Consider the following 40494-nt stretch of genomic DNA (forward strand, 5'->3'; position numbering starts at 1 on the left):
CCGGAGCGCCCTCGTGGCGGAGCCACGTGGGCGTTTCGGCAACGCGGCGAGCGTGCGTGCCAGGCGCCGCGAGGCAGGCGGGAATTTGACGACAGAGCCTAGTCCGCTCACAGCCGGCGGGGCGCGCGACGCAGGTCAGATGCCGTCCGTGAGCGCCCCCGCATGGGCCCCGCCCGACTCAGTGACGATCTCGTCGAGCGTCTGCGGGTCCCGGACCACGGCGAAGCGGATCCCGGCGAAGCGGACGCCGCCGCCCGGTGCTCCGTCGTCGGCGGCGGTGAAGCCGTAGATCCCCGGCCGGGCGAGCGAGTTGTACGCGTAGTGGTGCGCGAAGTAGTACGCACCGGTGTCGAGCGCCGCGGCGTGGTCGCCCTGCTCGAGCAGCGGGAGCGAGCGGTTCGTCGCGAGCAGGTCGCCCGCGAAGCAGGCGGGGCCCGCGATGTCCTGGACGACGTAGGGCCCGGTCTTCGGGCGGCCCTTCGCGTCGTACGCGGCGATCCGTAGCGGCCACAGCTCGGGCGCGTAGACGGTACGGGTCGCGACCTGCACGCCCGCGTGCGTGACCGCGATCGGCCGGCCGCCCGACGACTTCGCGTACTCGACGCGCGCCAGCACGGTTCCGTGCTTGGCGAGCAGTGACCGCCCGAACTCCGTCACCACCCCGTAGCGCCCGTCGAAGAGCCCCGGGACCTCCCGCTCGAGCAGCCGCGCGTACGTGCCGTAGGCCGGCGTCGGATCGTCCGTCGTGAAGTCGACGGGCAGGCCGCCGCCGATGTCGATGGTGTCGATCTGCTGCCGCCCGGCCTTCGCGTTGATCTCCTCGGCCAGCTCGTACGTCGTCGCGACACCCCGCGCCATCAGCTCCAGCGGCAGGCCCTGGGAGCCGGAGTGCGCGTGCAGCCGGGTCAGCCACGGGCGGTCCAGGTACGCGCGCACCACCCACGCGCGGGCGCCCTCGTCGAGCAGCGCGATCCCGAACTTGGAGGTGGCCGTGGCCGTGGACAGCGCCTCGATCGAACCGCGGCCGACGCCGGGGTTCACGCGCAGCCCGAGCGGTGAGGCGGTCGGCGCCGAGGCGACCAGGTCGTCGAGGCGGGCCAGCTCCTGGGGGTTGTCGGCGTTGACGGCGATACCGAGGGCGAGAGCCTCGCGCAGTTCGTCGACGGTCTTGGCGGGGGAGTCCAGCACGGTCCGGTCTGGGGGTACCCCGCCCGCGCGGGCCAGCGCCAGCTCGCCGGGGCTCGCGACCTCCGCGCCGATGCCGCAGGCGGCGAGGAGCCGCAGTACGGGCACGAGCGGGGTGGCCTTCACGGCGAAGGCGTGCAGTACGGGCGTACCGGGCGGGGTGACCTCGGCAAAGGCGCTGCGCAGCGCGGTGGCGGCGGCGCGGATGCCTGCCACGTCGAGGAGCCCGATGATGGGACTCCGGGGGCCGATGAGCCCCTGCTCGACGGCGGCGCGCACGGCCGCGTCGCGTCGGGCGCCCGCGTCGCGCCGTGCCGGTTCCTGCGCTTCGTCGTCGTGTTCCGCACCCTCGGCCATGCCTTCCAGGCAACCACCCGACGCGCGCCCGCGCGCCCGTACCGGCTGAAGGGAACGTATTGACTAGTTCTATTCAGGAAGCCAGGATGTGAATATCCGACGCAACATCCGCCGGCCCGCCCCAAGGAGGCAGACCATGTCAGGACCCCGCCCCGTACGAGCGCCGCGTGGTGCCGAGCTGAGCGCCCTGGGGTGGCAGCAGGAGGCCGCTCTGCGGATGCTGCAGAACAACCTCGACCCGGAGGTCGCCGAGCACCCCGACAAGCTCGTGGTCTACGGCGGCACGGGCAAGGCGGCCCGCGACTGGCGTTCCTTCGACGCCATGGTCCGCACCCTGCGGACGCTGAAGCAGGACGAGACGATGCTCGTGCAGTCCGGCCGCCCGGTCGGCGTGATGCAGACGCACGAGTGGGCCCCGCGCGTCCTGATCGCCAACTCCAACCTCGTCGGCGACTGGGCGAACTGGGAGGAGTTCCGCAGGCTGGAGGCCCTGGGCCTGACGATGTACGGCCAGATGACGGCCGGTTCGTGGATCTACATCGGTACGCAGGGCATCCTGCAGGGCACCTACGAGACCTTCTCGGCCGTGGCGGCGAAGAAGTTCGGCGGCACGCTCGCCGGGACCATCACGCTGACCGCGGGCCTCGGCGGCATGGGCGGCGCCCAGCCGCTCGCCGTGACGATGAACGACGGCGTTGCCATCTGCATCGACTGCGACCCGCGCGCCATCGAGCGCCGCATCGAACACCGCTACCTGGACGTGAAGGCCGACTCGCTCGACCACGCGCTCCAGCTCGCGGTGGAGGCGCGCGACGCCCGCCGCCCGCTCTCCATCGGCGTCCTCGGCAACGCCGCCGAGCTCGTCCCGCAGCTCCTCGCAATGAACGCCCCCATCGACATCGTGACCGACCAGACGTCGGCCCACGACCCCCTGTCGTACCTCCCGCTCGGCGTGGCGTTCGAGGACATGGCGTCGTACGCCGCGGAGAAGCCCGCCGACTTCACGCAGCGCGCCCGGGAGTCGATGGCCCGGCACGTGGAGGCGATGGTCGGCTTCATGGACGCGGGCGCCGAGGTCTTCGACTACGGCAACTCGATCCGCGGCGAGGCCCAGCTCGCCGGCTACGACCGGGCGTTCGCGTTCCCCGGCTTCGTACCGGCCTACATCCGGCCGCTGTTCTGCGAGGGCAAGGGCCCGTTCCGCTGGGCCGCGCTGTCGGGTGAGGCCTCGGACATCGCCAAGACGGACAAGGCGATCCTGGACCTGTTCCCGGAGAACGAGTCGCTGGCCCGTTGGATCAAGTTGGCGGGGGAGCGCGTCCACTTCCAGGGCCTCCCCGCGCGTATCTGCTGGCTGGGCTACGGCGAACGGGACCGCGCGGGCGAACGCTTCAACGACATGGTCGCGAGCGGAGAGCTGGCGGCCCCGCTCGCGATCGGCCGCGACCACCTCGACTGCGGCTCGGTCGCATCCCCGTACCGCGAGACGGAGGCGATGCTCGACGGCTCCGACGCCATCGCCGACTGGCCGCTGCTCAACGCCATGGTGAACGTGGCCTCGGGCGCGTCGTGGGTGTCCATCCACCACGGCGGCGGCGTCGGCATGGGCCGCTCGATCCACGCGGGCCAGGTGACGGTCGCGGACGGCACACCGCTGGCGGCCGAGAAGATCCGCCGCGTCCTGACGAACGACCCCGGCATGGGCGTCATCCGGCATGTGGACGCGGGCTACGACCGGGCGGACGACGTGGCGCGGGAGCGCGGGGTACGGGTTCCCATGCGGGAGGGGCAGTGAGCATGCCGCACGGCTCCTCGAACGCCGAAGGGGCTGATTTTTCAGCCCGTCCGGCGTTTGAGGACGAGCCCGAAGGGCGACTGCGGAGCCCCCTGGTTTCGGGAAGGGGCGCCCGCGCGCGGAGCGCGCTGAAAGGGCACAGCGGGGAAGAAAACCCACCCTCGTTCCACCAGATGTGGCAGGACCTGAAGCCCATCGGCCGCAACCCGGAAAGCGGCGGCTACCGCCGCTACGCCTGGACCCCGGCGGACGCCGACTGCCGGGCGTGGTTCGAGGCCCAGGCCCGTTCCAGGGGCCTGACCTACGAACTGGACCGCAACGGCAACCAGTGGGCGTGGCTGGGCGACCCCACCCAGGGCAACGTCGTCGTCACGGGCTCCCACCTGGACTCCGTCCCCGACGGCGGCCCCTTCGACGGCCCCCTCGGCGTCGTCTCGTCGTTCGCAGCCCTGGACGAACTCCGCCGCAGGGGAGCGGAGTTCACCAGACCCCTGGCGATCGTCAACTTCGGCGACGAGGAGGGCGCCCGCTTCGGCCTGGCCTGCGTAGGCTCGCGCCTCACCGCGGGACAGCTGACGCCCCAGCAGGCGTACAAGCTCCGCGACGCCGACGGGATCACCCTCCCCCAGGCGATGGAGGCGGCCGGCCACGACCCGGAGAAGATCGGCCCGGACCCGGACCGCCTGTCCCGTATCGGCGCCTTCGTGGAACTCCACGTGGAGCAAGGCCGCGCCCTGGACCTGTCAGGCGACCGCATCGGCATCGCCAGCGCCATCTGGCCCCACGGCCGCTGGCGCTTCGACTTCCGTGGCGAGGCCAACCACGCGGGCACGACCCGCCTGGTCGACCGCCGAGACCCGATGCTGTCGTACGCGGAGACGGTCCTGGCGGCCCGCCGCGAGGCGGAACTCGCGGGCGCGGTCGCCACCTTCGGCAAGATCACGGTCGAGCCGAACGGCGTCAACGCGATCCCGTCCCTCGTCCGCGGCTGGCTCGACTCCCGCGCGGCCGACCAGGCGACTCTCGACACGGTTGTCGGAGGCATCGAGAAGGCGGCCCGCGAGTACGCCGACCGCCACGGCATCGAACTCGACGTCGTACGGGAATCGTTCACCCCGGTCGTCGAGTTCGAACACGCACTCCGCGACGAAATGGCCCGGATCCTCACGCGCGAAGGAGGCGAGGTCCCCGTCCTCGGCACCGGCGCGGGACACGACGCCGGGATCCTCTCCGGCTCGGTCCCCACAGCCATGCTGTTCGTACGCAACCCCACCGGCGTCTCGCACTCGCCGGCCGAGTACGCGTCGGAGGACGACTGCCTGGCCGGGGTGACCGCACTCGCCGACGTACTGGAAGGTCTGGCGTGCACGTGAAGACGTACTGGCTGGAACAGGCGTGGCTGGACACGAACGTCGAGCCGGGCGTGGCACTCGACGCCGACGTCGCGGACGGCCGGATCATCGCCGTCCGCAAGGGCGTCGGCACCCCACCCCCCGGCGCCGAGATCCTCCGCGGCCTGACCATCCCGGGCCTCGCCAACGCCCACTCGCACGCTTTCCACCGGGCGCTGCGCGGCACGGTGCAGGTCGGCTCCGGCACGTTCTGGACATGGCGGGAAGTCATGTACTCGGTCGCGGACCGGCTGACCCCCGAGACGTATCACGCGCTGGCGCGGGCGGTGTACGCGGAGATGGCGCTCGCGGGCGTCACGGTGGTCGGCGAGTTCCACTATGTGCACCACGCGCCGGGCGGCACCCGGTACGCCGACCCGAACGCGATGGGAGAGGCGCTGATCGCGGCGGCGTCGGAGGCCGGGATCCGCATCACGCTCCTCGACACGGCGTATGTCTCGTCCGGTTTCGGCGAGCCGCCGAACCAGCACCAGCGGCGCTTCTCCGACGGTACGGCGCAGGCGTGGGCGGAGCGGACGGCACTGCTGGCGCCCCAGCTGAAGGACCAGGACCACGCGCGGATCGGCGCGGCGATCCACTCCGTACGGGCGGTCCCGGCCGACCAGCTCGCGACGGTCGCCGAATGGGCCGACGCCCGCCGGGCACCCCTCCACGTGCACCTCTCCGAGCAGACCGCCGAGAACAACGCCTGCCTGGAGGCGTACGGCCGCACACCCACGCAACTCCTTGCCGACCACGGCGTGCTGGGCCCGCGCACGACGGGCGTGCACAACACGCACCTCACACCCGAGGACATCAACCTGATCGGCTCCACGACCACGGGCACCTGCATGTGCCCGACCACGGAACGGGACCTGGCGGACGGCATCGGCCCGGCGGCAGCCCTCCAGAAGGCGGGCTCGCCGCTCTCGCTCGGCTCCGACAGCCACGCGGTGATCGACCTCCTGGAGGAGGCGCGCGCGATGGAGCTGAACGAGCGGCTGCGCACCCGCACCCGCGGCCACTGGACGGCGGCGGCCCTGCTGCGGGCGGCCACGGCGGACGGCTACGCGGCGCTGGGCTGGACCGACGAGACGGGCGCACCCGAAGCGGGCGTACTGGAACCGGGCGCCCTCGCCGACTTCACCACCGTCGCCCTGGACTCCGTCCGCACGGCCGGTACCCTGCCCCGCCTCGGCGCAGAGACGGCGGTTTTCGCGGCCACGGCGGCGGATGTGCGCCATACGGTCGTGGGGGGCCGCCATGTCGTACGCGACGGGGTGCACACCCTGATCCCGGACGTACCGTCGGCGCTGGCGGAATCGATCGAAGCGCTGCGCTCGTAGCGCACCGAGAGGACTCCGAGGACTCCATGAGTACCGCAGCAAAGACAGCCGTCATCACCAACATCGGCAGCCTGGTCACCAACGACCCCAGCGCGGGTGATGGCCCCCTCGGCCTCCTGCGGAACGCGGCCGTGGTGATCGAGGGCGAGCGCGTCGCCTGGATCGGCCCGGCGTCCGGGGCCCCGGCCGCCGACACGGCGTACGACGCGGAGGGCCGGGCCGTGATCCCCGGCTTCGTGGACTCGCACTCGCACCTGGTCTTCGCGGGCGACCGTACGGAGGAGTTCAACGCCCGGATGTCGGGCCGCCCTTACTCGGCGGGCGGCATCCGCACGACGGTGGCCGCGACGCGCGCCGCGACGGACGCCGAACTGGAGGCCAACCTCACCCGCTACCTCCGCGAGGCCCTGCACCAGGGCACGACGACGTTCGAGACGAAGTCCGGCTACGGCCTGACGGTGGAGGACGAGGCCCGTGCCCTGCGCATCGCGTCGGCCCACACGGACGAGGTGACGTACCTGGGCGCCCACATCGTGCCCCCGGACTACGCGGACGACCCGGCCGCGTACGTCGCCCTGGTGACGGGCGACATGCTGGACGCCTGCGCCCCGCACGCCCGCTGGATCGACGTCTTCTGCGAGAAGGGCGCCTTCGACGGCGACCAGGCCCGCACGATCCTCACGGCGGGAAGGTCGCGAGGCCTCCACCCCCGAATCCACGCGAACCAGCTCTCGTACGGCCCGGGCGTCCAACTGGCGGTCGAACTGGACGCGGCATCGGCCGACCACTGCACCCACCTCACGGACGAGGACGTGGACGCCCTGGCCACCTCGCAGACGGTGGCGACCCTCCTCCCCGGTGCGGAGTTCTCCACCCGGGCGGAGTGGCCGAACGCCCGCCGCCTCCTCGACGCAGGAGCCACCGTCGCGCTCTCCACGGACTGCAACCCGGGCTCGTCCTTCACGTCCTCGGTCCCGTTCTGCATCGCCCTTGCGGTGCGGGACATGGGGATGACCCCGGACGAGGCGGTCTGGTCGGCGACGGCGGGCGGGGCGGCGGCACTGCGCCGCGACGACATCGGCCGCATCGCCCCAGGCACCTACGCCGACCTGGCCCTGCTGGACGCCCCGAGCCATGTGCACCTGGCGTACCGGCCGGGGGTGCCGCTGGTTTCGGGGGTGTGGAGGCGGGGGGTACGCGCGGTCTGACAGCCGCTTCGCGGCGAATACGTTGCAGACCGTGGCGGCCACGACGACCCGTTGCAGACAGTGACCGGCATCAGCGGGGAGGTCCCATCGTGGGCGCAACGGAAACCCGGCATCCGTGCGAGGAAGGCGACGTGGAAGTGCGCGCCGGGAAGCGTCGGCCGGGGCGTCGCCTCATTCTGCCGACGCGCGCCAGGGTCCGGCCGCAGCTTTCCGTGACCGTGCCCTGGTGAACACCGGCTACTTGACGACGCTCAGCGGCAGCGGCTTCATGCCCGTGGGCGAGCCCTTCGGGATCACCGCCTACCGGGCACCAGCCAGGACCTCCGCGGCGGCCACCCCGGACGCGGCGGTGGCACCGTGCGTGAAGATCTGTACCGCTCCGGGGACAGCGGCGCCCGGCAGGCCCATCTCCACGACGATCGCGTCGGGACGCGCCGCGGTGAGGTCCCCGAGGGCGCGGGCCATCCACTCATGCCGGGAGGCGTCCCTGACTACGACGACCAAGGGGCGCCCTGAGGCCGGTTCCAGTACGCGCGCCTCCAGGGCGGCGGTCCGCGAGTGCAGCTCCTGGTGGTGCACCCGGGCAGAGGTCGTTCCGGGCAGTCGCTCGCGCAGCGGGACGGCGACACCCCAAGGGGTCTCCTTGCCGATGGCCAGGTTGGTGGTGGGCACCAACTCCACCACGTGCGGCGCGGCGGACAGGGGCAGAGCGTCCTGCACGTCTCCGGTCAGCCGGATGGCGCGGCGGGCGGCCGCGAAGCCGATGTCGCCGCTGACCGTGTCGACGGTGCCGGTCTGGCCGAGGCCCGCCGACCAGTCCCCGAACGCCCGTACGCGGTCAGCCGCCTCATCGAGTCGTTCTTCGGTGAGGTCCCCGGAGACGACGGCGTCGACGAGAGCGCCGGCGAGCAGGTCGACGGTGGCCTCCTCGGCGTTCTCCCCGCCGACGCAGACGGCGTCGGCACCGGCCGCGACCGCTCTCACCGTGGCCCCGCCGATTCCGTAGAGATCGGCGACGGCACCCATCTCGATGGCGTCGGTGACGATCAGGCCGTCGAACCCGAGCTCCTGGCGGAGCAGGTCGCCCAGGATGCGTCGGCTGAGGGTGGCGGGCAGGTCGGGGTCGTAGGCGGGGACCAGGAGATGGCCGGTCATCACCGCGCGAACGCCCGCGTCCACGGCGGCCCGAAACGGAGGCAGGGCCTGGGCGGCGATCTCGTCGCGGCCGGCATCGTAGGTGGGCAGGCCGTGGTGGGAGTCGACGGCGACGTCGCCGTGGCCGGGGAAGTGCTTGGCGCAGGCGGCGACCCCGCCCGACTGAAGCCCCCGGATCCATGCGGCGGTGTGCCGGGAGACCACCTTCGGGTCGGTGCCGAAGGATCTGACTCCGATGATCGGGTTGTCGGGGTTGGAGTTGACGTCCGCGCTCGGCGCGTAGTCGAGGCTCACACCGGCGGCGCGCAGCTGGCGGCCCAGGTCGGCGGCGACGGACTCGGTCAGTTCGGTGTCGTCGACGGTGCCGAGGGCGAAGTTGCCCGGCCGGGTGGAGCCGGTCGCGGATTCGATGCGGGTGACATCGCCGGCCTCCTCGTCGATCGCGATGATCAACGCGGGGTTCTCCGCACGTAGTTGCTCGGCCAGACGGGCGACCTGGTCCAGCGAGACGATGTTGCGGGAGAAGAGCACGACGGATGCCAGCCCGTCACTGATCTCGCGCAGGACCCAGTCCGGCGCCTCGGTGCCCACGAACCCCGGCTGCAGGACGGAGAGCGCCAGTCGTCGCAACTTCTTGCTGTGCTTGCCAGAGGCCATCGAGGACGCCTTTCAGGTAGGGCACGCGCGTGCATGCCGCCGATGAACTCGCATCGACGGCATGGAATCGACTTGGTACAGACCAATGACGCCCTGGCTAACCGCTCGTGTCAAGAGGGGTGTTGGTTCGATTGCCGGCGTCGCCGCTGAGTCCGTTACGTGGGATTGCCCCCTTTCGTCTGACGTCAACTGGTCCTGAACGACTGCTTCTTGATGGCGACACGCGCACAACTCGCATGTTTGACAGTGCTCGTTGGTCTAGTCCAACTTAGTGGGACGCGGGTTCGAAGAAGGACTGGTGCGGCACGTGGCGCAGTGACCCTGTGAGCCGACCGCCGCTCTTCAGACCGTGCGACAGTGCGCTCCTTCCAGCGCAGTCGCCCGGCGCCAGCGCGCGTCCCGATGACGAGGCGCGCAGACCATCGCACATCCGCGTTCATGTGCCGCAAGCCCATCAGTGACCACATTCCCGTCCCCATCGCCACATGCGTCGACGGGGCGCGCAGGGTGTTCCCGGCTCCGACCGCATGCACCTTGCACAGTTGGCGACCCCCGGCCGGGGGCCACCGGTCAAGAGATCGAGGTCTGGAGTACTTCATGCCGACGCCTGACCGCTATCTGCATCGAGCCGCATCGGACGTCCCCTACTTCAGTTCGGACGGCGAGACATACCTGGCACAGACGCCGCTGCGGGACCTGACGAAGACACGCCGGCTCAGGGTGCTGTCCGAGGAGGACTTCGCCTTCTGGCAGACCTACGGCTATGTCGTGGTGAAGCAGGCGATCCCCGCCTCGTCGGCCCGACGCCTGCTGGACTTCGCCTGGGACTTCCAGGGGCTCGACCCCGATCGTCCCGACACGTGGTACCAGGACCGCGAGTACCGCTCGGACCTGGACCGGGAACTGCACATCTACGGGTTCGTCGAGGCCTACCACCACCAGCTCATATGGGACAGCCGCCAGACGCAACGGGTCTACGACGCGTTCGCCGACGTGTGGGACTGTGAAGAGCTGTGGGTGACCCTCGACCGGCTCAACCTGAACCCCCCCAACATCAAGAACCGCGACCGCGCCCTGATCCCGCACACGGAGAAGGGGTTCGACATCAAGCTCCACTGGGATGTCGACACCACGCTCGGTGTGCTGCCGCAGCGGGTCCAGGGGATCATCGCCCTGAACGACACCAGGCCGGAACTAGGCGGCTTCCAGTGCTGCCCCGAGCTGTTCCGGCAGTTCGACCGGTGGAAGGCACTCCAGCCGGACGGCCGTGACCCCATCCGGCCCAGCGTCGACCCCGCTGAGTTCCCCGTGGTGCGACCGGAACTCCAGGCCGGCGACCTGCTGATCTTCAACGGCCTGCTGGCGCACGGTGTGGGGCCCAACACTTCCGAGACCGGAGTGCGGGCGGCCCAGTACCTGTCGATGATGCCGGCCCTGGAGTCCCACCAGGCCCTCAGGCGCTCACGGGTCGACTCGTGGCGCACTCTCAGCACGCCGGACTGGAACGGGACGCTGCTCGGCGACATCACCAAGCACGAATCCCTGCGGTACGGCAGGGCCGCCCTCGACGAGCTGGGGGAGAAGTTGCTGGGCCTCACGTCCTGGAGCGGGGCGGACCTCGACGAGCCGGTCGGAGAAGAGTCATGCGCAGAATTTGTCTGACCCTTCCCACCAACAGGCCGTGCTCCGCGACGATCGAGGCCATCGGTGAGGAAGCGGCCTACGCCGCCGAGCACTTCGACGCCGAGGTGCACCTGCTGATCCTGGACTCCTGCGACGCACCCGCGTATGCGGAACACGCCGAGGCCCTGCGCCGCATGCCCGGCAGTTCGCGGATCGTCGTGCACCACCTCGACGAGGCGCGGCAGCGGGACTTCCTCCAGCGGGTGATCGGCCGGGCCGGGGCCATGAAGCCCGACCTCCTGCTGGAGTTGATGCTCCCGGCCGGCCTCTCCTACGGTGCCTGCACCAACCGCGCGTTCCTCATCGGCGTCGCGCTCGGCTGCGAGTCCGTTCACCGCAGGGACTCCGACAGCCGGTACCAGGTGGTGAACGGCGAGACGGTCTTTCCCATTCATCACGAACTCATGTCGCTGGGCAAGCGCGCGGCCGACGCCGCGCACGGTGTCACCGACAACGCGCTGGCCGCGAAGCACACCGGCAAACGGGTCGCGATGGTGGGCAGCTCCTTCGTCGGCGAACTGTCCGTGGACATCGGCGAGATCCTCCAGGCCGACCCCGACGTCTACTACGACATGGTCGGCCTGTGGGCGCCCGTCCACTGGTCCGGCGAGCAGAAGAGGCAACTGGTCGACGAGTCCTTCCGCGGGGCCGGCTCCGACGCGTTCACCCGGGACCACTCGACGCTGACCCTGGTCGACCCCATGCGTGTGGACATGTGCAACATCAGCTTCCACGGGGTGCACGAACGCGTGCCGTTGCCGCCCGCGACCGACACGATCGGCAGTGACTACTTTCTGATCCATCTGGTCCACGACGCCGCGCTCCCGGGTGTTCTGCACAACCGGAACATCGTGAACTTCTACACCGGCGAACGCAGGACCGACCTCGGGTTCGAGGCGTACCAGATGCGCTTCGTCAAATTCCTGCTGTCGATGCTCTACTTCAACTTCATCTACGACAGGATGGCCCAGGCCGGCGAGGCGTTACTCGACGACCGGGGGCAGGTGCGCGCGTCCGCCGTCGCCCGGATGGTCAGAGAGAGCACACAGCTCGACCGGACAGAGAACGTCCAGCGGCTGGACACCCTCGACGCCGCATACAAGAAGCTGGGCGGCAGATACGCCACCTTCGCGGATCTCCTGGCGGCGCGTCGCGAACGCCTTCTCGACGAAGCGCGCAGCGACATCGAGGACTTCGCCCTGCTGATCGAGGCATGGGAGCCGCTGGTGCGTGCGGCCGGACTCACCCCCGTACATCAGTCGCCCGGACAGCCGGGGAATACGGGGTGAGGGCGACCATGACGCATGAGCCCGCGCCTCTGTTCGCTGCGCTCGCCGCCGCTACCCAGGACCAGATCGTCTTCGACCTGACCGGAATCGAGGACCGCTACGAGACGCTGCGGCGCGAACTGCCCGGAGTCTCATTCCGTTTCGCGCTGAAGGCCTGTCCGGTGGACGAGGTCCTCGAGTGCCTGGCGAGGAAGGGGGCCGGAGTCGACGGGGCAAGCCCCCGTGAACTGGAGCAGGCGCTGCGGGCGGGCGTGCCGCTCGACAGGATGCACTACGGCAACACCGTCAAGTCCGACCGGAACATCGCCGACGCCCACCGCCTCGGCGTGCGGGACTTCGCGACCGACAGCCTGGAGGACGTGGCGTCGATAGCGGCCCATGCTCCGCGAGCCCGGGTGTTCTGCAGACTGGCCACCGACGGGGCAGGGGCGCTGTGGGGCCTCAGCAACAAATTCGGCTGCTCGCCCGCCGACGCGGTGCGGGTGCTGGAAACGGCGCGGGAGAGAGGCCTGACACCCGCGGGCCTGTCCGTCCACGTCGGTTCCCAGCAGATGACGGCGGACGCCTGGCACAGCGCCGTCGAATGCCTGGCGGACGTCCTGACCGCCGTGGGCCGGCGCGGGATGTCCCTGGACCACGTCAACCTCGGCGGCGGCCTGCCGGCGCTCGGGTACCTCGACAGGTACGGCACACCACTGAACCCTCCGATGGACAAGATCTTCGCCGTGATCCGCGAGGGCATGCGGTACCTCAGGGAGGTCCACGGCGACCACCTCGAGTTCGTCATGGAACCGGGGCGCCATCTCGTCGCCGACCATGGAGCCATCCGGGCCCACGTGGCCCGGCTGTCCAAACGGCGAGGACCGAACGGCGAGCGCCAGTACTGGCTCTACCTGAGCTGCGGCAAGTTCAACGGCCTGTACGAGATGGACGCGCTGCAGTACCGCCTCGTGTTCCCCACGCACCGTGATACCGAGTACGTTCCCGCCGTCGTGGCAGGTCCCACCTGCGACAGCGACGACGCCTACCTCTCTGAACACGAGCACGGTCTCGTCCAGGTGCCCAAGGACGTGGCATCGGGGGATCCGGTCTGGGTGCTGTCCAGCGGTGCCTACGCCATCAGCTACATGAGCCGGGGCTTCAACGGCTTCGACCCGCTCCCGTACACCGTGACGAACGCGGGGCGCCCGTGAGCGACGACATCCACATACGCCACATCACCGATGCCGACTGGGACGGCATCGTGGCGATGGAGTCCCGTGCCTACGCCCGACTCGGCCTGTCGGAGGGGCGCGCGGCGCTGCGGTCCAGGGCGGACGCCTCGCCGAGCACGTGCTTCGTACTGGACGTCGGCTCCCGGCCGGCCGGGTACCTGCTGGCACTGCCCTATCCCGCCTTCCGGTACCCGGACCTGGACCGCGCGGAGGAGACGGTGGCCCCGTCGTCCGCCACGCGCAATCTCCATCTGCACGACATCGTGATCACGGAGAGTCTTCGCGGCACGGGACTGGCGCAGCGCCTCCTGAACCACCTCACCCTGACCGCCCGGTCGCACGGGCACGAGCGGATCTCGCTGATCGCCGTCGGCTGCAGCGAGACGTTCTGGTCGACGCGCGGGTTCACCGCGCACCCGGGGATCTCTCCCGGCGGCTACGGCACGAACGCCGTCTACATGTCCAAGGCGGTGCCGGCCGACCGGGCCGCACAGCCTGAGCCGACCGGCGTGGTGCCGCGCGGCCCGTCCTTCCACGACGAAGCGAGCTGATGTGCGTGTTCCGTGTGCATGACCCCTTCCTCCGCGGCCAGTTGGCGATCGCGGCACTGTTCTGTTCCCTCGGCTTCCAGTACGCCACCTGGGCCTCGCGGATCCCCGCCATCAAGGCGGACCTCGGCCTGACCGCGGCCCAGGTGGGTCTGTTGCTGATGGCGGCGGGGATCGGCGCGGTGGCGTCGTTCCCCCTGGTGGCGGTGGCCATGAAACGGCTGGGCTCGGCGCGGCTGGCCCTCCTGTCGGCCCTCTGCCTGACCCTGCTGCTCCTGGCACTGGCCGCGGCACCGAACTATCCGGTCGCCCTGCTGGTCCTGTTCGCCGACGGCGTTTTCGTAGGGGGCCTGAACGTCGCCATGAACGCGCAGGGAGCGGCCCTCGAGACCCTGCACGAACGCAACGCCATGGCCAGACTGCACGCCACATTCAGCGGCGGCTCGCTGCTCGCGGCCCTCCTTGCCTCGGGCATGAACGCGGCGACCCCCTCGATCATGGTCCACTTCGGCGTGGCGGCCGTCATCCTCGTGCTGCTGGGCGCCTGTGCGCGGCCCGGTCTTCTCGCCGAGGGCGCGCCTGCCGAAGGGGAGAAGGAGGAGGAGAAGAAGAGCCGCGGCAGATGGACCCTGCCGTCCCGCATGACGTTGTGGATGTGCTGCGCCATGGCGTTCGGCACCGTGACCGAGGGCGCGATGAACGACTGGTCCGCCCTCTACATGAAGGACGTGGCCAAGGCGACGGCGGAACTGGCGCCCATGGGTATCGCCGTGGTGTCGGGCATGATGGTGCTGGCCCGCCTCTTCGCCGACGGCTGGCGGAGCCGCTGGGGCGACGGGCGCATCGTCCTCCTCGGCAGTGCGCTGGCCGCCGCCGGGTTGGCCTTCGCCCTGGTGAGCGGTGGAGTGGTGCCGGCCCTCATCGGGTTCGCCTGCGTCGGCCTCGGATGCGCGGCCGTGACCCCGTGCGTCTACGTGGCCGCGGCGAAACAGGGCTCGGACGCGCTTGCTCTCGTTGCCGCCATGGGTACGACGGGCCTGCTGGCCGGGCCGCCGCTCATCGGTTTCGTGGCGAACTCGAGCAGCCTGGTGTGGGGCCTGGGGGTTGTCGCCGCCGCGGCGCTCGTGGTGTCCCTGTGCAGCACGCAGATCCGGTGGACACCCGTGACCGGCTGACCCGTGCCGAGGCCCACGGCAGGGGCACGGAGGCGTACGCGCCCCGGACTGGACCGGACTTGTGCGGGCCGCCGCGTCATGGCTGCCCGTACATGCGGCTGATCGCTTTTGTCCTGGGTATCCCGCGATATCCGTGATATCCGTACGTTCGCTCCCGCGTCCCGCGCTCCTGTATAAGCGTCGTGCCATTGGCCCCCCCCACGCTTCTCTTGCGTCCCCCCGAGACTGGAGCAATCTTGCGCGTACGCACCCTGGCTACCGCCGCGGCCGTCGCCGCGGCGGCATCCGCGGGCCTGTCCTTGACCCTCGTCCCCACGGCGAGTGCGGTCACCACCACGGCCGCCGACGACTTCAACGGCGACGGTGTCGCCGACCTCGTCGTGGCCACCCCCGGAGCCGGCGTCGACGGAATCACCGACGCCGGCTCGGTCACTGTCCTCTACGGCTCCGCCGACGGCGTGTCCCCCGCCCGTTCGGCGACCGTCACCCAGAACTCCCCGGATGTCCCGAGCACTGCCGAATCCGGCGACCGCTTCGGCAGCACCTACGCGACCGGCGACCTCGACGCCGACGGCTACACCGACCTCGTCGTCGGCGCCCCCGGCGAGCGGATGGACTACAGCAGTGGTTCCTACGGCAGCCTCACCGTCCTGTGGGGCGGCGCGGACGGCCTGGTGAGTGGCGGCGTCGAGATCGACAGCCCGCTCGCCGCCAGCGCTTTCGAAGCCGAGAAGGACTTCGCGAAGAAGGTCGTCGTCGCCGACCTCGACGGCGACGGCACTCCGCAGCTCGCCGCGCTCAGCCGCAACAAGCTGTGGGTGTACGACGATCTCGGGGGCCGCACGGCGCCGACCGGCGCGAAGTACTCCGAGTACTTCAACGCCTACATCGCGCCCAACACCCTGACCGCGGGCGACTTCACCGGAGCCGGGCGAGCCCAGCTGGCCGTCACGGGCTCCAAGAGCTGCGACGGCACCACGGACTGCCAGCACACCGGCGTCTACACCTGGGGCGCCGACCGGCTCGACTCGGTGTCCCTGGCGGACCCGAGCGCAGGCGCCTCCGGCGAGAACGAGGCCCCCACCGTCGCGGCCGCCGCCGGGGACATCGACCATGACGGCTACACCGACCTCGTCACTGGCCACATACCCGCATCGGCGGCCACATCGGGCGAGTACTCGGACGCCGCAGGCTTCGTCCACGTCCGCTACGGCAGCGCAGAGGGCCTCGGCGCCCAGCGCACCGCCACACTCGACCAGGACACCTCCGGCGTACCGGGCGCGAACGAGCCCGGCGACAACTTCGGCGCGTCCCTCGCGGTCGGCGACGTCACGGGCGACGGCTACGCGGACGTCGCGGTCGGCGTGCCGGGCGAGACGGTCGGCGGCGTGTCGCAGACCGGCGCCGCGGTCCTGCTCAAGGGCACGGCCACCGGCCTGACCGGCACCGGGGCCCAGGCGTTCCACCAGGCCACCAGCGGTGTGCCGGGCGCCGCGGAGGCCGACGACTGGTTCGGCTCCGCCGTACGCGTCGCCGACATCGACGGCAACGGCGCGTCGGACGTCGCGATCGCGGCGAAGGGCGAGGACGTCTTCTCCGGGTCGACACGCGACGGCGCCGACTGGGTGCTGCGCGGCTCGGCAACCGGACCGACGACGATCGGCGCGACCTCGTTCAGCGAGAAGCCCTTCGGCTTCACCTACGCCAACGCCGAGTTCGGCTCGGTCCTGGGCAACTGATCCCCGGCTCACCGCCGTACGCCTGTCCCACCTGGCCGGCCGCGACCGCTTGGGCGGTCGCGGCCGGAACTCAGCTGCGGCTCCTCCCATGATCAGCTGCGCCCACAGGCCGGCCTCGGACAGGCGCTGAAATGGAGGAGCGGCTACTGGCGGTCGTGGTCTACGGTGCCGGAATGTTGCGAGTCCAGGAGACGACCGGGGCCGACATCGACGCGGTCTCCGCGATCCGGGTGCGCGGCTGGCAAGCTGCCTACGCCGGAATCGTCCCGCATTCCTACTTGGACGGCATGACCGTCGAGGACGATGCCCGTGAACGCAGAGCCTGGTTCAGGCGATCGCCAGGCAGGGTGCTGAACCTGATCGCCATCGACGACCACGCGGGAACAGTGGGCTGGGCATGTCTGGGACCCTACCGAGGCGACGCGCCCCCGGGAACCGGCGAGGTCTACGCCCTCTACATCCGCCCTGATCTCACCGGCAACGGCATCGGCACCGTCTTGATCAACATGCTGCACTCCCACGCCACAGACCAACAGTTCGACACAATGATGCTCTGGGTACTCCAGGACAACCTACGCGCCCGCCGCTTCTATGAATCACTCGGCTACACCGCCGACGGAGCCACCCAAAGCGATACCTACGGCGACACGGTGCTCACCGAAGTGCGTTACCACCGCACCCTGCCCTGACGGTTCAATTCAGTTACGGGGCAGCCCGGCCGAAGTGGATCGCTGATCGCCGCGGGCAATGTATACGTCGCGCGCGGCAGGGAATTTTGGAACGTAACTCGCCAAGAACCCTGGCCCTCGTGGGAGGGAAGACCATGACCCGCCGACGTCGTGCCCAGACTGTGACCGTGCCGACCGACGCTCTGTCGCGTCTCCAAGGCAGCCGTTTCCGTGGCTATTTGAAGGTCAGGCTTCCGCACGATCTGGACGCCGAGGTTACGTCCGTTATCACCGCATACATGAGCAGCTCAGAACGGGCCAGGCAAGAAACGATCACCAGGGTGGGATCGCGAGTTGCCGCAGTGCTCAGCGCATACGGGCAGCGGATGGCGTCGATGGCCGTCCGGACCAACTCGGTGGAGGTGCTACGACGTGGTGTCGTCGCCGTGGGACTGGCAGAGGGGCGGCTTGAAGATCCACGTGACAACCTCTTCGTTCTGGCCGCTGTCAATGACGGTGCGTCCTTGATCGGTACTTCCCTCGGGAGGCTGATCGCTGACGTGGCGAATCGATTGCCTCCATCGGCGCTGCCCGGTCTTCGTGAATTCGATGAACGCGAGGAGAGTGGCAAGTCGCTTCAGGCCATGGGTCTCAGAGGCGTAGGTTCCGGCCCGACATTCCTCTATGTCTGAACAACATCGAGAATCGTGAAGGGAACTGCTGTATCGATGGTCCCGTCAGCGAAAGTCTTCTTCGAAGAGGTCCAGGTTGTCTACGCGCAAACGGCGACGGTTCTGGGGTTGAGTGGGCCGGTCGCAACTGAGAAGGTCATTCCGGCAGCCACCTATAGCGGCGGCGGTATCGCATACACGGTCTTTCTCGACATCACGGAAGGTGGCACTGTGGGGTGCAGTGTCGAAACCGAGACAGACGCCGCGATGCTGTGAGTCGGGCTCGAGGAACTGGCCATCGCTACGCAGGTCGTGGAGAGGCGCGGAGCGCTCTCGTACAGCGCCCGCAACCTGAAGCAACTCAGGAAGTCACTGCAGGGCCAGGCCGAGTACGTCAGCCGCGTGCACCCACTCCTTGCGGATACCGCAGTGGAAGCCCTGCTGCGGAAAGCCGGCGCTCACGGGTGGAAGAAGAGCGCAGGGGCGTGATGCTCCGGTAATACGAGTCGGAGTCAGGGAGTGTGTCTGGCGGAGGCGCAGCTTCGGCACATCCCTGGCTCCGTTGCCCTGAATGCGCGGTCGCAGCCGTCGCAGTTCTGGAGGGGTGCTGGGGTTCGTGGCTGCTGCGCCGTTTTCTCGGGTTGTGCTGGGAGAACGGGCGGCAGCCACTCTCGGAGCCGGTAGGCCAGGAGGCGGGACGGCCAGCGGATCGTGCCTGGGGGCAGGTCGGTCGTCAGCGTGCGGGCAACCGCATCTGGGGTGACCCCTCGGTCCAGCCAGTCGCGCACCTGCGGTGCGAGGCGTGTCACGTCGGCCTCGGACAGGAGCAGGCGGGGTTCGAGGGAGCGCAGGGTCGCCAGCAGGTCGGCTGCGGGGAGTAGTTCGGGTGACAGTGGCTCCGCTGCCACAGCGGACGGCTTCGGCTTCGCTGGGAGGCGTGTCTTGGCGTACGTCGGTGTCGTACGCGGGCGCTTCAGCAGGTCTACCCGGCCCGGAAACTCGTACCAGAGCGTTCGGGTCACCATCCGGCCCGTCGCCGTCCGCTCGCGTCGTCGTACGAGGTAGCCCGCCTGTTCCAGCTCCCGCAGGGCGCCTGCGATGCGGGTCTCGCCTTCCCTGAAACGGGCCGCGAGCGTCTTGATGCCCACGCAGACCCTGTCCGGGAGGGACTGAATGTAGACCCCGATGCCGATCGCGCATGCCGAGAGGTTCGGGTTCTGGGCCAGGTGGTTTCCGACGATGGTGAATTTCTCGTCGTGGTGGTGCCGGATGTGGATCACTCCGGCGGCCGGTGAGGTTCCGGCGGAGGCGGCGTGCGTGGACGCCACCGCGCTAAACTGCGGTGCAGTCATTGGGAAGGGTTCGCTTCCTGGTGATCAGGCCCTCGACCGGGATGGCAGTCCCGACCGGGGGCCGAAGTCTTTTTTGGTTGTGGTGAGTTGGGGTGAACGTACAGGCTCCACCGGGCACGCGACCACTTGCTCACTCGATCGTGTGAGGCGGCCGCGCTGCCGCTCGGGTTGGGCTTGGTGAGGTTCTTTCCCGCAGTTCTTTACGGGGCGTCGGGCGCCTCCGGGACGCGGTCCGCCGGGTCGGGGAATGCCCGACCCGGCGGTGAGATGAGGACTTCCGGTCAGCCCTGTCGGGTCAGGGCCAGGAACGACGACCAGGCGGCAGGCGAGACGGTGAAGCTGCCGCGGGTGGTGTCCTTGGAGTCGCGGACGTGAACGGCGGAGGACTTGACCCAGGCAACCTCTATGCACTCGCCACCAGCGGAGCCGCTGTAGGTGCTCTTGGTCCAGGTGGTCTGCTCGGGGCTGGACTGCTTGATGCTCATGACTCTCCCAGCAACTTCTCGACGTAGCGCAGGGATTCCTGCGGGGGCATCGCCTGTGCCCGGATGATCCCATAGCGCAGTGCCAAGACCCGGACCCTTTCGCGGTCGGTGATGAGCCTGCTCTCCTCTTGGCTCTCCACGTAGGCGACCTGCTCGCCGCCGTTCGGCGTCATCAGTGTGAATGGGCCGTCCATACCGGCGTTGTCCATCACCGATGTCGGTATGACCTGGATTTCGACATTCGGATTCTGGCCCGCCAGGAGCAGGTGCTCCAGTTGTCCGCGACGGACGTAGGAGCCGCCCAGTGGGCGGTGCAGGACGACTTCTTCAAGGACGAAGCTCAGTGTTGGCGCCGGTTTACGGCCGAAGATGGCTTGTCGGGCCAGCCTGGCTGTGACCAGTTGCTCGGTGGTGCCGCTGTCCCGTCGAGGTCGTCCCATGGTGAAGATTGCGCGCGCGTACTCCTCGGTCTGAAGCAGGCCGGGGATGGCATGAGTCGCATACGCATGGAACTCGACTGCTTCCTCTTCAACCCGAGCCGCATCACGGAAGAACGCTGGATAGCGCGCTAGGGCCAGCTCGTCCTTCCTGGCGAGCAGCAAGCCCCCAGCGTCGAGGACTCGGTCTGCCTTCTCAATCAACTCGGGTCGAGGGATGCGCCGCCCTTGCTCGACTGCGGCGACCTGGGCTTCTCCGTAGCCGAGCTGAGTGGCCAATTCGGCCTGCGTGAGACCGGACCTTTCGCGTAAGAGCTTGATTTGGCGCCCGAACGACCGCAGCAGACCCGCGTTGGGGTCTTGATCCCTTGGCGGCACCGCCCGTCCATGTGGCGTCATCGCGCCTCCCCAGCACCCAGACATGCCTGTACCCACACCCCTACAGCCAATGGCTGTAGGGGTGTCGTCGCTGGTCAACGTACGAGCGGGACGCCAGCCTCAAACCCATGACGACCGAAACTCCCTCGTCCGAGCGCTGGCACGCCCAACCGCCCACCACATCCCGGGACTTCACTATGTGCTTCACCGCCACACCCCGCGGAGCCCGCCTTGCCCGGCGGCTCGCCTCGCAGCGGTTGGACACCTGGGGTTGGCCTTACGGGAGTGGCGTGAACGACACCGTGACGCTGATCGTCGCCGAGCTCGCGGCGAACGCCGTGCGGCACGGGCGGGTGCCCGGGCGTGACTTCCGGCTCCGGCTGGCGGCCGCGCCGGACGTCGTACGCATCGAAGTCACGGACGCCAGAGGTGGCCAGCTGCCCGTCGCTGAACCGGTGGTGCCCGATCCGCTCTCGGACGGTGGGCGTGGGCTGTGGCTCGTCGCCCGGACGGCCACGCGCTGGGGTGTCGAGCCGCGCACCGGAGCCCCCGGCAAGACGGCGTGGGCCGAGGTGGTGGTGTAGGTGAATTGCGAGCGAGAGGACGTCGCCACGGTGCGGGCGATCGCGTACATCCGGGCGAACCTGCGCCCGGACTTCACCGAAGACGATGTGCGCGATGCCCAGGAATGGCGGGCAGCGATCGTGGCACGGCGGGTGGGGGAACGCCGCTGATCACTTCATCGGCTGCTGTCGAGATATTGGCAGTCGTCGAGTCGACGAGCCCGACCAGCGTGCGCACGTCCCGGCACTCTGCCTGGATACCGTCGTGGCAGGGTGCAGGTCGTCAGGCCGGTGCCGCCCCCGCCGTCCAGCGCTGTTCGGCCCTTCCCCTGGCCGATAGTTGGATGAGCAGGGAGCCCGGTTGCTCCGAGTACGCCGTGACGGCCCGGGCCGGGGCGATCGCCGGGTGGATCGTGCCGCGGGTGTCGACGGTGAAGGTCAGGTTGATGCCGTTGGGGCCGTCTATGGAGGAGCACGTCCAGATGCCGATGGCCCTGTCGGCGTCTCCGCGGCTGTCCAGGCAGTAGGCGGGGGCGGCGTACGACTGGATGACGCCGCGGTCGGCGTCCACGTGCCACTGCTGGGTGGGGGAGGAGGTGCACGGCGTTGTGACTACGTCCGTGCCGTTCCGCGGGTAGGCGTATGGGCGGATGTCGAGGCAGAGTCCCGAGGCCGCGTTGACGAACTGGGTGAAGTGGGCGCCCGGTGGCGGGGGAGTGGGGGAGTTCGTACGGGTCGGTGACGGTGGTGGCGGGGTAGTGGTCGGGCTCGCGGACATCGTCGGCGGCGGGGACGCCGAGGCGGAGACCGTCGCGGTCGCGGTCGCCGTCACCGTGACCGGTGGCTGGGGCAGCATCGCACCGCGTCCGGCCGGTTCCGAGTCGCTCGACAACAACATGACGAGCAGCGGAGCAAGAGCCACGCCCATGCAGGCCGAGGCGAGTACGAGGCGCTGGGGGTGCCCGCGCACTCCCGCACGACCCGCCCTGCACGCGCGCCGCGAACGGCCATACGCGACGCCGGCGCCGCACGCCTTACCGCCGCCGCCCCCTGCGTACGCAACGCCCCGGCCTGCGTACTCCGCCCCGCCCCACCCCAGCAGCCCCTCCGCCAGCACCTCCCGCGGGGTGTCCCGCAGGCCGGCAAGCCGTGCGTACGCCGTACTGCAGCACGTGCATTCGGCCAGGTGGGCGTGGAGGTCCGCGCTGTGCCGGGCGTATCCGGGGCGTACCGCCTCCTCGATGAGGCGGCCGTAGCCGCGGCAGCGGGTGTCTCCGTAGCGCGTCAGGTGCGAGTTCAGCCAGGCTCTGCGCATCGCGTTCAGGGCCGAGTCCTTCAGCCGGGCTACCTCGGCGGAGGAAACGCCCATGTAGAGAGCCGTGTTCGGGTCCGGCTCGTCGTCCACCACGCCGTACCAGAGGATGCCCTGCAGACGGATCGGGAGACTGCGGAAGGCCGTTTGGACGACCCTGTCGGCACCATACGGATCACTCGACCCCGCCCCCGCCCCCGCCGCCGCGTCGAGTCGGGCGAGCAGTCCCGGGGCGAGGCGTCCGCAGCGTGCGTCCGCCGACCAGGCGCGGGCTACGCGCAGGACGTGCTGCAGCAGATGGTGCCGCCATGTCCCGCGCGGTTCCGCGCCCTGCTTCACCTCATGGGCGGCTAGGGCGAACGCCTGTGCCGTGAGTTGCCGCGCGGAGTTCTCGCCGATGCCGCACAGGCGGGCGTAGCCGAGGACTGCGGGACGGTGGCGTCGGCGGAGTTCGCGTAGTGCCGGGTAGGCCGCGGGGGCGTTGGCTCGGAGGAGTTCGGTGAGGCGGGCGTCGGGGGTCTGGGCGTGTATGCCCTGTGCGGGCGGGTGTCCGGCCGGCTGTGCGGCCGAAGTGCTGTTGTCCGTCCGGTCGAGCCGCCCCATCCGCATCCGCACGCCTCCTCGTACAAGTAGGCCTGAGCGGCCGGTACTTCGGCGTACCGGCGAGTAACGAGTGCCCATAGTGGTGGAAGCGGGCGTTCGGGGAAAGGTGTTTCCCGCGGTAACGGGGCGATGCGGGGCGCGGCGGGCGTCGGTTTTTATCCCCCACCCCGCCCCTTCCCGTAACCATGGGGCTTCGCCCCCTGGCCCCCGGATCGCCCTGCGGGCTCGTCCTCAAACTCCCCCAGCTACCGCTGGGAGGTGCCCCCAGACGGGCTGGAAAACACGTCGGGCGGGCTGGAATCGGAAAGTCCAGCCCGCCCGCAGAGAGTCGCCCAGTCGCCGGTCACTCCTCGACCGTCAACCCCTTGCGCAGTCGTACCAACGTGCGCGACAGCAGGCGCGAGACGTGCATCTGCGAGATGCCCAGCTCGTCGCCGATCTCCGACTGCGTCATGTTGGCGACGAAGCGGAGGGAGAGGATCTTCCGGTCCCGGGGCGGGAGTTCCGCGATCAGCGGCTTCAACGACTCGACGTACTCGATGCCTTCGAGGCCGTGGTCCTCGTAGCCGATGCGGTCCGCGAGGGCGCTCTCGGAGTCGTCCTCCTCGGGCTGGGCGTCCAGCGAGCTCGCGGTGTACGCGTTGCTCGCCGCCATGCCCTCGACGACCTCGTCGTTGGAGATGCCCAGACGTTCCGCCAGTTCGCCGATCGTGGGGGCGCGGTCGAGCTGCTGGGCGAGTTCGTCGCCCGCCTTGGCCAGGTCGAGACGGAGCTCCTGAAGTCTGCGGGGCACGCGCACCGACCAGCTGGTGTCGCGGAAGAAGCGCTTGATCTCGCCGACGATGGTCGGCATCGCGAAGGTGGGGAACTCGACGCCCCGGCTGAGCTCGAAGCGGTCGATGGCCTTGATGAGGCCGATGGTGCCGACCTGGATGATGTCCTCCATCGGTTCGCTGCGGGAGCGGAACCGCGAGGCGGCGAACTTCACCAGGGCAAGATTGAGTTCGACGAGGGTGTTGCGTACGTACGCGTACTCGTGGGTGCCTTCCTCGAGGGACTCGAGCCGCTCGAAGAGGGTCTTGGACAGGGCCCGCGCGTCCGCCGGCGCCACCTCGTCGTACGGAGGGATCACCGGGAGGCCGTCGAGACCTTCCAGGGCCTCGGTGCCGGAACCTGTGTGTTCGGATTCGATTGCGATGTCGGGACCGGTGGGGTCGGTCGCGAGGAGTACCGGTGGGGGTGTCGACGTCGCCAGGTCAGCATGCGATTCGTCGAGCCGGGGTGACATGATGTCCTCCATCGTTCTCGGCATATGGCTGCCGATGCCAATACGTGCACTGCGGTGTGCGGCGCCTCCAAAGCCGGCCGTGTCGATAGTTGTTATCTCTAGCCCTACCCGCTTCGGCGACGTTGTCGCAAGTGCGTTCTGTGGCGATATGCCCGATTCCTGGCTGTTGTTCAGGTGTCAGGGGGCGTAGTGAGGGCGTAGTGTTCAAGGGCGTCAATCAGCAGTGAACGACGGTCGGGAGAGAGACGGCATGGACCGCGGGACGGTCGGCAGCGCGCATCGCGGCCGGCTTCTGGTCGAAGTCCGGGAAGAGGGACCGAGCGCCGTGGTGACACCGGCGGGAGAGCTGGATCACCACACCGCGGATCTGTTGCGCGAGCCCCTCGAGGGCTGTCTCGCCGACGGGTATGCGCGCCTCGTGGTCGACTGCTCCCAGCTGGAATTCTGTGACTCCACCGGGCTGAACGTGCTGCTCGGCGCACGTCTCAAGGCGGACGCCCAGGGTGGCGGAGTCCATCTGGTGGGAATGCGGCCGGTGGTGGCGCGGGTATTCGAGATCACCGGGGCCGAAGCCGTCTTCACCGTGCACGAGAGTCTTGAGGCGGCCCTGGCCGACTGAATGCCCGGCCGGTACGCCGGTAGGCCAGTGCGGCACCGGCGTTCCGGCGGCTCCCAGGTAAAGACTTCGGAAAGACCTCCGAATGGTTACGCCTCAGTTGTCTCTGTGTGATTGCTGCGTTACGAGTGTCACATGCCCCATGTCGAATACGTGGGTGTTCTCACGGTTCGGCCGGGCAGGAGACTTCCTGAATCCGTCAGCGGTCGTCACAGCGAGTGCGTAGTGTCTATCTGTTCGTCTCCGTCCCCGTCCCGCCGAGTCCGGCCCTGAGCCCGAGTCGAGCCCAGTCCCAACGTCCTGAATCGTGAATCGGTGAATCGGTGAGGTGAAGCGCTGATGAGCACCACCCGGTCCTGCTCGCCGGGCGATTGCGGCCCGGAATCGGATGCCGCCGCCGACGGCGCTTCCGGGGTGCCCGGTGGCGCTTCCGGGGTGTCCGGCGGGGCTTCCGGGATGGCCGGTGGCGCTTCCGGGACGGTCGAGGGCGCTGCAGGATCCGACGGTGCGTCGGCCGTGTCCGCGGACGGCCTGTCCGAGCAGCGGCCCGGCGGACTCCAGTCCCGCAGGCTGAGCCTCGACGGGGCGAGCGGAATCGTCCCGCTCGCCCGCGACTTCACCCGGCAGGCGCTCTACGAGTGGGGCTGGCTGCCCGCGGCGACCGCCGACCGGCGCGCGGCCGCCGAGGACGTCCTGCTGGTCGTCTCCGAGCTGGTGACCAACGCGTGTCTGCACGCCGAGGGGCCCGAGAGTCTGTGGGTCGCCTGCGACAGCAAGGTGCTGCGCATCGAGGTCACCGACCGCGGCGCCGGCCACCCGGCCCCGCGCACCCCGCACCGCGCCGGACGACCGGGCGGGCACGGCATGTTCATCGTCCAGCGCCTGTGTCTGGACTGGGGAGTTGTACGGACCCCCGGGGTCGCCGGCAAGACCGTGTGGGCCGAACTCGGCGCCCCCGCATAACCTTCACCGGCCCCCACCATTTGTTACCCGCGGTTCGAACCCTTCTTCGTACGCGCTGACGGACGCGTCGGATCATCAGAGATCCGGCGCGTCCGTTGTCTTCCCTCCACAAGGTCCCAGGCGTACCTTGAGCGCCCAATCTGATGTGCCGTCAGTAACTTATGCGGGCGCATGGACGCACGGACGCATGGACGCGTCGATGCATGGACGCACGGAGGGGCTGCGGCACGGGTCACCGGCATGAGGGGAAACTCGAGGTGTCGTACCGGACGTACCAGAAGCGAACGGCCGCGCTGGCGCTCGGCGCGGCCCTGGCCGGCGGCTCGGTGGTGCTGCTGGCCGCCCCCGCGGCCCACGCCGAAGTCGTGGACGTCAACTACCAGTGCAAGACGCCGATCGGCGACAAGGGAGCCGTCTCGCCGATCGACATCAAGGGCGTCAAGAGCGGCAGCGGCTACACGCTGACCATGTCCTTCCAGAAGGGCGTGTCGTCCAGCCCGGTCGAGCTGGGCAAGGGTGCGATGAAGCCCAGCGCGGTCATCAAGCTGGGCGGCGCGGAGAGCGGCTCCGTCGCCGTGTCGGGTCCGCCCAACGCCAAGGCGGTCCCCGCCAACACCCCCATCAAGATCAGCGACCTGACCGGGACCTATACGCCGAAGAAGAGCGGCAAGGTCACGTTCACCGCGGGCGTGCTCACCATCAAGGCCCTCGGGACGACGACCACCTGCACCCCGGCCAACAATCCGAAGCCCTCGCTGACCCTGGACGTCACCGCCGCGGGAGGCGGCGATGCGTCCTCGCAGAGCGCGTCGGCGGGCGGTGAGCTGCCGCAGACCGGGCCTGAGGACTCGGCGGTGGCGTTGGGCACGCTCGGTGGCACCGTGTTGCTTGCGGGGGCCGCTGGGGTGCTGTGGCTGACGCGACGCAGCCAGCCGGCGCGCTGATGCCGGCGTCCTTGCCGCCGCGCGCCCGGCTGTTGTCGGGTGCGTTGTCCTTGCCGTTCGTTTTGCTGCTTGTTGTGGGGGCGGCTGCACCGGCGATCGCCAAGGACGCGATCGCCGCTGCTGCCGACACCGACACCGACACCGACACCGGCGCCGCGTGGTCCGCCGTGCCCTCCGCCGGTGGCGGGACCCGGCCCGCGGACGGCGGGCGGCCTTACTTCTACGCCGAGGGCTTGCCCGGGGCCGTGCTCGAGGACACGGTGTCCGTCGTCAACCCCGGCGCGAAGGCGCTCACGGTGGAGCTTCGCGGTGTGGACGCGGACAACAGCCGGAGCGGTGCCCTGTCGCTGCGCAAGCGGTCGACGGACACGGGCGCGTGGGTCACCTTCGCCGAGCGCAAGGTGAGGATCCCGGCGCGCACGCGGGCCGACGTGCCGTTCACCGTGACCGTCCCGGAGGACGCGACGCCGGGCGACCATCCCGGTGCGATCGTCGCGAGCAGCGGCGGGCGCGACCGCGCGGTGCGGCTGCAGCTGCGGGTCAGCGGGCCCACACTGGCGGCGCTCACCGTCGAGCACGTGCGGGCCGAGGGCGGCCACATCTCGTACGACCTGGTGAACCGCGGCAACACTGTGCTGACCCCGAAGCTCACCGTGCGGGCCGACGGGGTCTTCGGCGAGGTCCTGCACCGTGGTCCCCGGACGCTGCCGGTCGAGCTGCTGCCCGGCCGCCGGGTCACGCTCACCGAGCCGTGGCCGGACGCGCCGGCCTTCGACTCGGTCGACATCAGGCTGACGGTTACGGGGGCGGGCGGTGCGCGGGACACGGGCACGGCGTCCGTCCGGTTCGTGCCGTGGGGCGTGCTTGCGGGGGTGGCGGCGGGGCTGGCGGCTGTGGGTGGTGGGGCCTTCTGGTGGATACGTCGCGTGAGGCGCCCGCGGGGCGGTGGGGGCCGCGGGCCGGACGGCCGACTCCGACAGGACTACATGGAGGGCGAGTTGCGTTCTTCTTCCCCCACCCCGCCCCTTCCCGAAACTGGGGCTCCGCCCCAGACCCCGGTCCTCAATCGCCGGACGGGCTCAATTGCGGCGGTCCTTCTCGGCCTGCTGGCCGCCCTCGCCCTCGTACTCGTGCCGGCGGCCCTGCCCGCCTCCGCCGCCGACAAGCCCACCGTGACGCTCTCCAAGTCCGAGGCGGGTGCGGGCGGTTCCCTCACCGTGACCGGGGCGGGCTGGCGTCCGAACGCCCTGCTGATGCTGCTCATCTGCGGCCAGTCGGCGCCCGGCAGGGGGGTGATCGGCGGCACCAACTCCTGTGCCAACGGCGACGGCCGTGCCGTCACGACGGACGGCGACGGGGCCTTCAGCAAGAAGCTGCCGGTCGCCGAGCCGCCGGAGCCGTGCCCGTGCGTCGTGCACGTGGCCACGGTCACCGGTGAGCAGGCCGCCGCCGACGCCGTACTGAAGGTCGCGGGCCACCCCGTCGAGCCGCTGCCGGAGCAGGACGGCGCCGGGAAGCTGTCGGTGCTCACGGACACCCGGCTCGAGGGGTCGAGCGGGATCCTCACCTGGTTCGGCGCCCCGCCCGGCCGTCAGCTGGTCTTCACCGTCGGCAACGTCGGCTCGGCGCCCGTCAAGGACCCGGTCTTCCAGGTGGGCACCGCCCACGGCGTGTTCGCGCCGCAGTGGGAGGAGCAGCAGTGGCGCGGCACCATCGCGCCGGGGAAGAAGGCCCTGATCAAGCTGCCGGTCGAGCTGGCCGCGGGCGCCCACGGCGACTACACGGTCTCGCTGAGGTTCGGCGGGAAGGTGCTCGCCGAGCAGCCGTGGGGCGTGGGCCGCCCCTGGGGCGTGACGCTCTTCTGGATCCTCCTCTGTGTCGTCGTACCGGCCGCGGTGTTCCGCATCGGCATGGCGATCGTCGACCGGGTACGGCCGCGGGCGCCGGGCCGCGGCGGGCGGCACCGGGGCGTGCACCTGCCCGACATCACGGTCCGGCTGCCCAGATTCGGGATGTCGCCGGCATCCGGCCCGCCGTCGGGCACCGCCTCCACTCGGGCGGACCGGCCACGCACCGGCGAGGCCGGGGGCGGCCCGGCCCGTACGGCCACCACGACCCTGCCCTGGTTCACCCCGGACAGCGATCCGGGGGCGCCGGCCGGCCGGCTCTCCGCACCGTCAGAGCTCTCCGCACCACCGCAGAACAGCCCGACGACGAAGGGAAACACGTGAGCAGGCAACGGAGGGTCGGCCCGGTCCGCGGGGCCCCAGGTGCGCGGAGTCAGAGGATCGGGCGGGCCGAAGGGCCGCGCAGAATCAGCGTGGGCGGCCTCGCCCTCATGCTGGGCGGTGCCGGCATCCTGCTGGCCGCCGCGCCGGCACAGGCGGCCGAGGTCGCCTACAAGACGGAGTGCGTCCCGCCCGCGATCTCCGGCCTGGACCCCGTGCAGGGCACCACCAAGGTGGAGATCACCGCGCCGGCCGAGGCCAAGGTCGGCGACGAGGTCGAGGTGGTGTGGAAGTTCGTCCAGGCAGCGTCGAAGAACCCCGACGTCATCGACCTCGAAGAGAACACGGTCAAGCCGACCGGAACGCTGAAGGCGGCCGGCGCGCAGACCGCCGACATCGCGATGGAGGGACCGCGCGAGAACCCGGCCATCCCCAAGAACAGCGACATGAAGCTGTCCGACATGAAGGGCACGCTGAAGCTGACGGCGGCCGGAGAGGTCACGCTGACCCCGGACGCGTACAACATCAACGTCAGCAAGCCGGTGTCGACGGACACCAAGTGCACACCGCAGGAGGAGGTGAAGCCCGCCGCGACCATCAAGGTGACCGGCGGGAGCGGCAGTTCGGGCGGTACGACGGGCGGGCTGCCGACCGCCCTGCCCACGGAACTGCCGACCGGCCTGCCCACGGACATCCCCACAGACATCCCCACGAGCCTGCCGACCTCCCTCCCGACGGGCGGCACCAGCGGCTCCTCCGGAGGCGACACCGGCGGCTCCGACAGCGGGGGCACGACCGGAGGCGACACCAGCGGCTCCAGCGGGGGCGGCGACAGCGGGCAGACCGACTTCACGGGCAAGGAGGTCCAGATCCCGTACGAGTGCAAGACGCCCATCGGCGACAAGAGCGCCACGTCCCCCGTGCAGATCGACGCCAAGAAGAGCGGTGGGAACTTCGACCTCACGGTGCAGTTCAAGAAGTCGGTGATGGACAGCCCCGCCGATATCCCGGCGGACTCCGTGAAACCGTCGATGGAGGTCGTGCTGGGCGGCGCCGACAAGGGCACGGTCCATGTGGAGGGCCCGACGAACAAGGAACCGATCAACTCGGGCGACCCCATCAACATCCCCGACCTGACGGGCACCTACAAGCCGGGAGCCGACGGCAAGGCGACCCTGTCGCCCGGCGTGCTGACCGTGAAGGCGCTCGGCACGACGACGACCTGCACGCCGGCCAAGACCGAGGTGTCGCTCGAGCTCGACACGTCGGCTCAGCCGGGGGGTGCCTCCGGTGGGTCGGCGTCGGGTGGCGGGCTTGCCGAGACGGGGGCGAGCGACAACGGTGCGGTGCGGGCGCTCGGGCTTGTCGCCGGCACGGTGATCCTGCTCGGCGGGGCGGTCTTCACGTTTCTGCCGCGGCGGCGTGTGATCCGCTGACCGTACGACGCGCGGGTGCCCGCCGTCGTGGCGCTGTGCCCACCCTCCCTCATTGCCTCAAGGGCATGGGAGGTACCCCATCGCCTGGGGGCACCTCCCAGCGGTAGCTGGGGGAGGAACGATTGCCCACAGCAGAAAGGGCCGCCGCACCCGAACGGTGCGGCGGCCCCTGCGTATGCGCTGCGGCAGTGAACGAACTACGTCAGTTGACGTCGCCCATGAGGTCCTTGACCCGGTTGCGGTACATCCACACCGCGAGGCCCGCGAGTACGGCGAGCGCGGCCTGGAAGGCGACGATGCCGGTCTTGTTCAGGTCGACACCCGCGAGGGACAGCAGGCTGGTGGTGCAGTCGCCGGCGGTGACGGCGAGGAACCAGACACCCATCATCTGGGAGCCGTACTTCGCCGGCGCCATCTTGGTGGTGACGGACAGACCCACCGGGGAGAGGCACAGCTCACCGACGGTCTGGACGAAGTAGATGGCGACCATCCACCACGCGGCGACCTTCGCACCGTCCCCGGTCATGGTCAGCGGGATCAGGAAGACGAAGAACGAGACACCGATCAGGAACAGACCGGACGCGAACTTCACGACCGTGCTCGGCTCCTTGCCGCGCCGGTTCAGCGCCAGCCAGATCCACGCGGCGACCGGGGCCAGCGCCATGACCAGGACCGGGTTGACCGACTGGTACCAGGAGACCGGGAAGTCGAAGCCCAGGATCGTCGTGTTCGTCGACGCCTCACCGAAGATCGCCAGCGTCGAACCACCCTGGTCGTAGATCATCCAGAAGAGGGCCGCGGCCACGAAGAACCAGATGTAGCCGGAGACCTTCGACTGCTCGGTGGAGGTCAGCTCCTTGTCGCGCTTGATGCGCACCAGGACCATGATCGGGATGATCAGGCCGGCCACGGTGATCGGGACCAGCGCCCAGTTCAGGGTGTACGTGCCGGTGGCGACGAGGGCGCCGTAGACGACGACGGCGACGATCAGCCAGATCAGGCCCTTGCGCAGCGTCGAGGCCTTCTCCTCGGCCGACAGCGGCTTCGGGACGAGGCTGGAGACCGGGTTCAGGTGGCGGGTGCCGATGAGGAACTGGGCCAGACCCAGCGCCATGCCGACCGCGGCCAGCGCGAAGCCCAGGTGCCAGTTCACGTTCTCGCCGACGGTGCCGATGATCAGCGGGGCGGCGAAGGCACCGAGGTTGATGCCCACGTAGAACAGCGTGAAGCCGCCGTCACGGCGCGGGTCGTCCGGGCCGTCGTAGAGCTGGCCGACCATCGTGGAGATGTTGGCCTTCAGCAGACCCGAGCCCAGGGCGACGAGGCCCAGACCGGCGAAGAAGGTGCCCTCGGAGGGCAGGGCCAGCGTCAGGTGGCCCAGCATGATCACGGCGCCTGCGACCGCGACGGTCTTACGGGGACCCCAGACCCGGTCGCCGAACCAGCCGCCGGGCATGGCGAGCAGGTACACCAGCGACAGGTAGACCGAGTAGATCGCCGTCGCCGTGGCCGGGCTCATGCCGAGGCCGCCGGGTGCGATCAGGTACAGCGGGAGCAGGGCCCGCATGCCGTAGTAGGAGAAACGCTCCCACATCTCGGTCAGGAAGAGGGTGGCCAGGCCGCGGGGGTGGCCGAAGAAGGTCTTCTCGGAGCCAGGGGTACTGGACGAGTCCTTCGTCAGGCTGGACGCCATGGGTCGTTCCTTGTGGGTTCGGGACGCGGTGCAAGAGCGGAGGCGCGCCCGGTGGGGGTGGCCGGCACCGGCATCGGGCCGTCCACCACCCAACGCCCAGGGGGGATGTGCTCGCTCCGGTCCGGAAGCAAGGGACGGTGACACCGGGATCCACGCCCTGGCGCAACGTCGCGCGCAGGGCCCGGCCAAGAGGTCATTCCTATTCAGGCTGGCAGGTGCCGGCCCGCACATGAAGATGACCTTCGGCCCGCAATAGCGTGCCAAAGGTCATTCAGTAGTGCTACAGGCGTTCTGCCACCATAAAGCACGACACGGAGTGATATGAAGATGGTTGAGACGCGAATCACAGGCTGCGCAGGAACCGCAGCCCACTTTCGAAGGTCTCTGCCAGTGTGTCACCCCCACACCCGCAGCCTTGTCCTTACATCGTGCAGGCGTGGCAGATCACACCGCGGGCGTAGTCCGTCGCGGACTACCATCACCTCCATGACGCGTGTACTGCTCGCCGAGGACGACTCGTCCATTTCGGAGCCGCTCGCCCGCGCCCTGCGCCGGGAGGGCTACGAGGTCGAGGTCCGTGAGGACGGTCCCACCGCGCTCGACGCCGGAATACAGGGCGGTGTCGACCTTGTCGTACTCGACCTCGGCCTGCCCGGCATGGACGGACTGGAGGTGGCCCGCCGGCTGCGCGCCGAAGGGCTCCCGGTGCCGATCCTCATTCTGACCGCGCGCGCCGACGAGGTGGACACTGTCGTCGGCCTCGACGCGGGCGCCGACGACTATGTCACCAAGCCCTTCCGCCTCGCCGAACTCCTCGCACGCGTGCGGGCCCTCCTGCGCCGCGGCGCAGCCGAGCCGCAGCAGCCGCCCGCAACGCACGGAGTGCGCATCGACGTCGAGTCGCACCGCGCCTGGATGGGCGACGAGGAGCTGCAGCTCACCGCCAAGGAGTTCGACCTGCTGCGGGTCCTGGTGCGCGACGCGGGCCGGGTCGTCACCCGCGACCAGTTGATGCGCGAGGTCTGGGACACCACGTGGTGGTCGTCGACGAAGACGCTCGACATGCACATCTCCTGGCTCCGTAAGAAGCTCGGCGACGATGCGGCGAACCCGCGCTACATCGCCACGGTCCGCGGTGTCGGCTTCCGCTTCGAGAAGTCCTGAGGGCTTCGGGAAGCCCGCTCCGCCGGGAGAGAACGACTGACGTGCACACATCGAACGACGCCCGGACACCGTCATGCGCCGCCGGCTGATCAACTCCACGCTCGCCGTGGTGCTCATCGTGATTGCCGTGTTCGGCATCTCACTCGTCATCGTCGAGACCCGCACGATCAGCAGCAGCGCCCAGGACCGCGTGGAGTCCGAAGCGCTGCGGCTCGTCAGCATCGTCGACAGCCGGCTGATCGGCCACGAGGCGATCACGGGCGACATACTGCGGGCCCAGGTCCCCGACGAGCGGTATGCGCTGATCGAGATCGAGGGGCGCCCGCCCGTCGAGGTCGGCGAGCGCCCGGCCGGCGACGTCATCCAGTCCACGGCCAGGGGTGAGCAGGGCGAGAAGGTCACCGTCCAGGAGTCGCGCTCATCGGTCACCCAGGAGGTCGGGCGGACGTTCCTGATCATCACCGCCGTGGCGCTGCTCGCGATCGTCGCCGCCGTGATCCTCGCCGTACGCCAGGCCAACCGCCTCACGTCCCCGCTGACCGACCTCGCGGAGACCGCGGAGCGGCTGGGCTCCGGCGACCCGCGTCCGCGCAGCAAGCGGTACGGCGTCCAGGAGCTGGACCGGGTCGCCGATGTGCTGGACCGCTCGGCCGAGCGGATCGCGCGGATGCTCACCGCGGAGCGGCGGCTCGCCGCCGACGCCTCGCACCAGCTGCGCACCCCCCTGACCGCGCTGTCCATGCGGCTGGAGGAGATCACGCTCACGGAGGACCTGGACACGGTCAAGGAGGAGGCGACGATCGCGCTCGCGCAGGTGGAGCGGCTCACGGACGTCGTGCAGCGGCTGCTCACCAACGCGCGGGACCCGCGCACCGGCTCCGCGGTCTCCTTCGACCTGGACGAGGTCGTCAAGCAGCAGCTCGAGGAGTGGCGGCCCGCCTACCGCAGCGCGGGCCGCGCCATCGTCAGCTCGGGCAAACATCACCTGCAGGCCGTGGGCACACCCGGCGCGGTCGCGCAGGTGCTGGCCGCACTCATCGAGAACTCGCTGATGCACGGTGGCGGCACGGTCGCGCTGCGCACCCGCGTCACGGGCAACCAGACCGTCATCGAGGTCACCGACGAGGGTCAGGGCGTACCGCCCGAACTGGGTGCGCGGATCTTCGAGCGGACCATCAGCGGCCGCAACTCCACGGGGATCGGCCTCGCCGTGGCCCGCGACCTGGCCGAGGCGGACGGCGGCCGTCTGGAGATGCTGCAGGCCAATCCGCCGGTGTTCGGCCTGTTCCTGTCGCGTACGACGCCGAAGACGCACGTGGACGACGAGACGGCCCGGCCCACCATCAGGTGAGCCGGGCCTGCCGCCCCCGGCGGGTTATCTCACGCGTTGCCTGGTGCGCCGGTGCTCGGATTCCAGGAACGATTCGGCGCCGGCGGCGTCCTTCGAGGCCTGGGCGGTGTGGGATGTGCCCGCATCGCGGGCCGGCAGCGCACGGAACACCCAGGTGCGGTAGGACCAGAAGCGGAACAGCGTCGCGACGCCGATGCCGAGGAACTTGAAGAAGTTGTTCTGCAGCGGGCTGTCCCAGCCGAAACCGTAGGTCGCGACGTAGAGCACGCCGTTCTCGATCACCAGGCCGATGGCGCTGAAGAACATGAAGAGCGCGAGCTCCTTGGTGCGTCCGCTCTTGTCCCGGTCCCGGTACGTGAAGTAGCGGAAGCCGATGTAGTTGAACACGATCGAGACGATCGTGGCGATGATGCTCGCCCGCACCACCTGAAGATCCGTGACGTGGCGTACCAGGTTGAACACGCCGAGGTTCACGAGGATGCCCGCGCCGCCGACCGCGCCGAACTTGGCGACTTCGCGTGCGAGGCGGTCGAAGCGCCGGCGTACCGCGCTTCTGGGCGCCGTATCAGCCCCCGGAGAACCAGCCTTGCCCATGATGTGCCAGCCCCCGTCTCGTGGTTTCGTCAACCCGCCCATGCTAACCAGCGGTTCTCCGTGGCGCGCGTGGACAAAGGTAAGCCGTCGGTAAGGGGTACTTTCGGTGCGATGAACATACGGACACTTCGGTGGGTATGCGCGGAGTCCGAGTGGTGCCGGGCGGCCGATACCCTGGGGGCGTGACGTTCCCGGTAGTCGGCATGGTCGGCGGCGGTCAGCTTGCGCGTATGACACACGAGGCTGGCATCCCGCTCGGCATCAGGTTCAAGCTCCTCAGTGACACTCCCCAGGACTCTGCAGCGCAGGTCGTCAATGATGTCGTCGTCGGCGACTATCGCGATCTCGACACGCTGCGCGAGTTCGCGCGGGGCTGCGATGTGATCACCTTCGATCACGAACACGTACCCACCGAGCATCTGCGGGCTCTGGAGGCGGACGGAATCCCCGTACGCCCGGGTCCCGACGCGCTCGTCCACGCCCAGGACAAGGGCGTGATGCGGGCGAAGCTCGACGCGATCGGCGTGCCCTGCCCGCGCCACCGGATCGTGAGCGATCCACAGGACGTGGCGGCGTTCGCGGCCGAGGGCGACGGTTTCCCGGTCGTCCTCAAGACGGTGCGCGGCGGATACGACGGCAAGGGTGTGTGGGTCGTGGACTCCGCGGAGGAGGCCGCCGAGCCCTTCCGTGCCGGTGTGCCCGTCCTCGCCGAGGAGAAGGTCGACTTCTCCCGTGAGCTGGCCGCCAACGTCGTCCGCTCGCCGCACGGCCAGGCCGTCGCCTACCCCGTCGTCGAGTCGCGTCAGGTCGACGGGGTCTGCGACACGGTCATAGCACCGGCCCCGGACCTCGACGAGGAGCTGGCCCTGCAGGCCGAGGAGATGGCCCTGCGCATCGCCAAGGAGCTCGGCGTCGTCGGTCACCTCGCCGTCGAGCTGTTCGAGACCCGCGACGGCCGCATCCTCGTCAACGAGCTGGCGATGCGCCCGCACAACTCCGGGCACTGGACCCAGGACGGCGCGATCACCTCGCAGTTCGCCAACCATGTGCGCGCCGTGCTCGACCTGCCGCTCGGCGACCCGCGCCCGCGCGCCACGTGGACCGTGATGTGCAACGTCCTCGGCGGCGACTACCCCGACATGTACTCGGCGTATCTGCACTGCATGGCCCGCGACCCGCAGCTGAAGATCCACATGTACGGCAAGGACGTGAAGCCGGGCCGTAAGGTCGGGCACGTCAACACCTACGGCGACGACCTGGACGACGTGCTCGAGCGCGCCCGCCACGCCGCCGGCTACCTGCGAGGAACGATCACCGAGTGAGCACCTCTCCCGAATCTCCCGCGGCTCCGCTCGTCGGCATCGTCATGGGCTCCGACTCCGACTGGCCCGTCATGGAGGCCGCGGCCCAGGCCCTCGACGAGTTCGAGATCCCCTACGAGGTCGACGTCGTCTCCGCGCACCGCATGCCGCGCGAAATGATCGCGTACGGCGAGGAGGCCGCCGGACGCGGCCTGAAGGCGATCATCGCCGGTGCGGGCGGCGCCGCCCACCTGCCCGGCATGCTGGCCTCGGTCACCCCGCTGCCGGTGATCGGCGTCCCCGTGCCGCTGAAGTACCTGGACGGCATGGACTCTCTGCTCTCCATCGTGCAGATGCCGGCGGGCGTGCCGGTCGCGACCGTATCGGTCGGCGGCGCGCGCAACGCGGGCCTGCTCGCGGCCCGTATCCTCGCCGCCCACGACGAGGAACTCCTCGCCCGTATGCGGGAGTTCCAGCAGGAGCTCAACGACCAGGCCACCGAGAAGGGCAAGCGGCTGCGCGCGAAGGTCGAGGGATCGGCGTCGTTCGGCTTCGGCTCCGGGAAGTGACGGCGTGACGTCGTCTCTGGACCAGGCCCGGGAACTGCTGGCCGACTTCCCCGTCGTCGACGGGCACAACGACCTGCCCTGGGCGCTGCGCCAGCAGGTGCGCTACGACCTCGGCAAGCGCGACATCGCGACCGACCAGAGCGCACATCTGCACACCGACCTCGCCCGGCTGCGGGCCGGCGGGGTCGGCGCGCAGTTCTGGTCCGTGTACGTCCGCACCGATCTGGCCGGGGACGAGGCGGTGAGCGCCACGCTCGAACAGGTCGACTGCGTCCAGCAGCTGATCAGCCGTTACCCGGCCGATCTACGGCGCGCGCTGACGGCCGACGACATGGAGGCGGCGCGCGGCGAGGGCCGCATCGCCTCATTGATGGGCGCCGAGGGCGGCCACTCCATCAACAACTCGCTGGCCACCCTGCGTGCCCTGTATGCGCTCGGCGTCCGCTACATGACGCTCACGCACAACGACAACATCGCGTGGGCGGACTCGGCGACCGACAAGCCGGGCGTCGGCGGCCTGTCGGCCTTCGGCCGCGAGGTCGTACGCGAGATGAACCGCATCGGCATGCTCGTGGACCTGTCCCATGTGGCGGCCACGACGATGCGCGACGCGCTGGACACCTCCACCGCGCCCGTGATCTTCTCCCACTCCTCGTCCCGGGCGGTCTGCGACCATCCGCGGAACGTTCCGGACGATGTACTGGAGCGGCTGCCGGGCAACGGGGGAGTGGCGATGGTCACCTTCGTCCCCAAGTTCGTCCTCCAGGCGGCGGTGGACTGGACGGCGGCGGCCGACGACAACATGCGCGCCAACGGCTTCCACGCGCTCGACACCACGCCCGAGGCGATGAAGATCCACCGCGCCTTCGAGGAGGCGAACCCGCGCCCGGTCGCCACCGTGGCCACGGTCGCCGACCACCTCGACCACATGCGCGAGGCCGCCGGCATCGACCACATCGGCATCGGCGGCGACTACGACGGCACGGCCTTCACCCCGGACGGCCTGAACGACGTCTCCGGCTACCCGAACCTGATCGCCGAACTCCTGAACCGCGGCTGGTCCCACGAGGACCTGTCCAAGCTGACGTGGCAGAACGCGGTACGGGTACTGGGCGCGGCAGAGGATGTGGCCCGCGACCTGGGCGCAACCAAGTCCCCGTCGAACGCGACACTGCAACAACTGGACGGCTGACCGCTGTACCGCTGGGGGCAGCGCGCGCCGCTCCCACCGTGGGCGGTCCTCCGTGCCGCCACCGCTGTGGGCAGCGCGCCGCTCCCGCTGTGGGCGGTCCGCGCCGCTACTGCTGTGGGCAATCGTTCCGCAGGGCTGGGGCACCTCCCAGCGTCAGCTGGGGGAGGGTGGGCACAGCCCACGATGGCGGGCGCCCCGAACCCGTACCTCAGCCCCGCAGGGGCCGACGGCTACGCCGAAGGCCGCCCCATGGCCCGATAAGTCCACCCGGCGGCACGCCAGCGCGCAGCGTCAAGCGCGTTGCGCCCATCCAGCAACACCTTCTCCGCGACAACAGCGCCCAGCCCCGCAGGGTCCAGCTCCCGGAACTCCCGCCACTCCGTGAGATGCAGCACCACGTGCGCACCCTTCACGGCCTCCGCCGCCGACTCCGCGTACCCCAGCGTCGGGAAGAGCCGCCTGGCGTTGTCCATCCCCTTGGGGTCGTACACGGTGACCTGGCCACCCTGCAGATGGATCTGACCGGCGACGTTCAGCGCGGGCGAGTCCCGTACGTCGTCGGAGTCCGGCTTGAACGAGGCGCCGAGCACGGCGACCCGCTTCCCCAGGAAGCTGCCGCCCACCGCGTCGCGCGCCATCTCGACCATCTGCCCCCGGCGCCGCATGTTGATGGAGTCGATCTCGCGCAGGAAGGTGAGCGCCTGGTCCGCGCCCAGCTCGCCGGCCCGGGCCATGAAGGCGCGGATGTCCTTGGGCAGGCAGCCGCCGCCGAAGCCGATCCCGGCCCGCAGGAACTTCGAGCCGATCCGCTCGTCGTACCCGATCGCCTCGGCGAGCTTCGCGACGTCGCCGCCGGCCGCCTCGCACACCTCCGCCATGGCGTTGATGAACGAGATCTTGGTCGCGAGGAACGAGTTCGCGGCGGTCTTCACCAGCTCGGCCGTCGGGAAGTCCGTCACCACGAAGGGCGTGCCTTTTGCGACCGGCGTGGCGTACACCTCGCGCAGCAGCTTCTCCGCGCGCTCGCTGCGGACGCCCACCACGATCCGGTCCGGGTGCAGCGTGTCCTCGACGGCGAAGCCCTCCCGGAGGAACTCCGGGTTCCAGGCCAGTTCGACCTCGGCGCCCGCGGGCGCCAGCTCGGCGATGCGTCCCGCGAGCCGCTCGGCGCTGCCGACGGGCACGGTGGACTTGCCGACGACGAGCGCGGGCTTCTGGAGGTGCTTGGCGAGGGACTCCATCGCGGAGTCCACGTAACTCATGTCACAGGCGTACTCGCCCTGCTTCTGCGGAGTGTTCACACACACGAAGTGGACGTCGCCGAACTCCGCGACCTCCGACCACTCCGTGGTGAAGCGCAGCCGTCCGCTGGAGCCCTCGATCCCCGCCACATGCCTGCGCAGCAGCTCCTCGAGCCCCGGCTCGTACATCGGGGTCCGGCCGGTCTCCAGCAGCGCGATCTTCTCGGGCACGACGTCGAGCCCCAGCACCTCGAACCCGAGCTCGGCCATGGCTGCGGCGTGCGTGGCGCCGAGGTAGCCGGTGCCGATCACGGTGATCTTGAGGGCCATGCGTGCTCCAGTGCTTCAGACGAAAGCGGCTTCGGTGCCTGCCCGAGCATAGTCGGGCCCCTTCTCGGTCATGCTTTCCGCTGTCGCCAACCTCACGTATCCGTAGTGCAAACGGCCCCCTAAGATTTGAGTTACTTACTGGTAATTAACTTCTTTGGAGGGTGAGAGACCTTGGCGGGAACGTCGGATTTCGATCTGTACCGGCCGTCGGAAGAGCACGACATGCTCCGGGAGACGGTGCGTTCGCTCGCCGAGGCGAAGATCGCCCCGTTTGCGGCTGCGGTGGACGAGGAGGCGCGGTTCCCGCAGGAGGCGCTGGAGGCGCTGGTGGCGTCGGAGCTGGCGGCGGTGCATGTGCCGGAGGAGTACGGGG

36 protein-coding genes are annotated in these 40494 nt (G+C 69.8%); 26 read left to right on the forward strand and 10 right to left on the reverse strand.

Annotated elements, in window-relative coordinates; genetic code table 11:
* Window positions 1–135 precede the first annotated feature (135 nt).
* Window positions 136–1542 (reverse strand): diaminopimelate decarboxylase, encoded by a 1407-nt coding sequence (locus ACWD4J_RS41095; RefSeq protein ID WP_451400663.1) that lies wholly within the window; start codon window positions 1540–1542, stop codon window positions 136–138.
* 136 nt (window positions 1543–1678) lie between these two features.
* Between ACWD4J_RS41095 and hutU the strand changes: the two genes are divergently transcribed.
* The 4 genes from hutU (at window position 1679) to hutI (ending at window position 7282) form a co-directional block, all read left to right on the forward strand.
* A complete protein-coding gene (gene hutU / locus ACWD4J_RS41100) occupies window positions 1679–3337 on the forward strand; it encodes a urocanate hydratase (RefSeq protein WP_451400664.1) in 1659 nt (552 codons plus the stop codon).
* Window positions 3338–3510: 173 nt separating this feature from the next.
* Entirely contained in the window at window positions 3511–4710 is a 1200-nt protein-coding gene (locus ACWD4J_RS41105; RefSeq protein ID WP_451400665.1) for an allantoate amidohydrolase, read from the forward strand.
* Window positions 4701–6074 (forward strand): formimidoylglutamate deiminase, encoded by a 1374-nt coding sequence (locus tag ACWD4J_RS41110; protein WP_451400666.1) that lies wholly within the window; start codon window positions 4701–4703, stop codon window positions 6072–6074. The genes ACWD4J_RS41105 and ACWD4J_RS41110 overlap by 10 nt, the downstream gene beginning before the upstream one ends.
* 26 nt (window positions 6075–6100) lie before the next feature.
* A complete protein-coding gene (hutI, locus tag ACWD4J_RS41115) occupies window positions 6101–7282 on the forward strand; it encodes an imidazolonepropionase (RefSeq protein WP_451400667.1) in 1182 nt (393 codons plus the stop codon).
* Between the two features lie 300 nt (window positions 7283–7582).
* Here hutI and ACWD4J_RS41120 read toward each other — a convergent pair whose 3' ends face one another.
* A complete protein-coding gene (locus tag ACWD4J_RS41120; protein WP_451400668.1) occupies window positions 7583–9094 on the reverse strand; it encodes a glycoside hydrolase family 3 protein in 1512 nt (503 codons plus the stop codon).
* A 597-nt stretch (window positions 9095–9691) separates the two neighbouring features.
* On the opposite strand from ACWD4J_RS41120, the gene ACWD4J_RS41125 reads away from it, so the two are divergent.
* From ACWD4J_RS41125 to ACWD4J_RS41165, 9 genes are all read left to right on the forward strand, one after another.
* On the forward strand, window positions 9692–10756 hold the full coding sequence (locus ACWD4J_RS41125) for a phytanoyl-CoA dioxygenase family protein (protein ID WP_451400669.1): 1065 nt from the start codon (window positions 9692–9694) through the stop codon (window positions 10754–10756).
* Complete coding sequence (locus tag ACWD4J_RS41130; RefSeq protein ID WP_451400670.1) at window positions 10738–12066, forward strand: DUF6271 family protein; 1329 nt, start codon at window positions 10738–10740, stop codon at window positions 12064–12066. Before ACWD4J_RS41125 ends, ACWD4J_RS41130 begins: the two co-directional genes overlap by 19 nt.
* 8 nt (window positions 12067–12074) lie before the next feature.
* Window positions 12075–13259, forward strand: a complete 1185-nt coding sequence (locus tag ACWD4J_RS41135; RefSeq protein ID WP_451400671.1) for a type III PLP-dependent enzyme — start codon at window positions 12075–12077, stop codon at window positions 13257–13259.
* Window positions 13256–13831, forward strand: a complete 576-nt coding sequence (locus tag ACWD4J_RS41140; RefSeq protein ID WP_451400672.1) for a GNAT family N-acetyltransferase — start codon at window positions 13256–13258, stop codon at window positions 13829–13831. The genes ACWD4J_RS41135 and ACWD4J_RS41140 overlap by 4 nt, the downstream gene beginning before the upstream one ends.
* Window positions 13831–15003 carry an MFS transporter gene (locus ACWD4J_RS41145; RefSeq protein ID WP_451400673.1) on the forward strand — a complete coding sequence of 391 codons (1173 nt, stop codon included), beginning with the start codon at window positions 13831–13833 and terminating at the stop codon, window positions 15001–15003. The genes ACWD4J_RS41140 and ACWD4J_RS41145 overlap by 1 nt, the downstream gene beginning before the upstream one ends.
* 236 nt (window positions 15004–15239) lie before the next feature.
* Window positions 15240–16742 (forward strand): FG-GAP repeat protein, encoded by a 1503-nt coding sequence (locus ACWD4J_RS41150; protein WP_451400674.1) that lies wholly within the window; start codon window positions 15240–15242, stop codon window positions 16740–16742.
* Window positions 16743–16873: 131 nt separating this feature from the next.
* On the forward strand, window positions 16874–17431 hold the full coding sequence (locus tag ACWD4J_RS41155; RefSeq protein ID WP_451400675.1) for an N-acetyltransferase family protein: 558 nt from the start codon (window positions 16874–16876) through the stop codon (window positions 17429–17431).
* Window positions 17432–17598: 167 nt separating this feature from the next.
* Window positions 17599–18102, forward strand: a complete 504-nt coding sequence (locus ACWD4J_RS41160; protein ID WP_451400676.1) for a hypothetical protein — start codon at window positions 17599–17601, stop codon at window positions 18100–18102.
* 15 nt (window positions 18103–18117) lie between these two features.
* Window positions 18118–18357 carry a hypothetical protein gene (locus tag ACWD4J_RS41165; RefSeq protein WP_451400677.1) on the forward strand — a complete coding sequence of 80 codons (240 nt, stop codon included), beginning with the start codon at window positions 18118–18120 and terminating at the stop codon, window positions 18355–18357.
* A 236-nt stretch (window positions 18358–18593) separates the two neighbouring features.
* Here the strand turns inward: ACWD4J_RS41165 and ACWD4J_RS41170 are convergent, their stop codons facing one another.
* The 3 genes from ACWD4J_RS41170 to ACWD4J_RS41180 form a co-directional block, all read right to left on the reverse strand.
* Window positions 18594–19409 (reverse strand): helix-turn-helix domain-containing protein, encoded by an 816-nt coding sequence (locus ACWD4J_RS41170; RefSeq protein WP_451400678.1) that lies wholly within the window; start codon window positions 19407–19409, stop codon window positions 18594–18596.
* Window positions 19410–19714: 305 nt separating this feature from the next.
* Window positions 19715–19918, reverse strand: coding sequence for a DUF397 domain-containing protein (locus tag ACWD4J_RS41175; RefSeq protein WP_451400679.1), 204 nt, complete (start codon window positions 19916–19918; stop codon window positions 19715–19717).
* A complete protein-coding gene (locus ACWD4J_RS41180) occupies window positions 19915–20754 on the reverse strand; it encodes a helix-turn-helix domain-containing protein (protein ID WP_451400680.1) in 840 nt (279 codons plus the stop codon). Before ACWD4J_RS41180 ends, ACWD4J_RS41175 begins: the two co-directional genes overlap by 4 nt.
* A 107-nt stretch (window positions 20755–20861) precedes the next feature.
* Between ACWD4J_RS41180 and ACWD4J_RS41185 the strand changes: the two genes are divergently transcribed.
* Both ACWD4J_RS41185 and ACWD4J_RS41190 read left to right on the forward strand, forming a co-directional pair.
* Window positions 20862–21317 carry an ATP-binding protein gene (locus tag ACWD4J_RS41185; RefSeq protein ID WP_451400681.1) on the forward strand — a complete coding sequence of 152 codons (456 nt, stop codon included), beginning with the start codon at window positions 20862–20864 and terminating at the stop codon, window positions 21315–21317.
* Window positions 21318–21467: a hypothetical protein gene (locus ACWD4J_RS41190; RefSeq protein WP_451400682.1), complete on the forward strand. Its 150-nt coding sequence runs from the start codon at window positions 21318–21320 to the stop codon at window positions 21465–21467.
* A gap of 112 nt (window positions 21468–21579) precedes the next feature.
* Here ACWD4J_RS41190 and ACWD4J_RS41195 read toward each other — a convergent pair whose 3' ends face one another.
* Both ACWD4J_RS41195 and ACWD4J_RS41200 read right to left on the reverse strand, forming a co-directional pair.
* Window positions 21580–23217: a ricin-type beta-trefoil lectin domain protein gene (locus tag ACWD4J_RS41195; protein ID WP_451400683.1), complete on the reverse strand. Its 1638-nt coding sequence runs from the start codon at window positions 23215–23217 to the stop codon at window positions 21580–21582.
* Window positions 23218–23554: 337 nt separating this feature from the next.
* Complete coding sequence (locus ACWD4J_RS41200; protein WP_451400684.1) at window positions 23555–24499, reverse strand: RNA polymerase sigma factor SigF; 945 nt, start codon at window positions 24497–24499, stop codon at window positions 23555–23557.
* Between the two features lie 250 nt (window positions 24500–24749).
* Here ACWD4J_RS41200 and ACWD4J_RS41205 point away from each other — a divergent pair, with 250 nt between their 5' ends.
* From ACWD4J_RS41205 to ACWD4J_RS41225, 5 genes are all read left to right on the forward strand, one after another.
* Complete coding sequence (locus ACWD4J_RS41205; protein WP_451400685.1) at window positions 24750–25118, forward strand: STAS domain-containing protein; 369 nt, start codon at window positions 24750–24752, stop codon at window positions 25116–25118.
* Window positions 25119–25454: 336 nt separating this feature from the next.
* Window positions 25455–26078 (forward strand): ATP-binding protein, encoded by a 624-nt coding sequence (locus tag ACWD4J_RS41210; protein WP_451400686.1) that lies wholly within the window; start codon window positions 25455–25457, stop codon window positions 26076–26078.
* Window positions 26079–26281: 203 nt separating this feature from the next.
* Window positions 26282–27022 (forward strand): LPXTG cell wall anchor domain-containing protein, encoded by a 741-nt coding sequence (locus ACWD4J_RS41215; RefSeq protein ID WP_451400687.1) that lies wholly within the window; start codon window positions 26282–26284, stop codon window positions 27020–27022.
* 986 nt (window positions 27023–28008) lie between these two features.
* The gene (locus tag ACWD4J_RS41220; protein WP_451400694.1) at window positions 28009–29253 is read left to right on the forward strand and encodes a hypothetical protein; all 1245 of its coding nucleotides are present in this window, start codon (window positions 28009–28011) and stop codon (window positions 29251–29253) included.
* A 107-nt stretch (window positions 29254–29360) separates the two neighbouring features.
* Window positions 29361–30686, forward strand: coding sequence for a hypothetical protein (locus tag ACWD4J_RS41225; protein ID WP_451400695.1), 1326 nt, complete (start codon window positions 29361–29363; stop codon window positions 30684–30686).
* A 202-nt stretch (window positions 30687–30888) separates the two neighbouring features.
* Here the strand turns inward: ACWD4J_RS41225 and ACWD4J_RS41230 are convergent, their stop codons facing one another.
* On the reverse strand, window positions 30889–32379 hold the full coding sequence (locus ACWD4J_RS41230; RefSeq protein WP_451400688.1) for an oligopeptide:H+ symporter: 1491 nt from the start codon (window positions 32377–32379) through the stop codon (window positions 30889–30891).
* 486 nt (window positions 32380–32865) lie between these two features.
* Between ACWD4J_RS41230 and ACWD4J_RS41235 the strand changes: the two genes are divergently transcribed.
* Window positions 32866–33543: a response regulator transcription factor gene (locus ACWD4J_RS41235; protein ID WP_351299382.1), complete on the forward strand. Its 678-nt coding sequence runs from the start codon at window positions 32866–32868 to the stop codon at window positions 33541–33543.
* A 73-nt stretch (window positions 33544–33616) separates the two neighbouring features.
* Window positions 33617–34894, forward strand: a complete 1278-nt coding sequence (locus ACWD4J_RS41240; RefSeq protein ID WP_451400689.1) for an ATP-binding protein — start codon at window positions 33617–33619, stop codon at window positions 34892–34894.
* Window positions 34895–34918: 24 nt separating this feature from the next.
* On the opposite strand, the gene ACWD4J_RS41245 is transcribed toward ACWD4J_RS41240, so the two are convergent.
* Window positions 34919–35488 carry a GtrA family protein gene (locus ACWD4J_RS41245; protein ID WP_451400696.1) on the reverse strand — a complete coding sequence of 190 codons (570 nt, stop codon included), beginning with the start codon at window positions 35486–35488 and terminating at the stop codon, window positions 34919–34921.
* Window positions 35489–35670: 182 nt separating this feature from the next.
* Between ACWD4J_RS41245 and ACWD4J_RS41250 the strand changes: the two genes are divergently transcribed.
* From ACWD4J_RS41250 to ACWD4J_RS41260, 3 genes are read left to right on the forward strand one after another with little or no spacing between them, the layout of a single operon-like run.
* Window positions 35671–36810 carry a 5-(carboxyamino)imidazole ribonucleotide synthase gene (locus tag ACWD4J_RS41250; RefSeq protein WP_451400690.1) on the forward strand — a complete coding sequence of 380 codons (1140 nt, stop codon included), beginning with the start codon at window positions 35671–35673 and terminating at the stop codon, window positions 36808–36810.
* Window positions 36811–36854: 44 nt separating this feature from the next.
* Window positions 36855–37358, forward strand: a complete 504-nt coding sequence (gene purE / locus ACWD4J_RS41255; RefSeq protein ID WP_451400697.1) for a 5-(carboxyamino)imidazole ribonucleotide mutase — start codon at window positions 36855–36857, stop codon at window positions 37356–37358.
* 4 nt (window positions 37359–37362) lie between these two features.
* Window positions 37363–38550 carry a dipeptidase gene (locus tag ACWD4J_RS41260; protein WP_451400691.1) on the forward strand — a complete coding sequence of 396 codons (1188 nt, stop codon included), beginning with the start codon at window positions 37363–37365 and terminating at the stop codon, window positions 38548–38550.
* 230 nt (window positions 38551–38780) lie between these two features.
* Here ACWD4J_RS41260 and ACWD4J_RS41265 read toward each other — a convergent pair whose 3' ends face one another.
* Window positions 38781–40121: a UDP-glucose dehydrogenase family protein gene (locus ACWD4J_RS41265; RefSeq protein ID WP_451400692.1), complete on the reverse strand. Its 1341-nt coding sequence runs from the start codon at window positions 40119–40121 to the stop codon at window positions 38781–38783.
* 171 nt (window positions 40122–40292) lie between these two features.
* On the opposite strand from ACWD4J_RS41265, the gene ACWD4J_RS41270 reads away from it, so the two are divergent.
* A partial coding sequence (locus tag ACWD4J_RS41270) for an acyl-CoA dehydrogenase family protein (RefSeq protein ID WP_451400693.1) occupies window positions 40293–40494 on the forward strand: 202 nt, incomplete at its 3' end.

This window comes from Streptomyces sp. NPDC002577 (assembly GCF_053594815.1).

What these genes read in the sequence shown, in the direction of transcription:
- ACWD4J_RS41195 (WP_451400683.1), bottom strand. Translation starts at nt 23,217, where the DNA reads ATGCGGATGGGGCGGCTCGACCGGACGGACAACAGCACTTCGGCCGCA.
- ACWD4J_RS41175 (WP_451400679.1), bottom strand. Translation starts at nt 19,918, where the DNA reads ATGAGCATCAAGCAGTCCAGCCCCGAGCAGACCACCTGGACCAAGAGC.
- ACWD4J_RS41135 (WP_451400671.1), top strand. Translation starts at nt 12,075, where the DNA reads ATGACGCATGAGCCCGCGCCTCTGTTCGCTGCGCTCGCCGCCGCTACC.
- ACWD4J_RS41240 (WP_451400689.1), top strand. Translation starts at nt 33,617, where the DNA reads ATGCGCCGCCGGCTGATCAACTCCACGCTCGCCGTGGTGCTCATCGTG.
- ACWD4J_RS41230 (WP_451400688.1), bottom strand. Translation starts at nt 32,379, where the DNA reads ATGGCGTCCAGCCTGACGAAGGACTCGTCCAGTACCCCTGGCTCCGAG.
- ACWD4J_RS41145 (WP_451400673.1), top strand. Translation starts at nt 13,831, where the DNA reads ATGTGCGTGTTCCGTGTGCATGACCCCTTCCTCCGCGGCCAGTTGGCG.
- ACWD4J_RS41120 (WP_451400668.1), bottom strand. Translation starts at nt 9,094, where the DNA reads ATGGCCTCTGGCAAGCACAGCAAGAAGTTGCGACGACTGGCGCTCTCC.
- ACWD4J_RS41215 (WP_451400687.1), top strand. Translation starts at nt 26,282, where the DNA reads ATGGACGCACGGAGGGGCTGCGGCACGGGTCACCGGCATGAGGGGAAA.
- purE (WP_451400697.1), top strand. Translation starts at nt 36,855, where the DNA reads ATGGGCTCCGACTCCGACTGGCCCGTCATGGAGGCCGCGGCCCAGGCC.
- ACWD4J_RS41225 (WP_451400695.1), top strand. Translation starts at nt 29,361, where the DNA reads ATGCTGGGCGGTGCCGGCATCCTGCTGGCCGCCGCGCCGGCACAGGCG.
- ACWD4J_RS41210 (WP_451400686.1), top strand. Translation starts at nt 25,455, where the DNA reads ATGAGCACCACCCGGTCCTGCTCGCCGGGCGATTGCGGCCCGGAATCG.
- ACWD4J_RS41105 (WP_451400665.1), top strand. Translation starts at nt 3,511, where the DNA reads ATGTGGCAGGACCTGAAGCCCATCGGCCGCAACCCGGAAAGCGGCGGC.
- ACWD4J_RS41185 (WP_451400681.1), top strand. Translation starts at nt 20,862, where the DNA reads ATGACGACCGAAACTCCCTCGTCCGAGCGCTGGCACGCCCAACCGCCC.
- ACWD4J_RS41205 (WP_451400685.1), top strand. Translation starts at nt 24,750, where the DNA reads ATGGACCGCGGGACGGTCGGCAGCGCGCATCGCGGCCGGCTTCTGGTC.
- ACWD4J_RS41220 (WP_451400694.1), top strand. Translation starts at nt 28,009, where the DNA reads ATGGAGGGCGAGTTGCGTTCTTCTTCCCCCACCCCGCCCCTTCCCGAA.
- ACWD4J_RS41155 (WP_451400675.1), top strand. Translation starts at nt 16,874, where the DNA reads ATGGAGGAGCGGCTACTGGCGGTCGTGGTCTACGGTGCCGGAATGTTG.
- hutI (WP_451400667.1), top strand. Translation starts at nt 6,101, where the DNA reads ATGAGTACCGCAGCAAAGACAGCCGTCATCACCAACATCGGCAGCCTG.
- ACWD4J_RS41095 (WP_451400663.1), bottom strand. Translation starts at nt 1,542, where the DNA reads ATGGCCGAGGGTGCGGAACACGACGACGAAGCGCAGGAACCGGCACGG.
- ACWD4J_RS41235 (WP_351299382.1), top strand. Translation starts at nt 32,866, where the DNA reads ATGACGCGTGTACTGCTCGCCGAGGACGACTCGTCCATTTCGGAGCCG.
- ACWD4J_RS41245 (WP_451400696.1), bottom strand. Translation starts at nt 35,488, where the DNA reads ATGGGCAAGGCTGGTTCTCCGGGGGCTGATACGGCGCCCAGAAGCGCG.
- ACWD4J_RS41130 (WP_451400670.1), top strand. Translation starts at nt 10,738, where the DNA reads ATGCGCAGAATTTGTCTGACCCTTCCCACCAACAGGCCGTGCTCCGCG.
- ACWD4J_RS41200 (WP_451400684.1), bottom strand. Translation starts at nt 24,499, where the DNA reads ATGTCACCCCGGCTCGACGAATCGCATGCTGACCTGGCGACGTCGACA.
- ACWD4J_RS41180 (WP_451400680.1), bottom strand. Translation starts at nt 20,754, where the DNA reads ATGACGCCACATGGACGGGCGGTGCCGCCAAGGGATCAAGACCCCAAC.
- hutU (WP_451400664.1), top strand. Translation starts at nt 1,679, where the DNA reads ATGTCAGGACCCCGCCCCGTACGAGCGCCGCGTGGTGCCGAGCTGAGC.
- ACWD4J_RS41265 (WP_451400692.1), bottom strand. Translation starts at nt 40,121, where the DNA reads ATGGCCCTCAAGATCACCGTGATCGGCACCGGCTACCTCGGCGCCACG.
- ACWD4J_RS41125 (WP_451400669.1), top strand. Translation starts at nt 9,692, where the DNA reads ATGCCGACGCCTGACCGCTATCTGCATCGAGCCGCATCGGACGTCCCC.